This window comes from Sandarakinorhabdus sp., from assembly GCF_031430775.1.
Taxonomy (GTDB): Bacteria; Pseudomonadota; Alphaproteobacteria; order Sphingomonadales; family Sphingomonadaceae; genus Sandarakinorhabdus.
On the sequence record NZ_JANPCD010000020.1, the window covers coordinates 1 to 40,753 of the forward strand.

At 64.0% G+C, this 40,753-nt stretch carries 37 protein-coding genes and 1 tRNA gene; 19 read left to right on the forward strand and 19 right to left on the reverse strand.

The window, feature by feature from the left end:
- The 6 genes from RMQ73_RS01040 to pnp form a co-directional block, all read left to right on the forward strand.
- The coding region (locus RMQ73_RS01040; protein ID WP_310496107.1) for an alpha/beta fold hydrolase at window positions 1-713 on the forward strand (713 nt) is incomplete at its 5' end.
- Window positions 713-1,144: a 30S ribosome-binding factor RbfA gene (rbfA, locus tag RMQ73_RS01045; protein ID WP_310496108.1), complete on the forward strand. Its 432-nt coding sequence runs from the start codon at window positions 713-715 to the stop codon at window positions 1,142-1,144. The genes RMQ73_RS01040 and rbfA, both read left to right, overlap by 1 nt.
- Window positions 1,134-1,685 carry a GNAT family protein gene (locus RMQ73_RS01050; RefSeq protein WP_310496109.1) on the forward strand — a complete coding sequence of 184 codons (552 nt, stop codon included), beginning with the start codon at window positions 1,134-1,136 and terminating at the stop codon, window positions 1,683-1,685. Before rbfA ends, RMQ73_RS01050 begins: the two co-directional genes overlap by 11 nt.
- On the forward strand, window positions 1,682-2,569 hold the full coding sequence (truB, locus tag RMQ73_RS01055; protein WP_310496110.1) for a tRNA pseudouridine(55) synthase TruB: 888 nt from the start codon (window positions 1,682-1,684) through the stop codon (window positions 2,567-2,569). The genes RMQ73_RS01050 and truB overlap by 4 nt, the downstream gene beginning before the upstream one ends.
- Before the next feature lie 17 nt (window positions 2,570-2,586).
- Entirely contained in the window at window positions 2,587-2,856 is a 270-nt protein-coding gene (rpsO, locus tag RMQ73_RS01060) for a 30S ribosomal protein S15 (RefSeq protein WP_310496111.1), read from the forward strand.
- 147 nt (window positions 2,857-3,003) lie between these two features.
- Window positions 3,004-5,352: a polyribonucleotide nucleotidyltransferase gene (gene pnp, locus RMQ73_RS01065; protein ID WP_310496112.1), complete on the forward strand. Its 2,349-nt coding sequence runs from the start codon at window positions 3,004-3,006 to the stop codon at window positions 5,350-5,352.
- A gap of 93 nt (window positions 5,353-5,445) precedes the next feature.
- On the opposite strand, the gene RMQ73_RS01070 is transcribed toward pnp, so the two are convergent.
- The 6 genes from RMQ73_RS01070 to RMQ73_RS01095 form a co-directional block, all read right to left on the reverse strand.
- Complete coding sequence (locus RMQ73_RS01070) at window positions 5,446-6,222, reverse strand: alpha/beta hydrolase (protein ID WP_310496113.1); 777 nt, start codon at window positions 6,220-6,222, stop codon at window positions 5,446-5,448.
- Between the two features lie 51 nt (window positions 6,223-6,273).
- The gene (locus tag RMQ73_RS01075) at window positions 6,274-6,816 is read right to left on the reverse strand and encodes a VOC family protein (RefSeq protein ID WP_310496114.1); all 543 of its coding nucleotides are present in this window, start codon (window positions 6,814-6,816) and stop codon (window positions 6,274-6,276) included.
- Between the two features lie 13 nt (window positions 6,817-6,829).
- Entirely contained in the window at window positions 6,830-7,432 is a 603-nt protein-coding gene (gene wrbA, locus RMQ73_RS01080) for an NAD(P)H:quinone oxidoreductase (protein WP_310496116.1), read from the reverse strand.
- A gap of 9 nt (window positions 7,433-7,441) precedes the next feature.
- Window positions 7,442-9,607, reverse strand: coding sequence for a TonB-dependent receptor (locus RMQ73_RS01085; protein WP_310496117.1), 2,166 nt, complete (start codon window positions 9,605-9,607; stop codon window positions 7,442-7,444).
- Between the two features lie 233 nt (window positions 9,608-9,840).
- Window positions 9,841-10,641, reverse strand: coding sequence for an IclR family transcriptional regulator C-terminal domain-containing protein (locus tag RMQ73_RS01090; protein ID WP_310496118.1), 801 nt, complete (start codon window positions 10,639-10,641; stop codon window positions 9,841-9,843).
- 47 nt (window positions 10,642-10,688) lie between these two features.
- Window positions 10,689-11,831, reverse strand: a complete 1,143-nt coding sequence (locus tag RMQ73_RS01095; RefSeq protein WP_310496119.1) for a CoA transferase — start codon at window positions 11,829-11,831, stop codon at window positions 10,689-10,691.
- A 118-nt stretch (window positions 11,832-11,949) separates the two neighbouring features.
- Here RMQ73_RS01095 and RMQ73_RS01100 point away from each other — a divergent pair, with 118 nt between their 5' ends.
- A complete protein-coding gene (locus RMQ73_RS01100) occupies window positions 11,950-12,714 on the forward strand; it encodes a citryl-CoA lyase (protein WP_310496120.1) in 765 nt (254 codons plus the stop codon).
- Window positions 12,711-13,850, forward strand: coding sequence for a cobalamin-independent methionine synthase II family protein (locus RMQ73_RS01105; RefSeq protein ID WP_310496121.1), 1,140 nt, complete (start codon window positions 12,711-12,713; stop codon window positions 13,848-13,850). The genes RMQ73_RS01100 and RMQ73_RS01105 overlap by 4 nt, the downstream gene beginning before the upstream one ends.
- A 54-nt stretch (window positions 13,851-13,904) precedes the next feature.
- Here RMQ73_RS01105 and RMQ73_RS01110 read toward each other — a convergent pair whose 3' ends face one another.
- Together RMQ73_RS01110 and RMQ73_RS01115 are read right to left on the reverse strand one after the other, a co-directional pair.
- Window positions 13,905-14,546 carry a PEP-CTERM sorting domain-containing protein gene (locus RMQ73_RS01110; protein WP_310496122.1) on the reverse strand — a complete coding sequence of 214 codons (642 nt, stop codon included), beginning with the start codon at window positions 14,544-14,546 and terminating at the stop codon, window positions 13,905-13,907.
- Window positions 14,547-14,801: 255 nt separating this feature from the next.
- A tRNA-Thr gene (locus RMQ73_RS01115) sits at window positions 14,802-14,876 on the reverse strand.
- Window positions 14,877-14,955: 79 nt separating this feature from the next.
- Between RMQ73_RS01115 and RMQ73_RS01120 the strand changes: the two genes are divergently transcribed.
- Window positions 14,956-15,090: a hypothetical protein gene (locus RMQ73_RS01120; protein ID WP_310496123.1), complete on the forward strand. Its 135-nt coding sequence runs from the start codon at window positions 14,956-14,958 to the stop codon at window positions 15,088-15,090.
- On the opposite strand, the gene RMQ73_RS01125 is transcribed toward RMQ73_RS01120, so the two are convergent.
- Complete coding sequence (locus RMQ73_RS01125; protein ID WP_310496124.1) at window positions 15,091-15,648, reverse strand: glutathione peroxidase; 558 nt, start codon at window positions 15,646-15,648, stop codon at window positions 15,091-15,093.
- 88 nt (window positions 15,649-15,736) lie between these two features.
- Window positions 15,737-17,530: an aminopeptidase P family protein gene (locus RMQ73_RS01130; protein ID WP_310496125.1), complete on the reverse strand. Its 1,794-nt coding sequence runs from the start codon at window positions 17,528-17,530 to the stop codon at window positions 15,737-15,739.
- Window positions 17,531-17,673: 143 nt separating this feature from the next.
- Between RMQ73_RS01130 and RMQ73_RS01135 the strand changes: the two genes are divergently transcribed.
- Together RMQ73_RS01135 and RMQ73_RS01140 are read left to right on the forward strand one after the other, a co-directional pair.
- Window positions 17,674-19,734, forward strand: a complete 2,061-nt coding sequence (locus RMQ73_RS01135) for a S9 family peptidase (protein WP_310496126.1) — start codon at window positions 17,674-17,676, stop codon at window positions 19,732-19,734.
- Window positions 19,718-20,146, forward strand: coding sequence for an acyl-CoA thioesterase (locus RMQ73_RS01140; RefSeq protein ID WP_310496127.1), 429 nt, complete (start codon window positions 19,718-19,720; stop codon window positions 20,144-20,146). The genes RMQ73_RS01135 and RMQ73_RS01140 overlap by 17 nt, the downstream gene beginning before the upstream one ends.
- A 15-nt stretch (window positions 20,147-20,161) precedes the next feature.
- Here RMQ73_RS01140 and RMQ73_RS01145 read toward each other — a convergent pair whose 3' ends face one another.
- Window positions 20,162-21,658 (reverse strand): hypothetical protein, encoded by a 1,497-nt coding sequence (locus RMQ73_RS01145; protein ID WP_310496128.1) that lies wholly within the window; start codon window positions 21,656-21,658, stop codon window positions 20,162-20,164.
- Between the two features lie 41 nt (window positions 21,659-21,699).
- Between RMQ73_RS01145 and RMQ73_RS01150 the strand changes: the two genes are divergently transcribed.
- The 7 genes from RMQ73_RS01150 to RMQ73_RS01180 all read left to right on the forward strand — a co-directional run bounded on the left by RMQ73_RS01150 (window position 21,700) and on the right by RMQ73_RS01180 (window position 31,418).
- Window positions 21,700-22,317: a 2-hydroxychromene-2-carboxylate isomerase gene (locus RMQ73_RS01150; RefSeq protein ID WP_310496129.1), complete on the forward strand. Its 618-nt coding sequence runs from the start codon at window positions 21,700-21,702 to the stop codon at window positions 22,315-22,317.
- A gap of 89 nt (window positions 22,318-22,406) precedes the next feature.
- Window positions 22,407-24,845, forward strand: a complete 2,439-nt coding sequence (locus RMQ73_RS01155) for a M1 family metallopeptidase (protein ID WP_310496130.1) — start codon at window positions 22,407-22,409, stop codon at window positions 24,843-24,845.
- A complete protein-coding gene (locus RMQ73_RS01160; protein ID WP_310496131.1) occupies window positions 24,842-25,324 on the forward strand; it encodes a DUF6702 family protein in 483 nt (160 codons plus the stop codon). Before RMQ73_RS01155 ends, RMQ73_RS01160 begins: the two co-directional genes overlap by 4 nt.
- Window positions 25,325-25,434: 110 nt before the next feature.
- Entirely contained in the window at window positions 25,435-26,217 is a 783-nt protein-coding gene (locus RMQ73_RS01165) for a hypothetical protein (RefSeq protein ID WP_310496132.1), read from the forward strand.
- On the forward strand, window positions 26,102-27,643 hold the full coding sequence (locus tag RMQ73_RS01170) for a DNA polymerase Y family protein (RefSeq protein WP_310496133.1): 1,542 nt from the start codon (window positions 26,102-26,104) through the stop codon (window positions 27,641-27,643). The genes RMQ73_RS01165 and RMQ73_RS01170 overlap by 116 nt, the downstream gene beginning before the upstream one ends.
- Complete coding sequence (locus tag RMQ73_RS01175; protein ID WP_310496134.1) at window positions 27,627-30,902, forward strand: error-prone DNA polymerase; 3,276 nt, start codon at window positions 27,627-27,629, stop codon at window positions 30,900-30,902. The genes RMQ73_RS01170 and RMQ73_RS01175 overlap by 17 nt, the downstream gene beginning before the upstream one ends.
- Window positions 30,903-30,938: 36 nt before the next feature.
- Window positions 30,939-31,418: a CinA family protein gene (locus RMQ73_RS01180; RefSeq protein ID WP_310496135.1), complete on the forward strand. Its 480-nt coding sequence runs from the start codon at window positions 30,939-30,941 to the stop codon at window positions 31,416-31,418.
- A 215-nt stretch (window positions 31,419-31,633) separates the two neighbouring features.
- Here the strand turns inward: RMQ73_RS01180 and RMQ73_RS01185 are convergent, their stop codons facing one another.
- Both RMQ73_RS01185 and RMQ73_RS01190 read right to left on the reverse strand, forming a co-directional pair.
- Complete coding sequence (locus RMQ73_RS01185; protein WP_310496136.1) at window positions 31,634-31,921, reverse strand: hypothetical protein; 288 nt, start codon at window positions 31,919-31,921, stop codon at window positions 31,634-31,636.
- Between the two features lie 32 nt (window positions 31,922-31,953).
- Window positions 31,954-32,379 (reverse strand): VOC family protein, encoded by a 426-nt coding sequence (locus RMQ73_RS01190; RefSeq protein ID WP_310496137.1) that lies wholly within the window; start codon window positions 32,377-32,379, stop codon window positions 31,954-31,956.
- A 31-nt stretch (window positions 32,380-32,410) separates the two neighbouring features.
- Between RMQ73_RS01190 and RMQ73_RS01195 the strand changes: the two genes are divergently transcribed.
- Window positions 32,411-33,421, forward strand: a complete 1,011-nt coding sequence (locus RMQ73_RS01195; protein ID WP_310496138.1) for an NADP-dependent oxidoreductase — start codon at window positions 32,411-32,413, stop codon at window positions 33,419-33,421.
- Here the strand turns inward: RMQ73_RS01195 and RMQ73_RS01200 are convergent, their stop codons facing one another.
- The 6 genes from RMQ73_RS01200 to RMQ73_RS01225 form a co-directional block, all read right to left on the reverse strand.
- A complete protein-coding gene (locus RMQ73_RS01200) occupies window positions 33,422-34,570 on the reverse strand; it encodes an acyl-CoA dehydrogenase family protein (RefSeq protein WP_310496139.1) in 1,149 nt (382 codons plus the stop codon). It abuts the gene before it with no gap.
- Window positions 34,567-35,733 carry an acyl-CoA dehydrogenase family protein gene (locus RMQ73_RS01205; RefSeq protein ID WP_310496140.1) on the reverse strand — a complete coding sequence of 389 codons (1,167 nt, stop codon included), beginning with the start codon at window positions 35,731-35,733 and terminating at the stop codon, window positions 34,567-34,569. Before RMQ73_RS01205 ends, RMQ73_RS01200 begins: the two co-directional genes overlap by 4 nt.
- Window positions 35,730-36,539, reverse strand: coding sequence for an enoyl-CoA hydratase-related protein (locus RMQ73_RS01210; protein WP_310496141.1), 810 nt, complete (start codon window positions 36,537-36,539; stop codon window positions 35,730-35,732). The genes RMQ73_RS01205 and RMQ73_RS01210 overlap by 4 nt, the downstream gene beginning before the upstream one ends.
- 67 nt (window positions 36,540-36,606) lie before the next feature.
- A complete protein-coding gene (locus tag RMQ73_RS01215) occupies window positions 36,607-37,647 on the reverse strand; it encodes a phytase (protein WP_310496142.1) in 1,041 nt (346 codons plus the stop codon).
- A gap of 10 nt (window positions 37,648-37,657) precedes the next feature.
- Window positions 37,658-39,154, reverse strand: coding sequence for a phosphoesterase (locus tag RMQ73_RS01220; RefSeq protein WP_310496144.1), 1,497 nt, complete (start codon window positions 39,152-39,154; stop codon window positions 37,658-37,660).
- Window positions 39,155-39,237: 83 nt separating this feature from the next.
- Window positions 39,238-40,753 (reverse strand): TonB-dependent receptor domain-containing protein (locus tag RMQ73_RS01225; protein WP_310496145.1); only part of this gene is annotated, 1,516 nt, incomplete at its 5' end.

Here is a 40,753-nt window from a genome sequence, read left to right on the forward strand (position 1 = left end):
CCTCGGGTGCTGGCCCGCATCCGACCGTGGTTTTGTGCCACGGCCTGCCCGGCAACGAGCAGAATCTCGACCTTGCACAGGCCGCTCGCCGCGCCGGGTTTGTGGTGCTGACGCTGCATTATCGCGGCAGTTGGGGCAGCCCGGGCATTTTCAGCTTTGCCAATGCCTCGGCTGACGGAATCAACGCTGCTGATTGGCTGATCGCACCCGAACAACTGGCCCGTTACCAGATCGACAAGAACCGGTTGGTGCTCGCCGGTCACAGCATGGGCGGCTTCGTTGCGCTTCGCGTGGCGGCCGCACGGCCCTCCGCCAAGGGGTTGCTGCTGCTCGACGCATGGAACCCCGGCGACGGTATGCTTGCCAGTCTGCGTGCGCCTGGCGGCAAGGCACAATATGTGTCCCGACAGGGGAACTCGCTCAACATGCTGGCGGCCACCACAGCCGGGCTTGCCGATGAAATTCTTGACGGTGGCGATGCCTTCGACCTTCGCCGTGAAGCGCCGGCGTTGGCGGCGCGCCCGGTGCTTGTCCTCGCGGCGGAAAAGGCCAATGGCTTGACCAATCGCCGCCTGGCCGAAAGCTTTCGGGCGAGCGGCAACACGCAGGTCGGCCTTGTCATCATGCCGACCGACCATGGCTTCAACGATCATCGCATCGCACTGATTTCCGCCAGCCTCGATTGGCTGGACCAATTCAAGCGGAAACCCTGATGGCCAGAACACCAGACGCGCAGGGACGCTCGGTCCGCTTGCTTCGCGTCGGCGAGCAGGTTCGTCATGCGCTGGCCGAAGTGCTGGGGCGCGGCGACATTCGCGATGAACTGATCGAGCGCAGCATGGTCAGCGTGTCCGAAGTGCGGATGTCGCCCGACTTGCGCCACGCCACCGTGTTCATCAAGTCGCTGGCTGGTGGTGATGACCAGGCCGTGGTCAAGGCGCTGGCGTCACATGCGAAGTATCTGCGCGGCGAAGTCGCGCGGCGGTTGCCGACCAAATACACGCCCGACCTGCGGTTCCGGCCGGACGAAAGTTTCGATGCCGGCGCGCGGATCGATGCCGTGCTTCGCCGACCCCGAATCGCGCGGGATCTGGTTGTTGACGAACCGCCCGCGCGCATCGACATCGAATCCGATGATGACTGAGCTGTATGTGCCGCTGTCTCGCGGCACGCTGCGGCTGGAAACACTGGCGCAAACGCATCGTGAAGGCCTGCGCGGCGTCTGTGCGCGTGACACGGAAATCTGGGATATCTACCCCTATTCGATGCTGGGCGAACATTTCGGTCCGGTGTTTGCCGCCATGCTGGACGGCAGCCGGCAATGTTATGCCGTGTTCAGCGGCGATGCGCTCGTCGGCACCACCAGCTGGTATGGCCATGATGCGTCCAATCGGGTCGTTGCGATCGGCGGCACTTTTCTGGCGCCCGAAGTGCGCGGTGGGCCGTTCAACCTGGCCTTGAAGGGCCTCATGATCGGCCATGCCCGCGCCTGCGGCATCCACCGCATTCATTTCGATGTCGATGTGCGAAACACGCGCTCGATTGCGGCTGTCCTGAAGCTCGGTTGCCGGGCCGAGGGCGTTTTGCGCCAGAACCGCATCACCTGGACCGGCCATGTGCGTGATACTGCGATCTTCTCGCTGTTGCCGGGGGAGGAATCGCCCTTGTTGAGGGCGCATCTATGAAACTGGGTGGCTGGATCATCCTCGACAAGCCGCTTGGTCTTTCGAGTGCACAAGGGGTTGCGGCGGTAAAAAGGATCCTGCGATCAGCGGGCCTGACTGTGCCGCGAATCGGCCATGGCGGCACACTCGATCCCCTGGCGACCGGTGTGTTGCCGATTGCGCTTGGCGAAGCGACCAAGCTGGCCGGGCGAATGCTTGATGCTGCCAAGGGTTATGACTTCACTGTGTCATGGGGCCGTGCGACTAGTACCGAGGACGCCGAAGGCGAGGTCGTCGCGGTTAGCGATGTGCGCCCGGCGGTGGGTGCGATAGCAGATGTGCTGCCACGATTCACCGGCCCCATCGTGCAGGTGCCGCCGGCTTATTCCGCCCTCAAGGTCGATGGCAAGCGTGCCTATGCCCGCGCCCGCGCCGGCGAGACGGTGGTGCTGGCGCCGCGCAATGTCACGATCCTTGCGCTGACGCTGATCGCCCATGACACCGATAGCGCAACCTTTTCGGCACAGGTGTCGAAAGGCACTTATATCCGCAGCCTGGCGCGCGATATTGCCGTGGCGCTTGGCACCGTTGGCCATGTCACCATGTTGCGGCGCACGCGGTCCGGGCCGTTCGCGCTGGATCAGGCGATATCGCTGGACAATCTGACCGAACTGGTGCAGGGCGCTGCGCTTGAACAGGCCATTCTGCCACTGATGGCAGGGCTGGACGACATCCCGGCCCTTGTCATCGACTCCGATCAGGCGGCTGCGCTCCGACAAGGGCGCATCCTGACGGGGCACCCCGCTTCTGACGGCACCTGTCTCGCCTGCCTCGGCTCTGTTCCCGTGGCGCTGGTCGAGATTTCCCAAGGGGAGGTCCGGGTTCTGCGCGGGTTCAATGACTGATTATAAGGAGTAACCCGATGTCGATTGCTGCTGAACGCAAAGCTGAAGTCATCAAGGGCAACGCCCAGAGCGCCACTGACACGGGTTCTCCCGAAGTCCAGGTTGCCATCCTCTCGGAGCGCATTGCCAACCTGACCGAACATTTCAAGACACATGCCAAGGACAACCATTCGCGCCGCGGTTTGCTGGTGCTTGTCAACAAGCGCCGCTCGCTGCTCGATTATCTCAAGCGCACCAACGAAGCGCGTTATGTCGCGCTCATCGCCAAACTGGGCCTTCGCAAGTAAGCGAGCCCGCAACGAACGGCCCCGAGCTTCGGGGCCGTTCGCATATCCGGCCCCGGCGAATGAGCGCCGGTCCCGGCACCGCCATTCGGGCGGCACACCACCGAGGCGGCGAACGGCAATAGGGCTGTTGGCCAAGGAAAGACCCACATGTTCACCATTCATCGTGAAGAGATCAACTGGGGCGGCCGCAAGCTGACCCTCGAAACCGGGCGCATTGCCCGTCAAGCCGATGGCGCCGTGCTGGCGACCTATGGCGAAACCGTCGTGCTGTGCGCCGTCACGGCCGCCAAGTCGGTCAAGGAAGGGCAGGATTTCTTCCCGCTCACCGTCCATTACCAGGAAAAATATTCCGCTGCCGGCCGCATCCCCGGCGGCTTTTTCAAGCGCGAGCGCGGTGCTACCGAGCATGAGACGCTGACCAGCCGTCTCATCGATCGCCCGCTGCGTCCGCTGTTCCCAGAAGGTTTCTACAACGAAATCAACGTCATTTGCCAGGTCCTGAGCTATGATGGCGAAAACGAAGCCGACATGGTCGCCATGATCGCCGCTTCGGCCGCGCTGACCATTTCCGGTGTGCCGTTCATGGGCCCGATTGCGTCCGCACGCGTCGGCTTCACCGACGGTGAATATCTCCTCAACCCGTCAAAGACGCAGGTCGCTGCCGGTCGCCTCGATCTGGTCGTCGCCGGCACGCATGATGCAGTGATGATGGTCGAATCCGAAGCCAAGGAGCTTTCGGAAGACGAAATGCTGGGCGCCGTGATGTTTGCCCATCGCGGCATCCAGCCGGTGATTGGCGCGATCATCGCGCTCGCCGAAAAGGCCGCCAAGGACCCGTGGGAACTCGCTATCCCCGACAATTCCGCCATGCTGGCCCAGATCAAGAAGGCGGTCGGCAAGGACATCACTGCTGCCTACAAACTGACCAAAAAGTCGGATCGTCAGCAGGCTCTGGCCGAAGCCAAGGCCAAGATGAAGCCGCTGTTTGCCGACGCCGACAGCGCCACCCAGCAAAAGGCTGGCAAGCTTTTCAAGAAGCTTGAAGGCGACATCGTTCGCGGCGCCATCTTGAAGGACGGCAGCCGTATCGACGGCCGCGACACCAAGACCGTGCGCCAGATCGAAGCCATGGTCGGTCTGTTGCCGCGTACCCATGGTTCGGCGCTGTTCACGCGCGGCGAAACCCAGGCGATCGTCACCACGACGCTTGGCACAGCCGATGCCGAGCAGATGATCGACGGGCTTGATGGCCTGCGCTACGAACGCTTCATGCTGCACTACAACTTCCCTCCGTACTCGGTGGGCGAAGTCGGCCGTTTCGGGGCGCCCAGCCGCCGCGACATCGGCCATGGCAAGCTGGCATGGCGCGCCGTTCACGGCGTGCTGCCAAGCAAGGAAGCCTTCCCGTATACGGTCCGTGTCTTGTCGGACATCACCGAGTCGAACGGCTCGTCGTCGATGGCGACCGTCTGCGGCGCTTCGCTGGCGCTGATGGACGCCGGTGTGCCGCTGACCCGTCCGGTCGCCGGCATTGCCATGGGGCTCATATTGGAAGGCAAGAACTTTGCCGTCCTGTCCGACATCCTTGGTGACGAAGATCACCTGGGCGACATGGACTTCAAGGTTGCCGGTACGTCCGAAGGCGTCACTGCCCTTCAGATGGACATCAAGATCGCCGGGATCACCGAAGAAATCATGAAGGTCGCGCTGGATCAGGCCAAGGCTGGCCGCCAGCACATCCTTGGCGAAATGGCCAAGGCGCTGGACCACACGCGTGAGGAAATGTCGGCCCATGCGCCGCGCATCGAAACCATGCAGGTGCCCAAGGACAAGATCCGCGACATCATCGGCACCGGCGGCAAGGTCATCCGCGAAATCGTCGCCACCACAGGCGCCAAGGTCGACATCGAGGACGATGGCACGGTCAAGATCGCATCGAGCGATCCGGAAAAGATCGCTGCTGCCCGCAAGTGGATCGAAGGCATCACCATGGAAGCCGAAGTCGGCAAGATCTACACCGGCAAAGTTGTGTCGATGGTCGATTTTGGTGCGTTCGTGAACTTCATGGGCGGCAAGGACGGCCTGGTTCACATCAGCGAAATCAAGAACGAGCGCGTTGCCAACGTCAAGGAAGTGTTGACCGAGGGCCAGCAGGTCAAGGTCAAGGTCCTCGCCGTCGATGAACGCGGCAAGGTCCGCCTGTCGATGCGTCTTGTCGATCAGGACACTGGCGAGGAAATCGCCGATACGCGCCCTCCGCGTGAAGGCGGTGACGACCGCGGCCCGCGCAGTGACCGTGCTCCCAGAAGGGACGGCGACCGTGGCGGCCCGCGCCGTGATGGCGGTGACCGTGGTCCCAGAAGGGACGGGGGCCGTGACGGTGGTGACCGTGGTCCGCGCTCGGACGGTGATCGTGGTCCGCGCCCTGAGCGCGCACCCAAGGACGCCGAAGACGGCGGCAGCTTGCCGGACTTCCTTACCGGCGGCCGCGACTGATCTTCGCGCCAAGGATCTGCATGAGGGGCCGCTCCGAAAGGGGCGGCCCTTTTTCATGGCGTGCCGCCGCTTGGGCCGGCGGGTGTTGCCCGGTTACCGACAGGCCTGCGAAATCCAGTTGCGGATTTCCGTGTTGCAAACCGACGGCTGGTCGATGTTGCACAAATGGCCGGCACCAGGAACGCTGCGACAGGCAGCGCCGAGACGCGAAAGCGCGCGGGCGTTGGCGTGACGGTGGGGTGTGTCGCCTTGGCCGACAAGCGCGAGCACAGGGGCGCTGATGCGCGCCATGATGCTTGCCGTGACCTCCAGCCGGCCGGCGCCATGCACCAGGTCGCGGCCGTCATAGTCTGCCAGCATGGCCGCGACATCGCCTGCCTGGTCTGCGCCATCGGCGTGGAGACGGGTCAAGGGGTGGTCGGCCCAGGCCGCGCGCATTTCCGAAAGGGTGCCGCGCAGTGCAGCCGTCGCCATGGCCGCGAACGGGACATGCTCGCCCGGCGCATCCACTCCGTCGAGCGCGGTGCCGACCAGCACGATGCCGGTCACCCGGCTCCCGGCACGCGCGGCGGCCGCAAGGGCGACCTTGCCGCCCTGTGACATGCCAACCAGCGCAAACCGCTCCAGCCCGGCAGCATCGGCGATGCGCAGCACATCGTCTGGCTCGGCGCCAAGATCGGCCGGCGCCGTGGCAGCGCCGAAGCCGCGCCGGTCAGGTGCAATCAGGCGGAAATGCGCCGCCAAAGCCAATTGGGGTCGCCACATGCGGCGATCCAGCGTCCAGCCATGCAGCAGGATCAGCGGCGGAGCATCGTCCGCACCCAATGTCTCGACAGGCAGCGTCCCGCCACCGACAGCGACCTGGCGCACATGGCCACCCGGCCAGCGGGGCGTGTCTACCCCCGTGCCAGGCATCGGGCCTCAGGCTGTGTGACGGTAGGGGTTGTTGTTGCGGCGGTCCCCTGCCAGCCAGCGGGCCAGTTCGGACCGGGCGTTGCTGCGGCGCTGGGCATCCACATCCCCGTCCGTGGCTTCGGGCGCATCATGGGTAAATTCCAGGATCATGCCGTTGGGATCTGTCACATAGACTGAGCGGCAATAGCCATGTTCCAGCACATAAGTCTGCGGCTCGGTGATCCCGGCGGCGGCGATCCGTGTTTCCAGTTCCGCCTGCGCCTGCTTGTCGACATGCAGCGCGATGTGGTGAAAGGGCGAGGGCGGTATGTCGGGGCCGAATTCGGCCTGGTCGGCCGGGTCGGCAAACTGGAAAAACGCCAGTGCCGAGCCATCCTCCAACTCGAAGAAGCAATGGCAATAGGTCCGCTCCTTGCCAAACAGCTCGTCCATTTCGGTATAGGTTGCAATCAACGGCAGGCCGATCACATCCTCGTAAAAAGCACGCGTCGCCTCAAGGTCCTTCGACACATAGGCAGTGTGGTGGAGACGGCCGGGACGACGCATCATGCTCTCCTGTTATCTAGCCAAACAGCTTGGCGGCAATGGTCGCGACATGGCGACCCTGGAAACGGGCGCCGTCAAGTTCGTTTTCCGAAGGCATGCGGCTGCCATCGCCGCCGGTGATGGTGGTGATGCCATAAGGCGTGCCACCGGAAATGCCGTCCATGGTGGCATTGCCGTCCCAGCTGTAGGGCAGGCCGACAACGATCATGCCGTGATGCAGCAAGGTCGTGTGGAACGAGGTCAGCGTGGTTTCCTGGCCGCCATGCTGGCTGGCAGTGGCGCAGAACGCGCTGCCGACCTTGCCGACCAGCGCCCGAGCAAACCACAGCCCGCCGGTCTGGTCGAGGAAGTTGCGCATCTGCGCCGCCATGTTGCCAAACCGGGTCGGCGTGCCGAAGATGATGGCGTCATACTCGGCCAGCTCGGCAGGCTCCGCAATGGCCGCAGACTGGTCGGTCTTGAGGCCTGAAGCCTTGGCAACATCGTCGGGCACCAGTTCCGGCACCCGTCTCATGGTCACTTCGGCGCCATCGACACTTGCCGCACCTTCGGCGATGGCTGTGGCCAGTGTTTCGACATGGCCATAGCTGGAGTAATACAGGACGAGGATGCGGGCCATGCGTGATCCTTAGAAGCTGAAGCTGGCTTCGATGCCATAGCGGCGAGGACGTGCCTTGAACACGAAGCCGCCCGGGGAGAATTCGGCGTTGTAGCGTTCATCGAACAGGTTCGATGCGAAAGCAGTGACGTTCCAGGCATCGCCGGCGACGCCGATGCGGGCATCGACGATGTCGACAGGATCGCGCGAGGTCGAATTTTCGACATCGAACCAGGTGCGGCCGGTGCGGCGATAGTCGACACGGGCGGTAAGGTCGAGCGTGTCGGTGATCGGCGCCTTGTAGTTGGCTGTCAGGTTCAGCGTGTAACGCGAGATCAGCGGCGCCTGGTTGCCGATGACGGCGGCGTTCGAGAAGCGCCTGATTTCGCTGTCGGTGTAGCCAAAGCCGGCGATGAGATCGAGGCCGGGGGCTGCGCGCCAGGTGGCGTCGAGCTCGAAACCCTTGATGCGGGTTTCGGGCACATTGCCGAGGTTCTGGGTCGAGTTGGCCGCCAGGAAGACGAAGAAATAGCTGTTCTCGGACTTGGTCGTGAACGCGCTGGCGTTGAAGGTCAGGGCGCGGTCGCTGGTCTGGGTCTTGATGCCGATTTCAAATGTCTCGGCCACTTCGGCGTCGAACAGATCGCCGACACCGACAATGCCATTGGCTGCGGCAACCGCGCCGACGCCGGTCTGGTTGAAGCCGCCCGAACGGAAGCCCTTCGAATAGCCGCCGAACAGGGTAATGTCATCGGTAGGTTGCCATGTCAGCGTCAGCTTTGGCTGCCATTCGCTGAAGGTTTTCTTGCGGACTTCGCCAGTGCGACCCTGCGGGAAGCCGGCGACGTTGGGCAAGAAGCCGGTGGGCGTCAGGGTGGTGTTCTCGCGGCGGTCGCGATCATAGCGCAGCGAGGCATCGACGCGCAGCTGCTCATTGACCTTCCACACGGCGTTGCCGAACAGCGCCCAGGCGAAATTGTCCTGGGAATCGGCCAGGAAGCTGAACTGCGGGTTCAGCGGATTGGTGCTGGGCGTGCGATAGACTGGGAACACGCCCCGGCCGTTGTCGATCATGTTGCCGGTCGAGATGTAGCGCTTGGTGCCCACCGCATAGCCGCCGACGATGACCTGCAACGGCTTGTCGGCCGGGGATTCGTAGCGAACTTCCTGGCTCCAGATATCGACATCGAGGAACTGGCTCTGGTTGAGATCGAAGCCGAAAAACTGGAAGAACAGCGAATCCGGGATCGGCAGGAAGTTGAACGCATCGCCGGTCAGGATTTCGCTGACCTTGTCATATGACGTGATCGAGGTAACCGTGCCGGCGTCTCCGGCATAGGAAACGCGCAGCGCCACGTTGTACAAGTCACGGTCGTTCTGGCCGGCGTTATTGACGCGCACCGGCAGCGAAGTGTCGTTCACGTCGTTCACGATGTTGAAGTACAGGGCCTGGGTGCGCAGCAGGCCGACCGACGCACGCAGGTCGATGGTCAGCTCGGGCGTCGGCGTGAACAGCAGATTGCCGCGCAGGTTGAGGTCCTTCACAGGGTCGGCATCTTCGCCGAGGAAGGTGTTCGGGATGAAACCATTGGTGTCATACCAGCTGCCCGAGACGCGGAACTTGAGGTTTTCTGCCAGCGGCCCGGACAGGTTGCCGCGCAGATAATAGCCGAAGCCGTTGTCGACGCCGGCGGTGATCTTGCCGGACATCTCGTTCGTCGGCGCCTTGGACTTGATGATGATGGCGCCGCCGATGGCGTTTCTGCCATAGAGGCCGCCCTGCGGGCCCTTGAGGACTTCGATCTGCTCGATATCCACCAGTTCCTGGTTGAACTGCGCCGGATTCGTCTGCTGGACGCCATCGACGATGACGGCGACCGAGGGTTCCGAGTTGCGAGCCTGGGTGATACCGCGAATGATGATGAAGGCGTTGCCGGCGTTCTGGGTTTCCACCAGATTGACGTTGCTCGTCAGGCCGATGAAATCGGCAGGGCGCTCGATGCCGGCCGACTGGATCGCTTGCGAATTGAACGCGGTGATGCTGGCCGGCACGTCCTGCAAGGACTCAGCGCGGCGCGTTGCGGTGACGATGATTTCGCCCTCGGCGGGATCAACCGGCGCTTCCTGCGCCTGAACTGCCGTGGTCAGCAGCGCACAGCAGCCAAGCAAACGCGAAACGGCCTTGATGATCGCCATGGTTTTAGTCCCCCCGAAAGTATCGCGGCCGGATCGTCTGCCCGGCAGGCTACCGCCCATGCTGGGTTCGCAATGCGAAGTCAAGTTCGATAATCGAATAAATGCGCAGTGTCACTCAAGCGTGACTAGTGGCGGCTCCCGGCTTCTGCCAGCGGCCGCATTCGGGATGCCATGTCGCCTGCTTGGTCGGGGCCAGGGACGGGTGCCTGAGAATTGCCAGCGATGGGCGCTTCTCAGTTGGCACCCAGTGAGCGAGCGAGCATCGGCCAGCGGCGCAGCTCCGCCTCGATGGCGGCTGCGGCATCGCGCAGCAACGGCAACCGGGTGCGAACAAGTTCGTCCTGCGAAATGCGGGTGGTGGAGGTCGAACAATTGATCGCTGCGACAACCTTGCCATCTGCATCTTGCACAGGGACGGCGACCGACACGATGCCATAATCGAGCTCGTCCAGCGCCGAATCATAGCGGCGCTCCGCAATCGCGCGCAGGCGATCGCGAAAGGCCTGGGGATCGGTGACAGTGCGTTCCGTCATCCGCGCCAGCGGTGCTTCGGCCAGGAACGCCGCGATGGCGGCATCGCCCTCAAAGGCCAGCAGCACTTTGCCCATGGATGTCGCATGCAGCGGGTAGCGCGTGCCCACGCCCGCACCCAGGCGGATGCGCCGCTGGGTCGGGATGTGGCAGACATATAGAATGTCTCGGCCAGAACGCACCACAAGCGAGGCGGAATCACCGGTCTGGTCTCGCAGGCCTTGCAGCGGCACCGCAGCCAGTTGCTCGATGTTCATCGACGAAAGATACGCCGAGCCAAAGGACAGAACCTCGGGGCGAAGCAGAAAGCGCCGGCCAGTTTGGGCCACATAACCAAGTGCCACCAGCGTGTTGAGGCAGCGGCGCGCCACTGCCGGTGACAGGCCGGTTACCACGGACACTTCGGACAAGGCCATTTCCGGATGGGCCGCATCAAAAGAACGCAGCACCTTGAGGCCCCGCTCCAGCGTGGACAGATATTCGGGATCCTTGGGTTCGCGCATGGCCATGGCTTCAGCGCTATTGCGCCTGACCCGGTTGCGCAAGGGCGCTACTCGGCAGCGGTCTGCTCCGCGCGGCCAAGGATGCTGCCGTTGTCGGCGCCAAGCAGAGGCGGCGCGGTTACCGTCGTTGCGCGCTCGCCATCAAAGCTGAGCGGCGAGCGGATGGTACGAAATTCGCCAAAAGGACCAGGCGCCGATACCATCAAGCCGAGATGCTCGGCTTGCGGAGAGGCCAGCACCTCGGCGCTGGTTGCCACAGGGGCGTTCGGCACTTCGAGCTGGGTCAGCCGGTCGCACCATTCGGCGCGGCTGCGGCTGGCAAAGATCGGTGCCAGAAAGTCCACGACATCTTCATAATGCGCAATGCGTGCATCGCGGTTCGCAAATGCGGGCTGTGCAAGCATGTCGGGCTGATCGACGGCGACACTGAGGTTTTCCCAGAATTTGGGGGGCGACGACATGTGCAAGGCCAACCAAAGGCCATCGGCGCACTGGAATACATAGGATTGGCTGACATGCGGGCGGCTGTATGGCCCCATCGTCTGCCCGTCCGACAGCAGATGCGTGAAATCATCCAGGTTGAAGTGCGCCATTGCCTCGAACATCGAGGTTTCGACCAGCCGGCCGCGCCCGGTTTTCTGGCGCTCGAACAATGCGGCCAGCACGCCCTGAGCCGCATAGAATCCGGTCATGGCGTCGGCGATGGCCGGGCCGACCACGCGCGGCTTGCCCGGGTTGAGCAGCAACCGCAAAAAACCGCTGGCTGCCTGCGCCACGGTGTCGAATGCTGGGCGATCACGGTCAGGCCCGCTGGCGCCAAAGCCCGATATCGAGGCATAGACGAGGCGCGAATTGCGCGTCATCAGACGCGCAGGATCAACACCCAGCCGCGCGGCCACTCCGGGACGAAAATTCTGGATGAACACATCGGCATCGGCCAGCAATGTATCAAGAGCCGCAAGGTCGGCAGGGCTGCGCGTATCCAGCGTTACCGACTTCTTGTTGCGGTTGTAGGTCTGGAAATGCGGGGAATAGAGGCCACCGCGAAAGGCGCGAAACGGATCGCCGGTGCCAGTCTGTTCGATCTTGATGACATCGGCACCGAGATCGGCCAGCATCATGCCAGCGGCTGGACCCGTTATGAACGTGCCCATTTCCAGCACCGTTACGCCAGCCAGCGGTAACACCATGACAAATTCTCCTGCAATATGGCACGGGGTGACAGGCCCTGCTCGCGGCTATCTTGACGCAGTCTAGGTTCTTCGCATAACGAAAACAAGTTCGAATTTCGAAAAAAGGAATGCCACGATGCGGATCGGCAAGCAAGACGCCCCCTTTACTGCCATCTGCACATCAGATGCGGCCTCGATCCGTGTACGCGGGCTGGATCTGTGCGGCGAGATTATCGGGAAAATGGACTTCACCAGCTATTTCTGGTTGCTGGTTACCGGGACGGCGCCAACGCCTACCCAGAAATTCTTTGCCGATGCCGTGCTGGCGGCCATTGCCGAGCATGGCCTGGTGCCCAGTGTCGTTGCCACGCGTATGACCTATGCTGCTGCGCCCGAGGCCTTTCATGGTGCCGTGGCTGCGGGCTTGCTTGGTTGCGGATCGGTGGTGCTCGGCAGCGCGGAGGTCGCAGGACGATTCCTGGCCGAAGTAGTCGCGGCCGGCGGTGATCCCGCGCCGCTGCTGATAGAGCGCAAAGCCCGAAGGGCGCCGGTGCCGGGCTTTGGCCATCCCCAGCACAGCGGCGGCGACCCGCGCGCCAACCTGCTGCTGGCGCTGGCGGATGAGCATGGCGTCTCGGGCGCCCATGTTGGCGCACTCAGGGCCATCGGAGCGGCGCTGCCCGCAACGATTGGACGGGCGCTGCCGGTGAATGTCAACGGCGCCATCCCGGCGGTCATGCTCGATGTTGGCTTCCCGTTGGCGGCCTTGAAGGGTATTTCGCTGCTGGCACGCACGGCCAGCCTGATCGCGCATCTGCAGGAGGAGAGCGAGCGGCCGATTGGCTTCATCATGTCGGGTGCAGCAGCTGCGGCTATCGGCTTTGACGGGAAAAACGCATGAGCAACGGACGATTTCTTACCACCCATGTCGGCAGCCTGCCGCGCGCGGATGACTTGCTGGCAATGATCGTTGCGCGCGAGGAAGGCGCGGCTGTGGACAACGCCGCGCTGGTGGCGCGCGTCGAGCAGGCCGTGGGCGATGTGGTGGCGGCCCAGGCCGGTGCCGGGCTCGATATCGTCAATGATGGCGAACAGTCCAAGCCGAGCTACGCCACCTACATCAAGGACCGCCTGCACGGCTTTGGCGGGGAAGGAAACAGCTATGTCTTTCAGGACGTGGAGGACTTCCCCGGCGTGAAGCAGCGCATCTTCGGCGATGCCGGCCGTAGGCATCGCAAGACCCCGGCCTGCAACGCGCCCATAACCGTCAAGGACATGGACGCCGTGCATGTCGATGCCGCCAATCTCAACACCGCTCTGGCAGCGCATCCTGGTACACAGGCGTTCATGTCGGCGGCCTCGCCCGGTGTGACGGCGCTATTCTTTGCCAACGCGCACTATGCCAACGACGAGGATTATCTGTTCGCGCTCGCGGAGGGTTTGCGCCACGAATATGAGGCTATCGCCGCTGCCGGCATCATCTTGCAGGTCGATTGCCCCGATCTGGCGATGGGCCGGCACACCCAGTTCCGGCATTTGGACCTGAAGGGATTTCGTGATCGCATGGCGCTCAATGTCGCCGCGCTCAACCACGCCACGCGCAACATTGCGCCGGAACGGATGAGGATGCATCTGTGTTGGGGCAATTATCCTGGTCCACACCACTGCGACGTGCCTCTGGCCGATATCATCGACCTGGTCTGGTCGGCACGCCCGCATGCCATCCAGTTCGAGGCCGCGAACCCGCGTCATGCCCATGAATTCACGCTGTTCGAAACCACGGCCCTGCCCGAAGGCAAGGTGCTGATTCCCGGCGTTGTCGAATGCCAGTCAGGCTATATCGAGCATCCCGAACTGATCGCGCAGCGCATCGGCCGCTATGCACATCTGGTCGGGCGCGACCGGGTCATGGCCGGCGTTGATTGCGGCTTTTCGATTCATGCCGGGTCCGGCGGAGTCGACCCCGGTGTGGTCTGGGCCAAGATGACGGCGCTGGCGCAGGGGGCTGCCATCGCGTCCGACCGCTTCTGGCCGTAACGCCGGTCGGCAGATGCCTCTGCTGCCCGGCGCAATTGCTCTGGCGGTATGATGTCAGGCGGCGACGGGGCTGCGGCGGCGCATTGCAGCGCCGACAAAGCCGAAGCCGATGATCATGCCAACCCAGACGCCCGGCTCTGGCAGCACTTCGACGCCGCTGGTGACGAACTGGACCTGAAGCCCGGCAGGGTTGCCGGTTCCGCCCGCGTCATTGACAGTGGTGAAGCGCAGTTTGTTCACGCCGGCGACAAAACCATTCACCGCGCTGAACGCATTCCAGCTTGCAAACTGGCTGCCGCTCGCGGGGCCAGTCGCGATGACGTTGCCGTTCAGCGTGACGTTTGCCAGACGGTTGTCGATGGCATAGCGCCCAGTGAAGCGCGCCGTGTTGGCGATGGACTTGGGCGTCAGGACAAAAGTGAGTTCGTAGGTGTAGGTGCCCGGCGCGTGGTTCAGCGTATTTGTCGGCGTGATCCAACGCGAAATGGCAGTGTTGGCCAGCCAAGGACCGATCGGAAAGCTGCCGTTGTTGGCGGTGGTGTACACCGTGCCCAGCGGAACGCCCGACGGCGCAGCGACCAGACGCCAGTTCGGGTCAGCGGCGCTGGTGCCCAATGCGACCTTGCTGCTGTTCACGCCCGTGTTGAACAGGCTGTTGATAGCAATCGTCACCGTCGCGTCGGCAGCGGATGACATGAACAGTAACGAACTAGCAACAATTGTGAACAAGCGCATGATAATCCAGACCTTGAAACTATAAAAAATTATTATGTAACTTGAACGTGCCTTGCCATAGTCTTGAAGGGCAAACAAGAACCAGCATTGCATTTCCCCGCACGGAAAACGACTTATTGAATCGAAATCGGTACGATCATCTCTTGCGGCCGGCTTTGCGGCGCTTGCTGCAGAGTTCTGCGACGATAGATCTACACGAGGGGGTCGCCAAGCGGGTGGTGCTGCCGGGGAGGATTGAACTCCCGACCTCAGCCTTACCAAGGATGCGCTCTACCACTGAGCTACGGCAGCACTGACCCGCTGGGAGCCGGCCCTATGGCGGGGCGACGCCGGGCTGTCAAGGACGGCGGCATTGGGTTATGCAGCCGCCATGACAAAGCAGGATGAAGTTGCCCGCGCCGCCCGGCTTGCCGCAGCCCTTCGCGAGAATTTGAAGAAGCGCAAGGCGCGCACCCCGGAAGGCCAGAGCGGCGGCGAGGAGCAGACCCCGCCGCCCGGCCCATGATCACCCCTTGGCGGCCAACGCGCCGTTGACGGCTGCATTCACTTCAGGTGACATCGGAGTCACCTTGGACCCGAATGCGGCAATCAACCGGCCATCCCGGCCAACCAGATATTTGTGGAAATTCCACTGCGGCGTATTTTGCGGTCCCAGTTTCTGCGCAGCCCAGCGATAGAGCGGAATGGCCTTGCCGCCCTTGACCACGGCCTTTTCCGACATCGGGAACTTGATGCCGAACTTTGATTCGCAAAACTGCTTCACTTCGCCGTTCGAGGCATATTCCTGGTCGCCGAAATCACCGGACGGGATGCCGACCACAGTAAAGCCCTTGGCTTTGTAGCTTTCGTGCAGCGTTTGCAGCCCTTCATACTGCGGCGTGTATCCGCACATCGAGGCGGTGTTGACGACCAGCACGACCTTGCCCTTGTACTGCGCGAAATCCATCGGCTTACCGTCGATGGTCTTCATGCGGAACTGATAGACTGTATCGGCGGCTGGCGCGGCGGCGACCAGCACCGGCGCGGCGATGATGGCAAGGATGGCAGCGGCAATCGGTTTCATGATGGAATCTCCCCTAGTCGGGATGGTTTTTAGCAGCTTTGCGCCAATGCGCGAAGGACGCGGATGCCGCACCCGTCAAACTGCCCCCTCAAACTGGCGCGCAAGCCTGTGTCAGCCAAGCCAGCGCCGCGCCGTCCAGTTGCGCGCCGATCTCGGCCAGCACCCTGGCATGATAGGCATCGAGCCACGCCCGTTCGGCAGGCGTCAGCAGCGCGACATCGATCAGCGCCCGGTCGATGGGCGCCAGAGTCAGTTCGCGAAAGCCCAGCATCGGCTGTTCGGCGCCGGGCACATCGCGCGGCTCGACGATCACCAGATTCTCGATGCGGATGCCGTATTCACCGGATTTGTAATAGCCCGGCTCGTTCGACAGGATCATGCCGGCGACCAGTGGCTCGTCGTTGCCTGGCTGGCTTGACCAGGCGGCCGCGATGCGCTGCGGCCCTTCATGGACCGACAGATAACTGCCCACCCCGTGCCCGGTGCCATGGGCGTAATCCAGCCCGGCTTGCCACAGGAACTGCCGCGCCAGCGTGTCTAGCTGCACGCCGCGCGTGCCGACCGGAAACACGGCGGACGCCAGCGCGATATGGCCCTTGAGCACGCGGGTGAAGCGGTCGCACATTTCAGCGCTGGGCGTGCCGACCGCCATGGTGCGCGTCACATCCGTCGTGCCGTCGCGGTACTGCCCGCCCGAATCGACGAGATACAGCGAGTTCAGCCCGATCGCGCGGTTGCTGGCCTCATTGACCTTGTAATGCGGCAGCGCGCCATTGGGGCCGGCGCCGGAAATGGTATCGAACGACAGGTCTTCGAGCATGTTGGACTGTTCGCGAAACTGCTGGAGCCGGGCGGCGGCCGACAGCTCGGTCAAATCGCCCTTGACCGCTTCGCCGTCGAACCAGTGCAAAAAGCGCGTCAGCGCGGCACCGTCGCGGACATGGGCGGCAAAGGTGCCGGCGATTTCGGCCGGGTTCTTGATGGCGCGGCCCAGCAGGCACGGGTCGCGCGCTTCCTGCACGCGGGCACCACCGGCTTGAAGCGCGGCGAAGATCGCCGCCACGCAGCTTTCGGGGTCGGCGGCAACGCATTTGCCGGTCATCGCGGCCAACGCGCCGGCGAAGTCCTCGCGGTCATGGCTGCGCACGGCGCCGCTCATGTGCGCTGCGACTGCGGGCGTGACTTTGCCGCGCGCCGTGAACAGATCGACGCTGGCGTCAGCGTGAACTACCGCAAAGGCCAGCGCCACCGGCGTGTGCGACACATCGCGGCCCCGGATATTGAGCAGCCAGGCGATGGATTCCAGCGCGGCTATGACCACGGCATCGGCGCCGCGTGCCGCCAGCCAGCCAGCGATTTCGGCACGCTTTTCGGCGCTGCTGCGGCCGGCGAAACTGTCGTCATGCACCTCAAGCGGCGCGTCCGATCGCGCGGGCTGGTCATCCCAGATGCCGTCGATCGGGTTGCGCGCCATGGCGACAAGCTCGGCGCCTTTTGCGGCCAGCCTGGCGCCAGCGTCCTTGGCCCATGCGCGGGTGTGCAACCACGGATCATAGCCGATGCGGTCACCGGCACTGGCGTGGCTCGCCAGCCAGACGGCAGCGCTGGTCTTTGGAACATCCTGATATTCGAACAGGTCGCCGGGCACCTGGTCGCGGACCTGCAACGTGTAGCGGCCATCGGTGAAGATGGCGGCGCGATCGCCAATGACGGCGGCGCTGCCGGCCGAGCCGCCAAAGCCGGTCAGCCAGGCCAGCCGTTGCGCATAGCCGCCGACATATTCCGACATGTGTTCGTCGGTCAGCGGTATGGCAAAGCCGGTGATGCGTTCAGCCGCGAGGCTGGCACGCAATGCCGCAAGCCGATCGTTGATGGTGGACATGGGTCTTCTCCGGCGTCAGTGATGACGCTGTCATAGGCCGGGCCTGGCCTGCTCTCAAGCAGCACGCCTGCATGCATGGTGTCGCGCCCCGTGCATTGCGCTATTGCTGCCCCATTGTTCCTGCCGAAAGTGCCGACTGCCAGATGTCCAGCCCCGCCAAGCCGCCAGTTGCCGCCATGCGTGCCCACAGCTTCACCCACCACGGCGTGACCATCACCGACCCGTATCACTGGTTGAAGGACCCGAATTACCCGGTCATCGCTGACACCGAAGTGCTTGCGCATGTCGAGGCCGAAAACGCCTGGTTCGAAGCGTGCATGGCGCCGCTGGTGCCGTTGAGGGACGAAATACTGGCCGAGCTGAAAGCCAGGGTGCAGGCCGATGATGCCTCTGTGCCGGCAAACGATGGCGGATTTTCCTATTGGTGGCAGTTCCGCCCCGGCGACCAGTATCGCAGCTGGATGCGCCGCGCGCTGGACGGCGGGGCAGAACAGACCGTCCTGTCGGAACCCGAACTGGCAGCCGGCCACGATTATTTCCGGCTGGGTGGACATTGTGTCAGCCCGGATGGCCGCCTGGTTGCCTATGCCACCGACACGTCGGGCGATGAACGTTTCGTGCTGCGAATCCGCGACATAGCAGCCGGCTGCGATATCGCCACCGTCAGCAGCATAACCGTCGGTGCGCCGACATGGAGCGCGGATTCGCAGAGCCTTGCCTATGTCGAGGTCAATGAGAACTGGCGCCGGGTAAAGGTGCGGCTGCACTATATCGGGCAGAACGACGAAGACCCGGTGCTGTACGAAGAAGTGCGCGACAAGGGCTTTGGCGTCAGTGTCGGCAAATCTCAGGATCGCCGCTGGATCATCATCACGACATCGGACCACACCAGTTCCGAAGTGCGGTTGGTGGACGCCGCGCAGCCCGCCGCACCGGCGCTGCTGGTGCGCGAACGGGCGCCCGGCGTGCTGTATGATGTCGATGTGCGCGGGCCGGTGCTGTTCGTGCGCAGCAACGACGACCATGTGAATTTCCGCGTCGCCACCGCCAGCATCGGTGCGCCCGGCGACTGGACCACGCTGATCGCCGGGTCGGACCGCGACTATATCACCGGAATGACGGCCTTTGCGTCTTATCTGGCGCTTGAGACGCGGCGAGAAGGTCTCGACCGGATCGTGCTGCGCCGCGATGACGGCACCCAGACGCATGTTCCGTTTGCCGAGGCCAGCTTTACCGCCAGCATCGGCAACAACCCGGAAGCCGACGCGCCGCTGCTGCGGCTGTCCTATGCGTCGATGGTCACGCCGGCCACCGTGTTCGATTATGATGTGGCCGCGGGCACGCTTGTCACCCGCAAGGTGCAGCAGGTGCCGTCGGGCTATGACCCGACGCAATATGAAACGCAGCGCGAATGGATCACGGTGCGCGACGGCGTGAAGGTGCCGGTGTCCATCGTCTACAGAAAGGACTTTGTGCGCGGCGCCGGCGCCCGGGTGCATCTGTATGGCTATGGCGCCTATGGCATTGCCATCGAGCCGGGCTTTTCAGCCAACCGGCTGAGTTTGCTTGATCGTGGCATCGCCTTTGCCATCGCGCATGTGCGCGGCGGAGATGACCTTGGCTATCGCTGGTATCTGGATGGCAAGCTTGAAAAACGCACCAACAGCTTCACCGACTTTGTGGATGTCGCACGGGGGCTGATCGCGGCCGGCTGGTCCGCGCCAGGGCTGATTTCGGCGAGCGGCGGTTCGGCAGGCGGCGAATTGATGGGGGCGGTGATGAACTCCGACCCTGATCTATGGTATGCCGTGGTTGCCGATGTGCCGTTTGTGGATGTGCTGAACACCATGCTTGATGACACGCTGCCGCTGACCCCGGGTGAATGGCCTGAATGGGGCAATCCCATCACCGACATGGCGGCATTTGACCTGATCCGCAGCTACAGCCCCTATGACAATGTCAGGGCGCAGGCCTATCCGCCGACGCTGGTGACTGCCGGGCTCAATGACCCGCGTGTTACCTACTGGGAGCCGGCGAAATGGGTGGCGAAGCTGCGCCATGTTGGCACCGGCACCAATCCCCTGCTGCTCAAGACCAACATGGGCGCGGGCCATGGCGGCAAGTCCGGGCGCTTCAGCGCGCTGGAGGAACTTGCCGAGGAATATGCTTTTCTTTTGAGGCCGCACGATGCCAGCACCCGCTGATCGCACAGCATTTTCCATGACGGTGACGGCCCAGCCGGCCGACATCGACATCATGGGGCATGTCAACAATGCCGTATATGTGCGCTGGGTGCAGGAGGTCGCCACCGAACATCTCGCGCATGTCGTGCCGCAGGAACACACCGACCGCATGTTCTGGCTCGTGACCCGGCACGAAATCGATTATCTGGCGGCGACGCTGGAGGGCGAGACGGTGACGCTGACCACCTGGGTCGGCACGCCCAAGGGCGCACGCTTTGACCGGTTCGTTGATATCACCGGCCCCGATGGCAAGCTGCGCGTGCGGGCACATACCACATGGGCGCTTCTCGACCGCGAGGCCGGGCGGCTGATGCGGGTTACGCCCGACATCGCCGCGCCTTTCATGGGCGGCGGCGCCAACGCGGCGGACTGACCGCCTGAGTCAGAGTCAACGCGGCGGACTGACCGCCGCTGGCAGATCGCGGCCCAATGCCAGGAAGGCGGCCTTCACGTCCGGGCGCGCCTTTAGAACGCGCATGGCGGCGCGTTCGCGGCGGTCGCGCGCCGTGGCGCGGTCTGTGATGAGGAACGGCTGCAACGCGAACAGCATGTCGCTGCGGGTCTTTTCATTCTTCAACTGGCCGATGACGGCTGCGGCGGCGGCATCCATGCGGCCAAGGCAGATCATGGTTCCGCGATAGGCGTCGGCTTTGGCATCGGGCTTGGCGATGACCGGCGCGGCTGCGGCGGCAGCTTCTGCCTTGCGGCCAAGCTGCGTCAACGCGCAGACACGGACAGCGTCAAGATAGCGACGGCCATAATCGTTGATATCCGTCGCCTTGGCTTCGGCCTGGGCGATGGCGGCAAGCGCGGCATCGGGCCGGTCCACGGATTCGGCCAATATCGCCTGGTTGATGAGTGTGGCCACCAGCGACGGGCGCCCTTCGATGGGTAAGGTGTTGAGCAAGGCAAACCGCGCCAGCCCGGCATCGACCTTGCCGGTGTCCGCCAACATCATCGCCTGAAGGTTGACCAGCCACAGGTCGCGATTGCCGAACTTTGCCAGGTCTTCGGCGGTTGGCGCAATATCGGTAACGGCCAGCGCCTCCTCCTCTCGGCTGGCAATATTGAGCGCTTCGGCAAGGCCGAGCCGGTCGGCCAGCGAGCCGGGCCGCGATTCAAATGCCGCGCGTGCCGCTTTGACATAGGCTTCATCGGCAATATCGGCGCCGGGGCCGAGCCGTTTTTCCAGCGCCGGCCACAGCGGTTGGAACCGCCGGTCGATGGCAAGTTGCACAAGGCTGGTCGTGTTGATCAACTGTGCGACGACCGGCGGCGCTTCATCCAGGCGCCCCCGAGACTGCAAGCCCCGCACGACCTTGAGGCGCAGCGAATCCATGACGGCAACAGGCAGGCCGACCGGGTGATAATCGGCTGTGACCAGACTGAAGCTGACATCGAAGCTGCGCGCTTCGTCGTCGCTGATGGCGCCCAGCGTTTCAAAGACCAGCTCGCCGGGCAATTGTTCAAGCCATTTGGGATCGCCGGCCGCCATGAGCTGGACGATTTGCACGGCGCCGTCCGGGTCGCCGGTAAACGCCCGCAGCAGGAACAATTGGCGCAGCAGCAGCGGGGTCGGGCTGGGAGAGGCGGCATAGGACGCCTCGACCGCCTTGCGCGCTTCGGGCAGGCGGTTCAACCGCGCCAGCGCAAACGATCGCAGCAGTTCCACTTCGCCGCGTTCGATGGGCAGGTCGCTGTTCGCCAGCAGGGGATCGAGGATGGCAAGTGCCTCGGCGGGCTGGTTGCCGTCCACCAGCCGGGCGGCGGCTGCGATCTGGCTGCCGCGGTCAGGCCGGGGATTGCTTGCCGGGACAGTTGTGGCAGCCATCAACAACAGCGTGAGGGGAGCCAGCAAAAGCGTGTGTTTGCGAATGATCGTCATGGCCCCATGGTAGCGGCCAAATCAGGCTTGGGGAGAGGCACATGAGCGCACGCGTGGAATTCTTTTTCGATTGCTCCAGTCCCTGGACCTATCTCGGGTTCGAGGCGCTGACCGATGCGGCGCGCGCCGACGGCTTTGGCGTATGTTTCCGGCCTTTTCTGGTCGGCGGCGTTTTCAATGCGGTCAATCCCAGCGTCTATGAAATGCGCAGCAAGCCGATTGTCCCCAAGGCCCGCTATTTCACAAAGGACATGGCCGACTGGATCCGCCGCTCGGGTCTGGCCATCAAATGGACGCCGAGCGTGTTTCCGGTCAATTCCGCCCGCGCCATGCGCCTGTGCCTGATTGCCGCCGATGCCGGCGTTTGCGAGGCCGTGGCCCGGCGCATCTTCCAGCTGTATTGGGGTGAAGACCGCGATATTTCCCTGCCCGATGTGCTGGCGCTGGCAGCCGCAGCCGGCGGGCTGGACGCGGGCGCGGCGCTGGCCGAAGCCGATGGCGCCGAGCGCAAGGCGCAGCTGAGGGCCAACACCGACGAAATGATTGCGCGCGGCGGTTTCGGCACGCCGACCTTTTTTGTCGGCGGTGAAGACATGTACTTCGGGCAGGACCGCGTGTTGCTGGTGCGCGAAGCTGCCGCACGGCTGGCACGCGCCTGAACGCCGTGATGCGCCAAACGCCCCTTGCCCTTGGCCGTGGCACGCGGCAAAGCGGGTCAGGTGTGGGCGTGACAAAGTCTCATCGGGGGATGAATCTAGTGCTTTTTCGACTGTTCGGGCTGATCGCCTTTTTGTTTGGCGCCGCCCTGCCGCTGGCTGCCAACCCCATCCAGCAGACCAAGGGCGATTTCGTCGACAAGTTTCGCCAGCTCGAGGGCGAGGACTGGCCGACCCCCAACGAGCAGCGCACCGCGTCCGGCGCGCCGGGGCATCGCTATTGGCAGCAAAAGGTCGATTACCGCATCACAGCGACACTGGACGAGGCCAAACGCAGCCTGACCGGCCGCGCCGACATTGCCTATACGAACAACTCGCCCGATGCCTTGCGTTACCTGTGGCTGGCGCTCGACCAGAACAATTACAAGCGCGATTCGATTGCCGAGCGGGCCGATACCGTCGGCACCGGCGGCACCATCGGCATGACCGCCGTGCGCCGCGCCAAGCGGTATCAGGAATGGGAAGGCGGCTTTTCCGGCCTGACGGTTACCGATGCATCGGGCCGCGCCCTGCCTTTCACCGTCGTCGACAGCCTGCTGCGCATCGACCTGCCGGCACCGCTGGCCAGCGGCGCGCAAACCCGCGTGCGGATTGGCTGGTCGTTCCCGCTCATCGAGACCCGCGTCATCGGTGGCCGTTCGGGCTATGAATGTTTCACCAAGCCGGACCAGGACGGCAACTGCCTGTTCCTCGGTGCGCAATGGTTCCCGCGCCTCGCGGTGTATTCCGACTATGAAGGCTGGCACAACAAGGCGTTCCTGGGCGGAGGCGAATTCACACTGGAATTCGGCGATTATGATGTTTCGCTGACCGTGCCGGCTGACCATGTCGTGTCCGCCACCGGGGAGCTTGCAAATGCTGCCGACGTGCTCAGCGCCGCCCAGCGCAGCCGGCTGGCGCAGGCGCGCACCGCCAAGGAGCCTGTTTATATCGTCACGCCGGCCGAAGCGCTGGCGGCGGAGAAAGCCCGCGCCACCGGCACCAAGACCTGGCGCTTCACGGCGCGCAACGTGCGCGATTTCGCCTTTGCCTCAAGCCGCAAGTTCGTCTGGGACGCACTGGGCGTCAAACAGGACGACCCGGCGATGCCGCTGGTCATGGCCATGAGTTTTTATCCCAAGGAAGCGCGGCCGCTCTGGGATGCCTATTCCACCAAGTCTATCGCCCATACCATTGATGTCTATGGCAAGTTTGCCTTTCCCTATCCTTATCCGACGGCGCAATCCATCAATGGCCCGGTGGGTGGGATGGAATATCCGATGATGACCTTCAATGGTCCGCGGCCCATCAAGGACAAGAAAACTGGCGCGCTGACCTATACCGAGCGCGCCAAATACGGCCTGATCGGCGTTGTCATCCACGAGGTCGGCCATATCTGGTTCCCGATGAGCGTGAACAGCGACGAGCGGCAATGGACCTGGATGGACGAAGGCATCAACACCTTCCTGCAGTTCCAGGCCGAACGGCTGTGGGACCCCAAATATCCGACCCGGCGCGGCGAGCCCAAGGATATCGTCGAGTATATGGTCAGCCGCGACCAGGTACCGCTGATGACCCAGTCGGACAGCCTGCTGCAATTCGGCAACAACGGTTACGCAAAGCCAGCTACCGCGCTGGTCATCCTGCGTGAAACCGTGCTGGGCCGCGACCTGTTCGACTTTGCCTTCAAGGAATATTCCCGCCGCTGGCGCTTCAAGCGGCCGACGCCCTATGACTTCTTCCGCACCATGGAGGAAGCGTCGGGCGTCGATCTCGACTGGTTCTGGCGCGGCTGGTTCTATTCGACCGATCACGTCGATATCAGCCTCGACAAGGTCGTGGCCGCACGCCTCGACAGCCGCGACCCCGAGATCGAAAAGGCCTATGCTCGCGAGCGCGCCAAGATGGAGCCGCAGTCGCTGACCGTCGCGCGCAACACCAGGATGCCGGTCGTGGCCCGCGACCCGGCCACGCGCGATTTCTACGACGAGGTGGACCGCTTCACCGTCACCGCCAAGGACCGCAAGGATGCCGAGGCGGCGAAGAAAAAGCTGGAACCGGAGGAAGCCGAAGCCCTGAAGGTGAAGGACAATTTCTACCACTTCAGCTTCCGCAACATCGGCGGGCTGGTGATGCCGGTCGTGCTCAAGCTGGATTATGAGGATGGCAGCACCGAAACCATCCGCATCCCGGCCGAAGTCTGGCGCTACAATGCCAAAAATGCGGTCTGGCAGCATGTCACGCCCAAGGTGCTGAAAGCCGCCGAAGTCGATCCGCTATGGGAAATCGCCGACGCCGACCGTTCCAACAACGCCTATCCGCGCCGTATCGAACCGGCAACACTCAAGGTGCGTGACGATTTTGGCCCTGGTGACAACCGCATGCAAGACATGGAGCTGGAAGTGACGCCGGACAGCATCAAGACCAAGCCGCGCCCGGCAAAGAAAGATGACGACAAGCCGGCGGACAGCAAGGCTGTGAGCGGGGAATGATCCGCAGGCTGGCCGTTTCGGTGATGCTGCTGCTGGCAACGCCAGCCGCAGCGCATCGCGGCCATGCCAGCCTGGCAGTGATCGTCGTTGATGCGAAAACCGGCGCGGTCACGGTCACGCACAGCCTCGCCGCCCATGATGTCGAGCCGGCATTGGTCGCCATCGCGCCCGATGCCCAGCCCAGCCTTGATGACCCGGAGGCGCTGGACGCATTGACGGCCTATGTCGGGCGCAGGTTCCGGCTGACCGGTGTACCGCTCGGCATTCGCAGCCGCGCCTTGGCGGGTGATGACGTCGTCATGGTGTTTGCGGGCCGCATCAAGCGCGGTGCCCGCAGCCTGGAAATCAGCGCCAGCCTGTTCGGCGAAACCCATCCCGACCACATGGTGCAGGTCAATGTTCGCAGCAGCGGCGTCACACGCACCGTGCAGTTTCACCCCGGCGACGGGCCAAAGACAGTGCCTCTGGGCACGCGATAACACGCACATTTCCGGATTGCAGCGGCGCGAGACGGCGCCCGCATAACCGATGATAACCCGCGCTTGACTCTGTTCTTGGCTTGGCGCCATTTGGAACATAAGTAGAACAAATGAGTCGATTCTCTCCTCCATGCCTTGCTGGCACCGGCGCTGTTGATGGCAGCGAGCAGGCACCTGCGCAGACTGTGGAGCCCGCCGTCCGCCGCATGGCGCTGAACGCTGCCGAGCTGGACGCGGCCCTGTCTGGCGGGTTGCTGCTGGCCGGCCTGCACGAGATTCACGGGCCAGCCGCCGATGCCTTTGCACTGATGCTGGCGCTGGCTGCGCCGCGACCGGGGACGATATTATGGGTAAGCGACGGCAAGGGGCGTGATGGCCGGCTTTATGGCGCCGGCCTGGCCGAGCTTGGCGGCGATCCGTCGCGGCTGGTATTGGTCATCGCCGATGGCAGTGTGTCGATGCTGCGCGCCGCCCATGAAGCGCTGTCCTGCCCGGCGCTGGCCTGTGTCATCATCGAAAGCCATGGCGCTGCTGCCGCGCTCGACCTGACGGCCAGCCGCCGCCTGCACCTGACGGCGGACCGGGCCGGTGTCCTTGCGCTGCTTGTCCGCCGTGAAGCCGAACCGGCAGCCAGTGCCGCACTCAGTCGCTGGCAGGCGCTCCCCGCGCCTTCGGTACCGCTTCCAGTCATGGCGCCGGGTCCGCCGCGTCTTGTGCTGACACTGCTGCGCCAACGCGGCGGCCCGTCCGGCATCTCAGCCTTTATGGAGTGGAATCGTGACCGAAAATGCCTCAGCGCTGCGAGCGACCAGGGCGGTGCGGCGCATCCTGGCACTGCACCTGCCACTGCTGCCCAGCGAACGCCGCGCCGCACAATCCGGCGCGCGGCGTGATGCAGCGCCGCTGGCCCTGATTGTCCAGGATCGCGGCCGGCAGGTCATCGCCGCACTCGATGCTGCCGCGCTGGCCGAGGGATTGGCACCGGGTTTGTCGCTGGCCGATGCGCGGGCGCGTGTGCCGACTTTGCAGGCCTTGCCGCACGATCCCGCAGGCGATGCCGCATGGCTGGACTGGCTGGCTTTGGCAGCTACCCGGTATACGCCGATGGCGGCTGCCGCGCCGCCCGACGGGCTTCTTCTCGATATCAGCGGCTGCGCGCATTTGTTCGGCGGCGAGGCCAGTCTGGTGGCCGATATCGTCACGCGCCTGTCGCGCATCGGCTTGACGGCACAGCCGGCGATCGCGGCCACGCCGGCGGCGGCGCTGGCACTGGCACGCCATGGCGGCCACCGGCTTGGCGATCTGCCGGTCGCGGCGCTCACGAATGACGAGTCTGTCAGGACGGCGCTGCGCCGTGCCGGGCTGCTCCGCATTGGCGATCTTGTGCGTCAGCCGCGCGGCGCACTGGCGTCCCGCTTTGGCGCCGGATTGCTCGCTGCGCTCGATCAGCTGACCGAGGCGCAGGACCAACCCTTGTCGCCTCTGCTGATTGCGGCGCCAATCGCCGCAGAACAGCGGCTGGCTTCGCCCGTCGCCGATGAGGGCGCCGTGCTTGCAGTTGCCGAAAAGCTGCTGCTGCGCTGTGCCATGCAGCTTGCGGCGCGCGGCGAGGGCGGCCGCGCCTTTGCCGTCACGCTCTACCGCGCCGATGGTCATGTCGCGCAGGTGATGGTGGAGACATCGGCGCCGGTGCGCGATGCAGCGCCGGTCATGCGCCTGCTGCGTGAACGGCTGGCGGCGCTGGCCGACCCGCTCGACCCCGGCTTTGGCTATGATCTGGTGCGACTTGATGTGCCGGTGACGGCGGCGCTGGCACACCAGCAGCTCGGGCTTGATGGCGGCGACATTGCCGAGGGCGAACTGGCCGCCTTGCTCGACCGGCTGACGGCGCGGCTGGGGCCGGGCCGTGTGCGCCGGCTGGTGCGCCATGACAGCCATATTCCCGAACAGGCGGCCTTTGATCTGCCGCTGTCCGCCGGCGCGCCGCAGCTTGACTGGCCTGCGCCGCCGCCGGGGGAACCGCCGACCCGGCCGCTGCGGCTGTTCGATCCGCCGCAGCCCATCGAAGTTCTGGCCGAGGTGCCCGATGGTCCGCCCCGCCGCTTTCGCTGGCGTCGCCGTCTGCATGAAATCACCCGCCACGAAGGCCCGGAACGCATCGCGTCGCAATGGTGGCGGCGCCGCAGCGGTGACGGCTTGACCCGCGATTATTACCGGGTCGAAGATGCCGCTGGCCAGCGTTACTGGGTGTTTCGCCACGGGCTGTACGGCACGGAGAAGGCCAGCCCGGCCTGGTTCATCCATGGCCTGTTTGCCTGATCGCCGTCCTGCTGCGCCGGTCTTTGCCGAACTGGCTGCCGCGACGCATTTTTCGTTTCTGCACGGCGCGTCCTCGCCGGCAGACATGGTGCGCCGCGCCCATGCGCTGGGCCACACCGGGATCGGCATAGCCGATACCAACACGGTGGCCGGCGTCGTGCGCGCCCATGTGGCAGTGCGCGATATGATGGAGGCCGCATCCGATGCCGGCCAGCCGGCGCCTGTGTTCCGGCTGGCGGTGGGAGCGCGACTGGTGTTTGCCGATGGCAGCGCCGATGTCATTGCCTATCCGGCCTGCCGGCGGGGCTGGGGCCAGTTGACGCGGCTTCTCACCACTGGAAACAGGCGGGCAGCCAAGGGCAGTTGCATCCTCCATCACGCCGATCTGATGGATCATGCGCAGCGACTGCTGTTGATCGCCATGCCGCCAAAAAATGCCGAATCCAGCCGGTTGGCGGATCTGGCCGCCGCCTGTCCGGGCCGGGTTTGGCAGGGCGCGATCATGCCGCGCGCCGGCAAGGATCGGCGCCAGTTGGCAGGTCTGATCTCACAGGCAGAGGCAGCCGGCGTACCGCTCATCGCACTGAATGCGCCGCTTTATGCTGGCCCCGAGCAGCGCCGCTTGCATGATGTGTTGAGCTGTATTCGCGAAAAATGCACGCTGGAATCCGCCGGCACACGTCTGGCTGCCAATGCCGAACGCCATCTCAAAAGCGCAGCAGAGATGGCGCGGCTGTTCGCCGATTGCCCGGCTGCCCTGGCGCAGACACAGCGGTTCCTGGCCAGTGTCGGCTTCAACCTCGATCAGCTGCGTTATGAATATCCGCACGAGCCCATCCCTGCGGGTCACAGCCCGCAAGGATGGCTGGAGACCCTTGTCCTCAGCCACGCACGGACGCGTTGGCCGGAGGGGATTCCGCCCAGGATGCAGGCGCTGCTTACCGAGGAGTTCCGAGTCATCGCGCGTGCTGGCTATGCCCCCTATTTCCTGACTGTCCATGACATTGTCGCCTTTGCGCGCGGACGCGGCATCCTGTGTCAGGGGCGGGGTTCGGCAGCCAATTCGGCGGTCTGTTATGTGCTTGGGATCACGGCGGTCGACCCTGCCAAGCACAACTTGCTGTTTTCAAGATTTATTTCTGAGGAGCGCAAAGAGCCGCCCGATATCGATGTCGATTTCGAGCATGAGCGACGTGAAGAGGTGATGCAGTGGATCTACGAACGCTATGGCCGCGAACGCGCCGGCATCGCAGCCACCGTCATCCATTACCGCCCGCGCAGCGCCGTGCGTGAGGTCGGCAAGGTGCTCGGCCTGTCCGAGGACATGACGCAGCGGCTGACCAGCACCGTGTGGGGCAGCTTCGCCAGCCAGATGGAGGAGCGCCGCTTTGCCGAATCCGGGCTTGACCCGGCAGCGCCGGACATTGCCCGGCTGGCCGACCTTGTGCAGCAGATCATGGGCGGCCCGCGCCATCTGTCACAGCATGTCGGCGGCTTTGTGCTGACCCAGGACCGGCTGGATGAAACCGTGCCGATCCACAATGCCGTCATGGCCGACCGCACTTTCATCGAATGGGACAAGGACGATATCGACGCGCTTGGCCTGATGAAGATCGATGTGCTGGCGCTGGGCATGCTGACCTGCATCGCCAAGGCGTTTCAGATGATCGCCAGCCATCATGGCCTCCATTATACGCTGGACAGCGTGCCGGCCGAGGATGCCGCCGTGTTCGCCATGCTGCAAAAAGGCGATTCCATCGGGGTGTTCCAGGTCGAAAGCCGGGCGCAGATCAACATGCTACCGCGCCTGAAACCGGCGGAGTTCTATGACCTTGTCATCCAGGTGGCGATCGTGCGGCCCGGACCCATTCAGGGTGACATGGTGCATCCCTATTTGCGGCGCCGGCAGGGGCGGGAGGCGGTCAGCTTTCCCAGCCCCCGCCCCCCGCATGATCCCGATGAGCTGAGACAGGTGCTCGGCAAGACGCTGGGCGTGCCGTTATTTCAGGAACAGGCGATGAAGCTGGCCATCACGGCGGCCGGCTTCACGCCGTCGGAGGCCAACCAGCTGCGCCGCGCCATGGCGACGTTCCGGCACAATGGCGGCATGCAGCATTTCGAGGCCAAGCTGGTCGATGGCATGGCGGCGCGCGGCTACGAGCGCGATTTTGCCCAGCGCTGCTTTGCCCAGATCCAGGGCTTTGGCAGCTATGGCTTTCCAGAAAGCCATGCGATTGCTTTTGCCCGGCTGGTCTGGGTGTCTGCCTGGATCAAATGCCGTTATCCGGCGGTGTTTGCAGCGGCTTTGCTCAACAGCCAGCCGATGGGTTTTTATGCCCCGGCCCAGCTTGTCCGCGATGCCGCCGAGCATGGCGTTGCAGTGCGGGCCATCGATGTCAATTTCTCCGATTGGGACAATGTGCTGGAGGGTGAATCGCCTGCGTTCGCCTTGCGTCTTGGCCTGCGCCAGATCAGCGGTTTTCGCAGCGAATGGGCCGATAGCCTGATGGCGGGGCGGCCCTATCGCCGGCTGGAGGAAGTGGCCCGCGCCGGCCTTCCCGAACGGGCGCTGAAACTGCTTGCCGATGCCGATGCCTGTGCCAGCCTGGGCCTTGACCGGCGCAGCGCCGGCTGGGAGGCACTGCGCACGCCTGCCCGGGCGCTGCCGCTGTTTGCCGCCGCCGATGCCGCAGAACTTGGCGCCGAGGCCGCCAGCATCCTGCCGCTGATGACGCCGGGGGAGGAGATTGCCGCCGATTACCAGACCATTCGCCTGTCGCTCAAGGGTCATCCGATGGCGCTGCTGCGGCCATGGTTTCCGGGCGTGCTGACGGCGCAGCAGGTGTCTGCGACGCGGGGTGGCCGGCGCGCATCGATGGCCGGGGTGGTGCTGGTCCGCCAGCGGCCGGGCAATGGCAATGCCATCTTCGTGACACTGGAGGATGAAACCGGTGTCACCAACATCGTCATCTGGGCGCGGCTGTTCGAGGTCTATCGCCGCGCGATCATGGCCAGCCGGCTGATGCTGGTCGAAGGCGAAGTGCAGCAAAGCCCCGAAGGCGTCACCCATCTGATGGCAACCCGCATCCATGACCGCAGCGACGTGCTGGCGCGGTTGTCGGACACCCATGTCACTGCCCCGCAGCCGGCGCGCGGCGACGAGTATCTGCACCCCGACCAGCCGTCGTCCTTTCCCGGTAGCCGCGCCCGCCACCCCCGCGATGTGCGGATCATGCCGAAATCGCGCGATTTTCATTGAAAGCAAGGCCATGGTGCCATGATGGGAGATAAGACCATGGATGCATTGTTTGAAAAAGCCCGCGAAGTTGCCGCACTGCTGATGGCGCAGCGCCAGACCATTGCCATCGCCGAAGCCTCCACCGGCGGGCTGATCTCGGCGGCGCTGCTGGCTGTGCCAGGCGCTTCGGCCTTTTATCTTGGCGGCAGCGTCATCTACACGCCTCGCGCCCGGCACCGGCTGCTGGGGCTGAAACGCGAGGATGTGCGTGGGCTGAAATCCGCCAGCGAGCCTTATGCGGCGCTGGTCGCCGAAACCGTGCGCCGCCAGTTCAGCGCCACTTGGGGCCTGTCGGAATCGGGCGCCACCGGGCCGAACGGCAACCCCTATGGCGACGCCGCCGGCCATTGCTGCTTTGCCATCGCCGGCCCGTTGGCTGCGGCGCGCACGCTGGAAACCGGGCATGGTGACCGGCTTGCCAACATGATCGCATTTTCCATCGCGGCGCTGACGATGCTGGCCGAAGAGATGCAGTAACCTGCCAGTCCCTGCCCCGGCGGAGAGAGCCCGCCCTGGCAAGGTGCACATGAACCTGTCCTACACACTGCATATCATGCGAGACTTGGGCTGTTCTTTTCCATCGTTAAACTCGCACCCACTGGCGCCGCGAAGGGGTCATGGTTGGCGACAAAAAGCTCACGAAACCGTCAAGTTTGTCAACTTCGGTTGCCCGCAAGGATTGCGGAGAACCGTCACTTTCGTTTCGGGTCAACCGAAAGGAAAAGCTGCGCCAGAGCATAGGGTACACGGCCGGCAATGATGATGACGATCGCGAAAACCGGCCCGATGATCACGCCCCAGCCACTTCCAGGGTATGGATGGCGCAATTCGCTCACGATGAACCAAAGGGCAACGGACACGCCGATCACGATCGACCCCATCCAGAATGTGCGAAAATATCGCAGGATGTCGGCGAAACGGTGACTTCGGCCTTCAGCCTCTTCGGCCAATTGCCGTCTATATGAGTCCAGCCAGCGCATCGTCGTGATTTGCCTTTCGAAGTCCAGGCCGTTTAATCGCCCAAGACCACACTCCCATCCTCGGACAGCTTCATGAACGGATTGTACGCCACCTCCCAGGGGTGTCCGTCCGGGTCGCAGAAATAGCCGGAATAGCCGCCCCAGAATGCCTCATGCGCGGCTTTTTGCAGGCTCGCGCCATTGGCCACCGCGCGGGCCAGTAGCGCATCCACCTCCGCCTTGCCGCCGACATTGTGCGCGATGGTGAAGCCGCCGAAGCCCGGGCCGCGATCCTGCATGCCGCAATCCTCGGCCAATTTGTCGAATGGATAGATGGCAAAGGCGATGCCGCCGCACTGGAACATGGCAATGGCGTCGAACTTGCGCGCCCGGCGCGGCCAGCCCATTGCCTCCCAAAAAGCCACTGCGCGCGGCAAATCATCGGTTCCCAGCGTGACGATGCTGATGCGTTGGTCCATGGTGCGCTCCTGTTCAGGAGACACAAGTGGCATGACGACGGGACAAATGGAACGCATCGTTCTGGTGCGACATATCGATGGCGCGCCGACGCCGGCAGATTTCCGTGTGGAGAGCCTGCCAATCCCCGAATTGGCCGAAGGGCAGTTCCTGGCGAAAAACCATTTTGTGTCCTGCGATCCCGGCACGCGCTCGCGTCTGTCGCCGGGCGCGTCCTATGCGCCGCCGCTGCAACCGGGCGCGCCGGTCGATGGCTTTGCCGTCGGCGAAGTCATCGCCAGCCGCAATGAACGCTTTACCGTTGGCGATCATGTCGCGCTGACCGGTTGGGCAACGCATGTCGTATCGAACGGGCGCGGCTATTGCGTGAAACTGCCCGACCTTGGCGTGCCGGAATCGCTTTGGATCGGCCTGCTCGGCGTGCCCGGCATGACCGCCTGGTTCGGGCTGAAACGCGTGGCGCAGATGCAAACCGGCGAACGCGTGCTCGTCACCAGCGCCGCCGGGCCGGTGGGCGCGACGGCGGGGCAATTGGCAAAGATCTGGGGCGCATCCGAAGTGGTCGGCATTGCCGGCGGCGCCGAAAAATGCGCCTGGCTGATGGACGTGGCCGGCTTTGACCGCGCCATCGACTACAAGGCGCCGGGTTTCGAGGCCGCATTTGCAGACGCGTCCGCCGGCGGCTGGGACATCATGTTCGACAATGTCGGCAACGCCATGATCGACCGCGCCTTGCCGCACATGAAGATGCGCGGCCGCATAGTGGTGTCGGGGCAGGTCGCCGATTACAACACGCCGCCCGACAAGGTGCCGGGCCTGAAGAACACCCGCGAATTCATCGCGCGCCGGTTGCGCATGGAAGGGCTGGTGGTGTTCGACGACCTGGCAGGGTTTACCGCCGCACAGGCCGAACTGGCCGGCATGATCAAGGACGGCCGGGTGAAGTACCGCGAGGAAGTGTTCGAAGGGCTGGCCAACTTGCCCGAAGCGTTCTGCGGGCTGTTCACCGGCGCCAGTTTCGGGCGGCGGGTGGTGCGGGTCTGACTATAGCATCCCGTCATCCGTTGGCAGCCCGAGCAACACGCGGCCTGTCAGTTCCCAGGTCGGAGGTGCAGTCATGACGTGCTGGGTAGCGACGTGCGCGTCGCGAAACCGCCGCCCGAGCGGGTGGCTGGCATAGACTGCCGTACCGCCAGCCAGTGTGTAGATGCGGCTCGTGACATCGGCGGCGGTGTGGACGAGATGTGTCGCGGCGGCGCGCAGCCGGGCGCGGTGGGGAATGTCGAGCGCTTCGCCCATGGCCAGTTGTCGCTCGGCAGCAGCCAGTTGGGCAAGCACCAGCGCTCGGGCGGCGGCGAGATTGGTGCTGGCCTGGGCAAAGTCCGCCTGCACCGTGCCGCGCTCGGCCAATGTCCGCGACGAACCGGCGGCTTTCTTGGCTGTGGCCAGCGCCTGAAAATCCGCAATCGCAGCCAATGCGTTGCCACTGGCCACGGCCGCAATACCGATGGCGAGCAGCGCAAAGGGCGCAAACGCATAGAGACTGCCTGGCGCGCGCGGTGTGTCGGCCATGAACGACACGGTGCGGCTTCGCGGTACACGGACGTTGCTGGCCGCCATATCGCCGCTGCCGGTGCCGCGCATGCCCATCGCGTCCCAGGTGTCGATCAGTTCTACATCTTCGCTGCGCATGATCATCATGCGGTGGTCGGGCGCGCCATTTGGGAGCATTCGCAGCTGGCCATCTTCGAAAATCAGCGCGCCGCCGAGCAGCCATTGGCAATTGGCGCTGCCCGAGGCCCATGACCAGCGACCGGAGACGATATAGTCATCGCCGTCCACCACAGCCTTGCCCATTGGCGCGAACACGCCGCCGGTGATCGCCGCCGGATCGCCGAAAACCTCGGCAGCATGATCCTGCGGCAGCCAGGCCGAAACCAGCGCGGTGGTGCCGGCGATCATCGCGCACCAGCCGGTGGCGGCATCTGCGGCGCCAAGCGTTTCCAGCGCGGCAAACATCTCGGACGGGGTGACTTCACCGCCGCCATATGCCTTTGGGACAAGCATCCTAAACAGCCCAGCCTCGGCAATCATCGCCGCCAGATCGGCGGGCAGGCGGCGCTGGCTTTCGGTATCCGCTGCGCGCGCTGCTATGATCGGCGCAAGGCGGGCAGCTTCGGCGAGCGCGCTCATAGCTTGAGCAGACTGGCGAGGTTGTTCTTTTGCATGTCGCTCGATCCGCCGACGATGGGCATGCCCAGAAGATCGCGGACATGGCGCTCCATGTCAAAGGCATCGGACAGGGCATAGGCGCCCATTACCTGCTGGCAGGCCAATGCGATTTCGACCCCGGTGTCGGCGACGAACAGCTTGGCCATGCTGGTTTCCACCGAACACGGTCGGCCTTCGTTGGCCAGCCAGGCGGCATGGTAGAGCATGTGCCGGGCCGCCTGCAATTTGGTGCGCGCGGCGACGAGCTTGTGGCGCACGGCCTGATGTTGGGCGATGGGTTTGCCGAACTGCACGCGGCTTTGGGCATAGTCCCAGGCCTCGGCCAGTGCGGCGCGGGCGATGCCGAACGCCACAGCAGAGATTTCCAGCTTCTCGACATCCAACGCGCGGCCGGCCAACAGCTTCCAGCCCTGGTTCCACATCGCCGGCCCGCCGACGATGGCGCTGGCGGGCAGGCGCACATTGTCGAAATACACGTCCTGGCTGGCGGTGTAGCGCAGGTTGCTGTGGTGGATGTCCTGCATCGTCACACCGGGCGCGTCCGTCGGGATCAGCACGAACGACAGGTTACGATACCGGTCCCCCGGCTCGCCCGATCGCACCAGCGTGTAGATGTAATGGCACCAGTCGGCGCCGGTGCACCAGCGTTTGGCGCCGTCGATGACAATGGTGTCGCCTTCCATGCGGGCCCGGGTGGCGACGCTGGCGAGGTCGCCCCCGACATCAGGCTCGGACAGGCCATAGGCAAAGAACAGCTCGCCCCGCGCCAGTGCCGGCAGGAACTGTGCCTTTTGTTCGGGTGATCCATTCTCCGAAAGGTTCATGCCGCCATAGAATGCGGTGTGGATGAACGGCCCGGCCAGGCACGGCCCGGCCTGCGCCAGTTCCTCGATGACGGCGATGGCGGCAACGAGATCCTGCCCCGCGCCGCCATGGGCCTCGGGCACGGTCAGCGCCGTCAGGCCGAGCGTGTTCAGCTGCGCATAGACATCACGCGGCCAGCGGTGGTCACGGTCCCACTGGATGCGTTTTTCGCGCGGCGCATGGTCGGCAACGAAACGTGCCACCGTATCGCGCAATGCGCTGACATGGGCAGGTTCGTCGATAAAGCTTTGCAAGGTCATTCCCCCGTCAGATCGGGTTTGCGGCGTTCGCGAAAGGCCGCGACCGCTTCGGCCCGGTCCTTGGTCAGGTTGGACAGGGTTTCATACGGGATCGACGCATCCATCAGCTGCTGGGCAAGCACGCGCAGCGGCTGGTTGGCGACAACCTTGCTCCAGCGAACGGCAAAGCGCGGGTTGCCCATCAGCTTGCCGACCATTTCGGTCACCTTGGCATCCAGCTGGTCGCCCGGCACGGCATAGTTGATCAGGCCCATGTCGGCGGCGCGCGTCGCCTTGATCAGGTCGCCGGTCATCAGCAGTTCCTTGGCGCGGGCATAGCCGATCAGCTGCGGCCAGATGACGGCGCCGCCATCGCCTGCCACCAGCCCGACCTTGACGTGCGGGTCGCCGATGGGCGCGGTTTCATCGGCAATGATGATATCGCAGAGCAGCGCGATGGTGGCGCCCAGCCCGGCAGCGGCGCCGTTCATGCGGCAGATCACCGGCTTTTCTATTTCCAGCAAGGTCGTGACGATGCGCTTGGCATCCCAGCCAATGTCGCGAAACCGTTCCGGATGCGCGATCTGTTCGGCGAAACAGTCGAAATCACCGCCGGCACAAAAGTCACGGCCGGCACCGGTGAGGATTATGATGTCGCTGTCCGCATCAAGCTGGAGATCGGTGAATACCCGCGCCAGTTCATGATGCATGGCTTCATCGACGCCGTTTACGGGATTTGGCCCGGTGATGGTCGCCGTCAGTGTGCGCGCATGGCCGAACTGCCCGCGCGTGAATGTGAACCTTGTGTAGCCGTCGAGGCGCGCCATGATCTTCCCCTTTGGCGGTCAAGGTGGACCAGTCATGCCGGCAGGTCAAACTGCCATAAAGCGCGGATTATCCGGGGAGTTTCAGCGTCTTTTGCACGGCGTCCCAGCGGACCAGCTTGAAGTTCTGGGCTTTTGGCGCGTTATTGCCGTCCTGGGCAATCATGATTCCGGCCGGAAACGCCGGGCCGAAATTGCCGGTTTTCACTTCGATGCCATCGGTTTCCTGGGTTGCGCCATAACGCCCGGCAGCGATGCGGAACCGGCCCATGTAACGGTCGTCGGACAGGCGCCAGACGGCATAGGCATTGTCACCCTGAGAGGAGGCGATGAGCCAGCCGCCATTGCCGGCGCCGGTGGCAGCGATGGCCAGGCCCTCGGCGTCGGCGACCAGCCGCGCGCCGTCGGTGGACGCGATGCGAACGGGCGTCGTGCTGCCTTGCGGCAGGGCGTCGAAGCGCCAGAGGCCGGCATCCTCTTCGGCCGCATAGAGCCGCGCCGTGCGTGCATCGACTACGCAGCCTTCGGACTGGCTGGGCAGTTTCATCGTGCGCACGGTGCGCCCGGTGCCGGTGGCGGCATCGAGCGCGATCTGGCGGATCGTCCCGTCCTTGAGCACGATGAAGGCGTGCAGCGCGTAAGGCGCGGCGAACAGGCAGACGCCATAAGCCTCGCCCGCGCCGGCGGGCACGCGGCCGATTGCTGTCAGCCGCGCTGTGACGGGATCGAGCCGGAACAGGGCAAGATGGGCATTGTCATTGTCGTTGCGGTCACTGGCAACGACGATGATGCCGGCCGGTGTTTCGGCCAGATCGACGTTATTGACGCGGCCCGCATTGATGAAGTCGCGCACGCTGCCGTCGAGGCCATAGACATAGAGCCCGGCTTTTTTGTCGGTGCCAACAATCAGGCTGGCGGCCGGATCGGCGGCATTGCGCCAGATCGCCGGATCATCTGCTGCGTCGGCATCTTGCGTGGCGACAGCCGTTGTTTCGCCGCTGGCGGTGACATCTGCGGTCAGGACCGGAGGCCGCGAGGCCGGCGGCGCGCAGCCGGTGAGCAGCAGGGCAAGCGCCAGAGTGATCGGAGAAGCCAGGATCGGGCAGCGCATGGGGTCTGCCTTATTGGACAGTGACGAAAATGGGATTGGCATAGAACCAAAGGTCTTCCCATGGGTTTTCGCCCTTGGGATCCTGACTGGGCTCGAGTTCGGTGGTGCCGGTGCCGCGGACGCGAATATAGAGCGGGCCGGTGACGGCCGGGACGCTGTACGTCATGGTGAGATATTCGCCGTCGCGGCGCCAGTCGGCGGAGGTGAAGCGGCGTGCGATGGCGGTGGCCGGGGCGCTGTCCGTGCGGCGATCGGCGGCGGGTCCCGTGACCGGCCCGATGATGAGATCGACGCGTGCGACGCTGGGGGTATAACCGGCGGCGTTGGCGGCCGCGGGATCGCGCAGTCGGATGGTGACATCGACCGGGCGGCCCTTCCGGGCGTTGAGGGTGCCGCCTATGCCGGCGCGCCCGCGCCCGCTGGCAGCGATGACCTCGACCTCGGACACAAGGTCGCCGGTGGTGACGAATATGCGGCCAGTGCGCAGGCCGTCGATGATGTCCGAATGCTGCGGACGTGCCTGGACATAGGTCTTGGAATACTCGCCAGGCCAGAAATCATTGCCGCCATCGCGCCAGTTGGAATGGCTGTCGGATGTTGCGGTGGTGAACCAGCGGCGACCTTCGGCAAGCATCGAGTCCCAGAACCCGCCCAGCGTGGCCGTCATCTGGTCAAAGCCGCCAAGGGTGGGCGCGCGCCCATATCCGCCGCGATTGCCGGTGGGATCGGGGCTGCCATCCGGCCTGATGGCGCCGGCCTGATGGCCAGGCGCGCCTTCCATGCCGATGGCGACGCGGGGCGCGGTATCGTTCCAGTTGCGAAATTCGACCGGGGTGTAAAGGCCCCAGGCAGAAGGCGCGGTTGCCGATCGGCTGGGGTGATTGGCGATGAGGACAGGCGGGATCTTCTGGTCGCGCATCAGCTTCAGGGCATCGATCATGCGGCCTTCGGTGTCCCGTGCGTCGTCGCGGGGCCACGGCTCTTTCTTGGAGAAACCGAATTCAATGGCGCGCAGCTGCTCGCGCTCAGCACCGGTGAAGGGGATGATGAGGCTGCTGTGGTCGCCAGCGGGCGTATCGAACTCCATGCCATAGAATATCAGCATTTCCGGCACGCTGCGGCGGGCGCGCTCGACCTCTGGCCAGGCTTGCTCATAGTTGAGCTTCGAATGGTTGGGGCCGCCATGATCGGTACTGACCATCCAGCGCAGGCCGAACTGGCGGGCCATTTGTGCGTTCTTCACGATGGCATAGCGGCCATCCTTGCCGAGCAGCGGTATGGGAGCTGTTTGCGGGCTGGCAGGGTCGGCGTTGTAGTCCGCGCTGAATTCGGAATGGATGTGATGATCGCCAGGAAGCCATTGACGGCCCGGCGTGGGGACGGCGCCAGCGTTGGGGCGGGCCTGATATTGGGCGGCAAGCCCACCGTGATGGCCATGAGCCACAGCCGGTATAAAGGCCGGCGATGCCAGCAGAGCGCCAATTGCGGCAAGGATGATGACGCGCATGGCTTTGGCTTTCTGGCGGCAACGATGAAACCGGTAAAATCGGCCTGGCGGCAGGAATTTCCAGCCGCCAGGCCTGATTCTGATCAATAGGTGAGGCGCAAACCGGCAGTATAGCGGCGACCGAAGGTCTCACGCTCGATGGTGCGTGCATCGATGCCGACAAACCGGCGACCCGGGCCGTTGAGCAGGTTCGACAGGTCGGCATAGACTTCGAAGTTCGGGGTGATGGCATAGCGTGCCGAAACGTCCAGTTCGCCATCGGCAGCCCAGTAAAAGTCGCCGCCAACTTCGGGCGAGCCCAGCCCATCGACCCAGGCGGAGCGATACTGATAGGACACTCGCGCCGAGAAGCCATATTTCTCATAATATGGCCCAACGTTGAGAACAAAATCGGACGTGCCCGGGAAACGCACCTTGCTGCCTGTCGGCGTCGTTGCCTCGCCGCGATTCAATATCACGTTGGTCTGGATGCCGAAGCCGCCCCACCATTTGTCTTCGGACAGGACATTGTCGAGCTGCATCTGGAACGCCGCTTCGAAGCCATAGATCTTGCCCTTGCCGCCGTTGAGCGTGGTGGAAAAGAGATAGTCGGAGCGGTCAATGCCGTCAGGGAATACGGCAGTTGTGCCGAACTGGCGGGTGGAACCGAACAGCACATCGCGGACATCCTTGTAGAAGGCGCCGACCATCAGGAAGCCGCCGTTGCTGGGATAATATTCCCAGTACAGGTCGACGCCGCGCGTCTTTTCAGGGCGGGCATCGGGGTTGCCGCCCGAAATCGTGCGATTGGCGTCATTGAAGATGAAATTCGGCCGCAGGACAGGATAGTCCGGGCGGGCCGCGCCGGTGTTGAACGACAGGCGCACCTTCATTTCTTCGGTGGGCGTCCAGTTGAAATGCAGGCTGGGATAGACCTGCGTGAAGCTGCGGTTGACGGTGATCAGGCTGGCGCCCGAAAACGCCGTCGAGCTGTTTTTGACATTCTCGAAGCGGGCACCGTAGACGATGCTGCCCCAATCGGTCTTGGTCACGCCCATCGCATAGCCCGACAACACTTCCTCGCTGACCTTGTAGTAGTTTGCATTGGCGAAGTTGTAGGCGGCAAACGGCTCGACTGCCTTGACGATGTCGATGATGGCCTGCTTGCCGTGATAGGGGAAGGTGTAGCCCAGAGGCAGCTTGCCGAGATAGTTGCCTGGGATGCTCACCGCCGATACCGCCGTGGGCAGGCTGGCAAGCGCGAAAATGTTCTGGCCATTGGACGTGCTGCTCGCAGTGATGTCGAGCAGCCGCTCGTCGACTTCCTTGACGCGGTTGTCATACTGAATGCCGACACTGAATTTGGTGCTGCCGAACAATTCGGTTTCGCGGCTCACATCCAGCCGGCCGGTATAGGCTTCGGTAGTATCGATCGCCTTCAGGCCGCGCACGCGCGCCAGCGACAGCGGGAAATCGGTGATGGCGGTAACGCGATCACCGCGCGACAGGGTGCCATCGGCAGCCCGCAGCGTGCGGTAAAGTTCGACCTTGGCCAGCTGCGGATTGGTGAGGTCGTAGAACACGGTCGGGCGGTTGGTTGCGGTGGCGCCGTTGGTGCCG

Bases quoted from the DNA above. Each gene is read 5' to 3' on its own strand.
- wrbA (WP_310496116.1), bottom strand. From the start codon at position 7,432: ATGGCCCGCATCCTCGTCCTGTATTACTCCAGCTATGGCCATGTCGAA.
- RMQ73_RS01135 (WP_310496126.1), top strand. From the start codon at position 17,674: ATGTCCAGCCCCGCCAAGCCGCCAGTTGCCGCCATGCGTGCCCACAGC.
- RMQ73_RS01210 (WP_310496141.1), bottom strand. From the start codon at position 36,539: ATGGCGCGCCTCGACGGCTACACAAGGTTCACATTCACGCGCGGGCAG.
- RMQ73_RS01155 (WP_310496130.1), top strand. From the start codon at position 22,407: ATGAATCTAGTGCTTTTTCGACTGTTCGGGCTGATCGCCTTTTTGTTT.
- RMQ73_RS01125 (WP_310496124.1), bottom strand. From the start codon at position 15,648: ATGAAACCGATTGCCGCTGCCATCCTTGCCATCATCGCCGCGCCGGTG.
- RMQ73_RS01220 (WP_310496144.1), bottom strand. From the start codon at position 39,154: ATGCGCGTCATCATCCTTGCCGCAATTGGCGCTCTGCTGGCATCGCCG.
- pnp (WP_310496112.1), top strand. From the start codon at position 3,004: ATGTTCACCATTCATCGTGAAGAGATCAACTGGGGCGGCCGCAAGCTG.
- rbfA (WP_310496108.1), top strand. From the start codon at position 713: ATGGCCAGAACACCAGACGCGCAGGGACGCTCGGTCCGCTTGCTTCGC.
- RMQ73_RS01180 (WP_310496135.1), top strand. From the start codon at position 30,939: ATGGATGCATTGTTTGAAAAAGCCCGCGAAGTTGCCGCACTGCTGATG.
- RMQ73_RS01215 (WP_310496142.1), bottom strand. From the start codon at position 37,647: ATGCGCTGCCCGATCCTGGCTTCTCCGATCACTCTGGCGCTTGCCCTG.
- RMQ73_RS01120 (WP_310496123.1), top strand. From the start codon at position 14,956: ATGACAAAGCAGGATGAAGTTGCCCGCGCCGCCCGGCTTGCCGCAGCC.
- RMQ73_RS01130 (WP_310496125.1), bottom strand. From the start codon at position 17,530: ATGTCCACCATCAACGATCGGCTTGCGGCATTGCGTGCCAGCCTCGCG.
- RMQ73_RS01145 (WP_310496128.1), bottom strand. From the start codon at position 21,658: ATGACGATCATTCGCAAACACACGCTTTTGCTGGCTCCCCTCACGCTG.
- RMQ73_RS01085 (WP_310496117.1), bottom strand. From the start codon at position 9,607: ATGGCGATCATCAAGGCCGTTTCGCGTTTGCTTGGCTGCTGTGCGCTG.
- RMQ73_RS01175 (WP_310496134.1), top strand. From the start codon at position 27,627: ATGGCCTGTTTGCCTGATCGCCGTCCTGCTGCGCCGGTCTTTGCCGAA.
- RMQ73_RS01090 (WP_310496118.1), bottom strand. From the start codon at position 10,641: ATGCGCGAACCCAAGGATCCCGAATATCTGTCCACGCTGGAGCGGGGC.
- RMQ73_RS01205 (WP_310496140.1), bottom strand. From the start codon at position 35,733: ATGACCTTGCAAAGCTTTATCGACGAACCTGCCCATGTCAGCGCATTG.
- RMQ73_RS01050 (WP_310496109.1), top strand. From the start codon at position 1,134: ATGATGACTGAGCTGTATGTGCCGCTGTCTCGCGGCACGCTGCGGCTG.
- RMQ73_RS01095 (WP_310496119.1), bottom strand. From the start codon at position 11,831: ATGGTGTTACCGCTGGCTGGCGTAACGGTGCTGGAAATGGGCACGTTC.
- rpsO (WP_310496111.1), top strand. From the start codon at position 2,587: ATGTCGATTGCTGCTGAACGCAAAGCTGAAGTCATCAAGGGCAACGCC.
- RMQ73_RS01160 (WP_310496131.1), top strand. From the start codon at position 24,842: ATGATCCGCAGGCTGGCCGTTTCGGTGATGCTGCTGCTGGCAACGCCA.
- RMQ73_RS01190 (WP_310496137.1), bottom strand. From the start codon at position 32,379: ATGGACCAACGCATCAGCATCGTCACGCTGGGAACCGATGATTTGCCG.
- RMQ73_RS01110 (WP_310496122.1), bottom strand. From the start codon at position 14,546: ATGTCATCCGCTGCCGACGCGACGGTGACGATTGCTATCAACAGCCTG.
- RMQ73_RS01185 (WP_310496136.1), bottom strand. From the start codon at position 31,921: ATGCGCTGGCTGGACTCATATAGACGGCAATTGGCCGAAGAGGCTGAA.
- RMQ73_RS01200 (WP_310496139.1), bottom strand. From the start codon at position 34,570: ATGAGCGCGCTCGCCGAAGCTGCCCGCCTTGCGCCGATCATAGCAGCG.
- RMQ73_RS01150 (WP_310496129.1), top strand. From the start codon at position 21,700: ATGAGCGCACGCGTGGAATTCTTTTTCGATTGCTCCAGTCCCTGGACC.
- RMQ73_RS01075 (WP_310496114.1), bottom strand. From the start codon at position 6,816: ATGATGCGTCGTCCCGGCCGTCTCCACCACACTGCCTATGTGTCGAAG.
- RMQ73_RS01105 (WP_310496121.1), top strand. From the start codon at position 12,711: ATGAGCAACGGACGATTTCTTACCACCCATGTCGGCAGCCTGCCGCGC.
- RMQ73_RS01100 (WP_310496120.1), top strand. From the start codon at position 11,950: ATGCGGATCGGCAAGCAAGACGCCCCCTTTACTGCCATCTGCACATCA.
- RMQ73_RS01165 (WP_310496132.1), top strand. From the start codon at position 25,435: ATGAGTCGATTCTCTCCTCCATGCCTTGCTGGCACCGGCGCTGTTGAT.
- truB (WP_310496110.1), top strand. From the start codon at position 1,682: ATGAAACTGGGTGGCTGGATCATCCTCGACAAGCCGCTTGGTCTTTCG.
- RMQ73_RS01195 (WP_310496138.1), top strand. From the start codon at position 32,411: ATGACGACGGGACAAATGGAACGCATCGTTCTGGTGCGACATATCGAT.
- RMQ73_RS01140 (WP_310496127.1), top strand. From the start codon at position 19,718: ATGCCAGCACCCGCTGATCGCACAGCATTTTCCATGACGGTGACGGCC.